Below are 57,671 nucleotides of genomic sequence, written 5' to 3'. Positions count from 1 at the left end.
ATGGGGAGCGATTGAGCGCTGTGACGCCCGCGGTTATCCACGCGCACGGCATTCGTTTTATCCATCAGGAACTGCATCTGATTCCCCATTTTACCGTGGCGGAGTCGGTGTTTCTCGGTCAGGAACGAGTGAACCGCTGGCGAGGTGTCGATCGTCGGGCGATGCGGCGTGAAACGGAACAGTTCTTTCAGCACACGTTCAATTTATCGATAGACGCCAATCGACTCATCCGGGAGTTAAGTCTGGCGGAACGTAAACTGGTGCAGGTCGCACGAGCACTGATTGACGGCAAGGCGCGGCTGGTGGTGTTTGATGAGCCGACCGCGCCGCTGGAAGCGCGGGAAGCCACGCAGCTACTGCATACGCTCCAGACGCTGAAACAGCGCGGGATTGCGATTATCTATGTCTCTCACTATCTCAATGAAATTGCAGATATCTGCGACCGCGTCACTGTGTTACGCAATGGTAAGGGCGTGACGACGCTGGACGATCCCGATACGAAGGACATTGATGGAATGATTCGCCTGATGGTAGGGCGAGAGATTGCCAGCCTGTTTGACGGGAAACGCAAGACAGAAAAAAGCGAGACGCCGCTGCTACAGGTCGAACAGCTCACGGATCGGCAGCATTTCCAGCCGATCCGTTTTCAGGTGGCGGCGGGAGAAATTGTTGGCCTTGCGGGGTTGTTAGGATCGGGGCGTGAGGCGCTGATTGATGCGCTCTATGGCATCACGCCCGCCCGTGAAGGACATATTGTGATCGAGGGTCAGACGCTGCGTCCGCGTTCTCCGGTACAGGCCATCGCGCAGCGTATGGCGCTGGTACCGCGCGATCGTCGCCACGACGGGCTGATTTTACCGCTATCCGTGGCTGACAATATCAATCTGGCTTCCTTGCCGGCTGTCGCCTGGCGCGGCTGGCTGCAGCGTAAGCAAGCGGTAACACAGGCGAATCATCTGGCGCAGACGCTGGATATCCGGCCGCGCGATGTCAGCGTGCCCGTGCGCAATTTAAGCGGCGGTAACCAGCAGAAGGTGATACTGGCACGCTGGCTAAAGACCGATACTCGCTTGTTTATTCTTGATGAACCGACGCTGGGCGTCGATATTGGCGCGAAAGCAGAAATCTATCAGCTTACCCGGCAACTGGCGGCGGAAGGGCGAGCGGTTATCGTTTCTTCCAGCGATGACGGTGAACTTCTGGGGCTATGCGATCGCATTCTGGTGATGTGGCGCGGTGAACTTATCGCCGATGTGCCGACGGAACGCCTCTCGCTGGATAGTCTGCTGGCGTTGACCAGCAGCGGTCGAACGCAGGAGGTGGTATGACTCGCACTCTACAGTCCATCCGAGCGACGCCGCGTTTCGCCGGGCTTTTCAATCATATTCCCTTACTGCTGTTTGCGGCGCTGCTGCTGTTCCTCTGCCTGAGCGCACCTTATTTTCTCAGTTGGCAAAATATCACCATTATTTTACGCCAAAGCGCGCCACTGGCGATTCTGTGCTTCGGGCTGGTCTGCGTCATTACGGGCGGCGGTGACGATGTTGTCTCCGGCGGTATCGATCTCTCGCTGCCCGCGATTGCGGTACTCGCTGTGGCGATAGTCAGCGACGGTTTGACGAACGCAGGTATCAGCTATTCGTGGCTGATTGCGCTGGTGGCGGGAGCTGCATTATTAGCAGGGGCGGTGAATGCCGCACTGGTGGTGGCGATTCGGCTACCGCCGCTATTGGCGACGTTAGCCTGCTCCGTGGCGGTTATCGGGCTTACCAATTTACTGACCCAGCAGCGGCGCATCAGCGTTAGCGATCCGCTGATTGTGGCGTTTCGTGATAGCAATCTGCTTGGCCTGCCGTTGGCGGTGTGGTTTATGCTGCTGGTTTTCCTCTTGTTTCAGTTTATCGTTCACCATAGCAGTTGGGGGCAGCATTTGCAGGCTGCGGGCGGAAGCCGCGAAGCAGCGCAGCTGTCAGGCATTTCCCACACGCCGTTGGTTATCGGTTCGTATCTGTTAGGTGCGCTGGCGGCGGCGCTGGCATCGTTGACGTTAGTGGCGCAAGGGTCTGGCAGCTCGCCCGGCACGGCAGAACCACTATTGCTGGAAATGGTATTAGCGACGTTTCTCGGCGCGGCGTTCTCTCGCCGTCGGGTGGTCACTATCTGGGGCGCATTGCTGGGTACGCTGCTGGTTAATGCCTTATCGAACGGTCTGGCGCTGCTGCGAGTCGATATCTTCTGGGTCGGCGCGATTAAAGGTGTGCTGATTCTGGTGGTGCTCGCCGCCGCCTCGCTACGCAGGAAAAGGAGTCACGCGTGAAACCTTCTTCTTTGGCGGCGCAGCCTGCGTTGCCGGGCGGCAGACTGGGGATGTCGTTCTTTATCCGCTATGGTTTTCTGGTCATCCTGTTGGCTTTTCTGGTGTTTTTTTCGCTGCAAAACCCGATATTTTTAACGTTAGGCAACGGGGCAAATCTGCTACAGGGCAGCGCGGTACTGCTGATTGTGGCGCTGGCTATGACGCTGGTGGTGACGGCGGGCGGAATCGATCTGTCCGTGGGCGTTGCGCTGGATTTTGGCGCCGCCTTTGCGCTGGTGGCACTCAAAGTCTATGGTCTGCCGTGGCAGGCAGCGGTGCTGGCCGCATTAGCGGGAGGCGCACTGATTGGTTTGCTTAACGCGGTGCTGATTATTCACTGTCGAATTAAGCCGTTTTTGGCGACGCTAGGGACGTGGTTTATCGGTAGCAGCATCGAACGAATCTACACCGAGGGCGGCGGGCCGATCGCTTACCGCCGAATGGCACCGCAGTACCATGAGCTGGCCGTGGGCGATCTGTGGGGTATTCCGGTGCCGATCGTGATTGTGGCGGTGCTATTGCTGGTTTATTACCTGTTATTTGAACGGACGATTGCGGGTAAACGTATCCATGCAATGGGATTGAATGCGCCAGCGGCGCTGATTGCCGGCGTTAACGTACGGCGTACGATGTTCTGGCTGCTGATTGTCACGTCGGTGACGTGCGCCATCGGCGGCGTGGTGTTATCCGCCAATTTGCGGCAGTTTACGCCGCTGGCCGGACAGGCTTACCTGATGGACGCGATTGCCGCTGTTTTCATCGGCACCGCGTTTCATGCGCAGGGGAGACCGAATGTGGTGGGGACGCTAATCGGCGTGCTGTTTCTCGGTATGATCGCCAACGGTTTGAACCTGATGGGGCTGAACTTCATCGTAAAAGATGCGCTGAGCGGCGTGATTTTGGTACTGGCACTGGCGCTCTCTTTCCTGCAAGGGCGGCTGCGTCAGCGACAATAATGTTCGAACATGAATAAAAAACAGAGCGTGAAGAAGCAGAATTTGAAGAAGGAGTCAGCGTGAGCCAATTTGATGCGGTTTTTGTTGGATTAACTATTCTGGATGTCGCCGGTCGGCCGGTGACCGGTTTGCCCGAAGGCGGCGGTGTCCACTTTATCGATGAAATTCGCCTTAATCCTGCAGGGACGGCCAGCGGAGCGGCGATGAACGCGGCCAAACTGGGTATCCGCACGGCCACGGCGGCCTGTCTCGGTGAGGATGAAAAAGCCGATTTTATTCTGGCGGCCTATCGCAAGCTGGGCATCGACTGTTCTCTGGTACAGCGAACGACGGCGGCATCGACCTCGGCAACGATTCTGACTATTCGGCCTGATGGCGAGCGTCCGGCGCTGCATTATCGCGGGGCGTCAGATCACCTGTTCATCGATGAGCAGGATTTTGACGCCGTGTGCAATGCACGTTTCTTACACCACGGCGGCACGGGGTTGCTGGCGAAAATGGATCAGGGGCAGAGTGCGCGCTTGCTCCGATACGCCAAAGCGAAGGGGCTGACGACCAGTTTCGATCTTATCGCACCAAACGCGGAGACGCTGGCGCTGCTGACGCCGCTACTGCCGGATGTAGACTACTTTATGCCCTCGCTGGACGAGGCCGCGTTTATCTCCGGCCTGACTACACCCGCAGAGATTGCGGCTTTCTTTCTCGATCGCGGCGTCGGCACCTGTATTTTCAAAGCGGGAGCAGCCGGCTCTTACGTGTTCGGCCAGGATGTTGCGCTGCGTATTCCCGCTTACCGCGTGTCGGTATCGGATACCACGGGCTGCGGTGACAGCTATTGCGGCGGCTTTATTGCCGGTCTGGCAAAAGGCTGGGATCTGGAGCAGGCCTGCCAGCTCGGCTCGGCCGTTTCAGGGCTGGTGGCTACCGGATTGGGATCCGATGCGGGCGTGATTGACTGGGAACATACGCTGCAGTTTATGGCAAAAACGCCTATCAGGAGGTACTGACCGACTAGATCGGTGCCGCATCTATTTCCATTGGTAAAGCAGCGGTTCACCGTGAATGAAGCGTTGCAGGTCGGCGGCGATCATCGCGGCGTGTTTTACCAACGTCTCCCGCGTCGCGCCAGCAATGTGCGGCGTGAGTATCACGTTATCAAACTCGGTAATGAACGGGTGATGACGCCAGAGCGGTTCGCTGTCGTAAACGTCAAGTGCGGCACCCGCCAGCCACTTTTCGCGTAGCGCCGCGATCAGATCAGATTCGACAACAACGGCTGCGCGCGAGGTGTTGATCAGATAGGCTGTGGGACGCATGGTTCTGAGCCTGTCGAGGTTGACCAGCCCTTTGGTCTGCGGCGTGCTGTTCAGATGCAGGCTGACGAAATCGGACTGCGAAAACAGCTCGTCCAGCGTGGTTTTGCGAATGCCCGGCTCGTCGATCTCTTCGGCTGCGACATACGGATCCGCAATCAGCAACTGCATCCCAAAGGCGCGTGCCAGCTTCCCGACCCGATGACCGATACTGCCATAGCCGATGATGCCGAGCGTCTTATTACGCAGTTCGCCGCCTTTGAAAACTTCATACGGGCTGTCTTTGTCTACGTCCCACACCACATCTTGCCGTAGCCCGTCTTGCGTCTGTGTCGCGCTGTGGGTTTCGCGCGTGAACTCCCCACGTTTCAGCGCGCTATGAGCCTGAGGGATGTGGCGTGTGGCATTTAGCATCAGCGCCAGCGTTAATTCTGCGGCGGCATCGGCATTGCGTCCGGGCGTGTAAAGCACCGGAATGCCCCGACGACGTGCAGCCTCGATATCGATGTTGACCGGGTTGGCGCGGGTACAGGCAATGAGCCGCAACTGAGGACAAGCCTCAATGACGCGTGCGGTAATATTGTCATAACTGGTGATGATGACGTCGGCGTCCTCCGCCAACTGAATCAGCGCCGCTTCGCTCAGTTTGGGCTGGCCGATAGCCCATCCGTCCACAACCAGTTCTCCTAACGCCTGAAAGGCATCAAGGCTGCCGCCATATTCGGCGGTAAATACGATCTTCATGAGGCAAGACTTTCCTGTGAGCTGGTAACCGTGTGCGAACGCGTCGCGTTGTGATTGTCGAGTGCATTAAGCGCCTGAGCCCGTGCCTGCCAGAGCGGCTGTAGTTGGTCGCGCAGTTGGCGAAAAACCGGAAACAGTGTCTGATACTGCCGATGGGCATCGGTATCAGGGAGAAATGTTGACGCCTGTGCATTGGTGGAAGGAACCATGTTGGCGCTTTCTCCGATGGACAGAGCAGCAAGGCGCGCGGCACCGCATGCGCTCAGCTCTTTGACCGAACTGGCGATCACCCGTCGTCCGGTGCAGTCCGCGATGATTTGCAGCCAAATCGCTGAGGCGGCACCGCCACCGGCAATGTAGAGATCGCCGTGGGCAGGGTAGCCGCTGAGCGAATCGGTAATCGCATACGCGAGCCCTTCAAAGACCGCGCGCAGTAAATGTGCATTAGTCGTGGACTGCTCGATACCAAAAAATCCTGCTCGTGCTGAGGTGCTGTAAAACGGCGCGCGCTCGCCATTGAGATAAGGCTGATAGAATACGCCGCCGCTGCCGGGTGGCACGCGGGCAATGCGTGTGTTGATCGTCTGAAAATCGGCGTCGTCAGCCAGCGTGCTCAACGCCCAGTCAATATTCGGCGTACCGGACTGCATCGCGAACAGGTTGAGATAGTGGCCCGGCCAGGCGTGGGCGACAAATCGGGTTTGCAGGCTCACCTGCGTTAAACCGCGGCACACAATGCCGGTGCAACAGGTGGTGCCGAGAATGGTGAAAATGTCGCCGTCGTGAATAGCGCCGATACCCAGCGCGGCGGCAGACACATCCAATGCGCCTGCACAGACGGGGATACCTGCTGGCAGACCTGTTTGTGCGGCGACGGTGTCGCTGAGCGTGCCAGCGATGTCATCGGGATAAAGCAGCGGCGGAAAAAGCGGTCTGATGGTGTGTAAGTCCAGCTTATCCAGTACGGTTTTTGACAGCGTCTCGCTATGCAGATCCAGCAGCGATGTACCGGCATCCGTCAGTTCCAGATTCGCCTGTCCTGTCAGTCGAAAACGAATCCAGTCTTTGGCAAAAAAGAAGTAATCGGCATCGTTTAGCGCATCCGGCTGATGCTGTGCCAGCCAGCGTAACTGCTGCGCGCTGTTACAAGGGAGCAGGGGAGAACCGGTTTCGGGAAAGAGCGTCGCTTCCAGATTCGGGCGCTGTTTAAGCTGATGAACCTGTTCCGCCGTGCGGGTATCACTCCAGAGGATAGCCTGTCGTACCGGTTGCCCGTGGCGATCGCTCAACCAGACGCCTTCACCCTGTCCAGCCAGCCCGATGGCGCGTACGTGACCCTGTTGTAGCGGTGGCGAGACGGCCAACGTTTTCAGGGTAGAGATCACGGCGTCCCACACCTGAGACATATCTTGCTCGGCGTAACCGGGCTGCGGAGAGTAGGTCACGGTGTTGGCTGACGCAATCAGCAGCTCATTTAAATCGGCATCGAATAGCACCGATTTGACCTTTGAGGTCCCGATATCTATGCCAATGTAGTAGTCCATCCTGTTCTGACCCTGCCTCGTAAAACCCGTATCAGCATCAGAGTAATGGAAAAATGGCGGCCGCTATATTCATAGAAATGCAAAGCAAAGCAGCAATATTGGAATAGCGGAGCATGCGGAATGGAGGGGAATGTGCAATCAGTATGCAACGGCGGAAAGCCGCCATTGACGGGATTATTTTACTCGGCGGATTGAGACAGAATGGCGTCGAGCAGGCCGGGGAAGCGCTGTTGCATGTCGCTGCGGCGCAGTCGGTTGATGTGCGTAGTGCCGATGTTAGTGGTATGCAGCAGACCCGAGTCACGCAAGACGCGAAAATGGTGTGACACGCTGGATTTCGGGCGACCGCCGTCAAGCTCGCTGCATGTTGCTTCGCCCTGCATAGCCAGATGGCGGACGATTTCCATGCGCAGGGGATCGCTCAGCGCGTACAGGACGCGCTCAAGCGTAAACTCATCGGGGGTAGGGTGCTTAAAAGGTCTCATGGGCGAATTATAGCGTCAGGGTTGTCTAAAATCTATTATTCGAATAATATCGAAATATCGAAGTAACCTGACAAGGTAGGAAAATATTATGTCCGCACTGTTTCAACCCTTCAAACTGAAAGACATTACGTTACGCAACCGCATCGCCGTTCCACCGATGTGTACCTATTCCGCGAATGATGGCCTGATCAACGAGTGGCATCAGGTACATTATGCTTCTTTGGCGCGCGGTGGTGCCGGGTTGGTTATCGTGGAAGCGACGGCGGTCGCGCCCGAAGGTCGCATCACGCCGCACTGCGCGGGTATCTGGAACGATGAGCAGGCGCAGGCGTTTGCCAAGGTCGCTAAATCCATTAAGGACGCAGGGTCCGTGCCGGGAATTCAGATTGCACACGCTGGACGCAAAGCCAGCGCCAATATTCCCTGGGAAGGCGACGACCATATCCCCGCTGGCGACTCACGCGGCTGGCAGACTATTGCCCCTTCCGCAGAAGCTTTCGGTGCTAATCTGTCAAAGCAACCGCAGGAAATGACGCTTGAAGATATCGCTCGCGTTCGTGATGATTTTGTTGCTGCGGCTCGTCGTGCGCTGGAAGCCGGGTTTGAATGGCTGGAGCTGCATTTTGCTCACGGCTATCTGGCACAGAGTTTCTTCTCTGTTCACTCCAACAAGCGTAACGACCAGTACGGTGGCAGTTTTGATAACCGCAGTCGTTTTCTGCTGGAAACACTGGCTGCCGTTCGTGACGTGTGGCCGCAACACCTGCCGCTGACGGCCCGTTTCGGCGTGATTGAATTTGACGGTCGTGATGAAGAGACCTTGCAGGAATCCATTGAGCTGACGCGTCGCTTTAAAGCCGCAGGGCTGGATATGCTGAGCGTCAGCATCGGTTTTTCTACTCCGGCAGCGAATGTTCCGTGGGCACCCGCTTTTATGGGGCCGATTGCTAAACAGGTACGCGAGCAGGCCGATCTTCCTGTCTCTTCCGCCTGGGGTTTCGGCACGCCGGAACTGGCTGAACAGGCTGTGGCATCGGGTCAGTTGGATCTGGTTATGGTGGGTAAAGCGCATCTGGCGAACCCGCACTGGAGCTATCAGGCCGCCCGCGAACTGGGCGTTGAACGCGCTTCATGGACGCTGCCCGCGCCTTACGCTCACTGGCTGGAGCGCTATTAATCCCTGTCATTGCGGATCAATATCTCTGTGGCAGCTATACGCATTCCAATATAAGAAATAGTCGGGTTTCGTGGTGATAAACAGAGCCATTTTTCTGTAGCACTGATACCACACCCGACTGAGGGCGCCTAATCGCTGGCGCCCATATCCGCTTTCATTTCTCTGAATCATTCCTAATCCGACAGACTACTTTTGCCAGAAGCAGACATTGATGATAACGGCCCAAATTAATGTCGCTGAGCAGGCCGATGTCCATTACCCGCATTATCCGCCTGAGGCGTGACATTACGAAAGATAATCACGTATGGCAGCAATCTGGAAAAGCGAAGGGTCTGTTGTCACCGTGCAGGCTGCGGCTGTATGCAATCCTCATGTTGGGGAAACGGCTCTGAAAGAAGCCTGTGCTGCTGTGCTGGCAGGTACCCCCGACTGGGCTGAGGCGCATCTCGCTGCATGGGCAGAAGCGTTTCAGGGATTTGGTGCCAAGCCAAAACGTACTCCTTGCTCAGCCGATGCGTTGCGTAAGCGCGTGCTTCGCGACGGCATCATGCCGGCTCTCGATCCGGTCGTGGATCTTTATAATGCCGTCAGCCTGCAATATGCCGTCCCGGTTGGAGGAGAAAATATCGCTGCCTATCAGGGATCACCACGTTTGGTTGTGGCAAAAGGCACTGAACCCTTTGACACCGTAAAAGAAGGTGAAACTGCAGTTGAATATCCTTCACAAGGTGAGGTTATCTGGTGTGATAATGCCGGCGTGACCTGCCGCCGCTGGAACTGGCGACAGGGGATCAGAACCCGCTTAGACGTGGAAGCTCAGCAAATGTGGTTCATTCTGGAAAGCCTGCCGCAGATGCCGCTGGAGAAGCTTCACGAAGCCGGGAAGATGCTGACCGACGGCCTTGAAAAAATGATGCCGGGTCTGTGGTTTGATGTGGCTCTCATCGAAGAGCAATGCCAGTAATATTATTCAGGAGAAACACAATGTTCACCGGCTTGTCTGCTTTCCCGTTAACCCCGATCACCGCCAGTGGCGTCGACGAACAGGGATTCAGTAAGATTCTGGCCCGCCTGACGGCGGCCCGTGTTGATTCTATGGGCATTCTGGGTTCAACCGGAAGCTATGCGTATCTGACCCGGGAGCAGCGCAATCGCATTGCTACTCTGGCAAAACAGCTTGCTGGAGATATCCCTGTGATGGTGTGTGTGGGGGCGGTCAGTACTGATGCCATCCTGCATCTGGCAGATGATGCACAGGCAGCAGGCGCGGATGCCCTGTTGCTCCCGGCGGTCAGCTACCAGTCACTCCGTGATGAAGAGGTCTTCGCACTTTTTGAGACGGTGACCCGGCACGCGTCTGTCCCAGTTTGTGTCTATGATAATCCGGGCACCACACATTTTACCTTTACGGATGAACTACACGGTCTCCTGTCATCCCTGGAGGGGGTTCGTTCGGTTAAGATCCCGGGCGTCCCTGACAGCCCAGCATCGGCCACTGAGCGGGTGAGTGCGCTACGCAGACATCTTCGCCCGGGAGTGACAATCGGTATCAGTGGCGATGCTTATGCCGGACTGGGATTAAATGCAGGCTGTGAGGTCTGGTACTCCGTGTGCGGCGGTCTGTTCCCGGAAACAGCAAAACAGATCACGGAGGCAGCAGCAGCACAGGATCATGCCCGCGTCACGGCACTGACTGCCCGGCTGGAACCGTTGTGGGCGCTGTTCCGTAAACATGGCGGAAGCATCCGGGTTATCGCCGCTGCCGCAGGCGTGCTTGGGCTTACCGATACTGATTGTTTGCCTCGACCTCTGCAGCCGTTATCTGCGGGTGATATCGCGGATATTGCTCGTGTGATAACCGCGCTGGAACTGAAGTAACCCACCCACAGGACCGGCAGCCTGCTGGTCCTTCTGCTATTAGCGCTATCTCAGCCTGATATTCTGAGGGATTAACCCGCCCCTGAGTCGATAACCATCGTCACTTAGCGCGCTCATTACTGCCTGATAGGGCAGTAGCAGGCAGTTTCGTGCTAGGAGCGGACATTGTTTTAAAGAGCGAAGCCAGACACGGTGTTTCAATCGGTGTTGACTGATCTCTGAAATAAAATTAGTGCCCAGGATTTCCCTCATGACTTTTGATGAGATAACCATGCATTGTCGAACAGTTGTGTCTGACAGCCAACTGGCAGAAATTTTCACCCTGACACGGTTGAAGGCAATTTTTCCGCTGGTTCTGCGGGGATTGGACTGGACCGGATAAAAGGCCACCGCACTCGCAAAGGAGCTGAGCCCGGTGATTCCGTCCGTGGCAGAAACCATTCAGGCTGGCATGCAGCGCCTCGATATCCGCATCGAGGGCTAGGCCTCCGGTGAGTGTCCGGACGCCGGGTACAATACCCCGCATCCGCATCTGCTGATCACCGGGCATGACTTCGTGGTACCGTACAGCTGGGAAGCATTCTCCGAACTGCTGGGCCTGTTCACGCTGTAAGCACATGATGCTTTCCCCGCCCATACACGTCATGCCAGAGGGATTCTTCGGTATTGATGGAGGGCAAAATTTTTTGTCGGCAGAGGCGTTTGAGACGCTGATCCGTGAATTCACTGCGGGGTGCGCTGAAGGCACACTGGCGGAGGCCCTGACCGGATTGCACTGCATATATGGAGATTTGTGAAATGTCTGATATCGATGTAATGAGACTGGATCAGTCTGTCACCCGTCCGGAACAGGATCGCTATGGTTTTCGCTATGTCGCTGCACAGTTGGCACAGTCTATACAGGCTATCGGTCGCGAAGGAAGCGCCGTTATCGGCATTGAGGGAGTATGGGGTTCGGGAAAAACGAGTCTGCTTAACCTATTGCACACGGAACTGGATAAACAGAAAGAGGACAACACCTTTGTTCTGAGTATATCCCCCTGGCTTGACGGCAGCGGAACCAGTCTAGTGGAATCGCTACTGATACCTGTAGCAGGTATTATTGCTGCTGAGGAAGAACGCCTTCTTTCGCCTGAAGAGCGGGAAAACCTCGAAAAGAAAAAAGTACTTACCCGGACAGCTCGGACCCTGATGGAATATACAAGAGCGACTGCCCGCCATCTGGCTCCCCTAGCTCAGACTGCAGCAATGATCCCAGGAGTACCTGATGCCAGCGGCGCGCTGGATGCGCTGTCAGAGTCTCAATGGTTAAAAGAAAAAGAAAAAACTGCTACGGAGATGCGTACTGAAATTGCAGAAAAGATTGTCGGAATGGATTTGAGCTTTATTATTCTTCTTGATGATCTGGACAGACTGGAGCCAGCACAGGCAGTGGAGGTTGTCCGCTTGGTCAAATCCGTCGCTGATTTTCCCCGCTTCCGCTACATACTCTGTTATGACAAATCCGTGCTTGCTCTGGCCATCAAAAAAGGTCTAGGCGTGGAGGATGGGGAACTTTACCTGCAGAAAATTGTGCAAATTTCGTTCAGTCTACCGAGGCCGGAATCTTTCGACCTGCGGCGTGAATTTTTTTCGGGAGTTGTCGGGTTGTACGAAACTGTTAACGGCGAGTTTCCGAGCGAAGAATTTATAAATGACTTGAACCGCGTGACAAATATCTACGGTGCTGCACTGCAAACACCCCGTGAAGTACATCTGTCCCTGAATAATCTGCGGTTCAGATACAGCGGAATACGTGATTACGTCTATTTACCAGATTTGAGCTTTCTGCAATTGATCCGCATCACCAATCCCGGATTGTATGACTGGACAGAAGAATATCTTACAGGGCGGGCAATCGTGGAATCTGGTGACGGCAGTGTAAGTGAAGAAGAACAAAAATTGCTGACCCAAAATTTAGTTGGGTGTCTGTCCCATTTTCGATCTTCAGAAGCAAAATCTGTAACCTCCCTGAAACACTGGGTGCCGGGAATTTCAGGGTACCAGGCTAATATACAGAAGTTATTTGCTCAGACAAGTGATGAAGATAAAGCGATGATGACAGCAAATCGCCGTCTCGGTAGCACGGCATACTGGCGTTATTACTTTGCATTTTCTTCGCCTCAGAACGTACTGCCACCAGCGTATTTTGATGAGCTGTTCCGTATAAGCAGTAATCCTGAAGAACATCAGGCGATGGCCAGAGAACTCTTAGCTAGGATCAACAGCAATGGTGTGTCCTCACGTACTTGGTTTGAACATATTCTGAGTCAGCTGACATGGCCGATGATAAACGAACGTACAGCCGCAGAGTGTCATGGTTTGCTGACATTCTTCTTTAATGCCGGCGATGAGATATATGCACGTTACAGGCAGAGAAATCACTGGTTTTCCCGGTATGATCTTGATGTAAACAGCGTGGTTGATCGTCTTCTGAAAAGGATGTTGGATAATGACCGGACGAAAGCGATAGAAACCCTGCTTTCAGTGACGATGACAGGAACCGCTTGGGTCTGGATTGCGAATTATATCCGCGATTTGTTATGGCAGAACGGGTTGGCCGGCGACAGGGCAGAGCCAGAGCAAGAGCGCGTCCTGAACGATGAAGAACTGAACTGTATTCGTCATCATTTCTGCGAACGCCTAAACAAGGGTGAACTGAAATCACTGCTTGAGCAGGATGGTGAACTGGGGGGCTTTGTCTGGGCCTGGCAGGATATTGCAGGCCCAGAATCCGTTATTTCATGGATTACTCAACATAGTGACAGTGATAAAGCGTTTCTGATGTTGTTACTGAACCTGCGCTCTCATATTATTTCCAGTGCAACCGGGCACTATCTGATACTAAAAATAAGGGAGATAGCTCACCTGTTTGGAGGTGAGGATATGCTCCTAGAAAGGCTAGAGCGTATTGAGTCCGAGGATAATTTTCCAGATCAAGTAAAAGACGTTAGGGCCGCCATCGCCCTCAGTAAGTCATTCTGATGCCTCTGACATGCTGATATTTAAGCCCTATTCAGTTACCTGAGTGCAGATTCTTGTTTTTCAGTTGTAAAATATGTTCCTGATCTGGAGCGTATCCCGATCTACGGGCAATAATGACTAACTCAGTGTAGAGGCCGCTTAGCGGCCTTACATCTATTTTCAGGCACTAAGAGCTTTTTCTTTATCAAATGGGATCTCAGCATATTCCTGTTTGCCCAACAATTTGCGTTTCCAGCCGCCATGTTCATCAAGCTCGGTATACAGTACGCCAGCAAGATCTGAACGTCTTTCGTGCTCGCCCTTCTTGAGTACCAGTACTTCCACGCGAAATATCCCTGCTCATACAGGACATTCAGACGTGCACGCAGTCGAGTACTTTCAGATGCCGAGGAATCACCGTTAGCACTAACTTCCACTCTTCGCTCACAGCGGACCTTCAGCTCAGTGAGCTTGGCAGCCCTGTGCCAGATGCAGACATTGAGCATAACGACAAAAATCTTCATGACATCTGCTTGTAAACAACATATGATTTATATATGTAATGTAACGAAGTGTATGTTTATGGGTATTGTTAAAATTTCGGATTTGTTGCATGAAGATGTCCGTGATGCCAGTAAAGCCATGTCACGTTCAGTGAACGCACAAGCTGAATATTGGATCCGCATCGGTATGATGAGCGAGCTTTACCCGGAACTGAACTACCAGCAAATCAAAATGATGATGCTGAAATCAGGCTCTGATCGTTTAATGGAGGTGATCAATGCCATCAATTCCAATTAAAACCGCAGATGAACTTGCCCGCCAGCGTCATGCAGGTGCATTGCTAGCTTCCGTATTTGAGATGTTGGACTCGTTTGTTGTTCCGGGTGTCAGCACCTTAGAAATCAATAATCGGGTAGAAGCATTTATTGTCGATCAGTTGCAGTCTCGCCCTGCCAGCAAAGGACAATATGATTACCCTTACGTGCTGAATACCTCGGTGAATGACGTTGTTTGTCACGGGATCCCGAAGGCTAACGAATATCTGAAATCCGGCGCTATCGTTAATGTAGACATCACTCTGGAGAAAGACGGCCTGATTGCTGACTCCAGTAAAATGTATCTGATCGGTGACGTCTCTCCGCTGGCTCGTCGGTTGGTAAAAAAAACCTGGGAAGCCATGTGGCTGGGCATTAAAGCGGTAAAACCAGGAGCAAGACTGGGAGACATCGGACATGCCATTCAGACGCATGTTGAAAGTAACGGCTATAACGTTGTCAGGGAGTATTGCGGGCACGGTATCGGCAAAGAAATGCATGAGGAACCGGCGGTACTGCACTACGGAAAACCCGGTACGGGAGAAGTGTTGCAGGAAGGGATGGTTTTTACCATCGAACCGATGGTAAATCAGGGCGATAGAAAAATAAAAACCAAAAAAGACGGTTGGACAGTGGTGACCCGGGATAAAAAACTCTCGGCTCAGTGGGAACACACCATAGCTGTGACTGCTAACGGTTTTGAAGTATTAACGCTGCGTAAAGACGAAATCATTCCGGACCACATCGTTTAAGCCTCATCTCTCAGTAGAAAAAACAGAGTAAATCAGTAGATGATTGTGCGCCTGCCCCGGCAGGGCACGCAGTCAGCGTTTTCTTTAGGGGCTGCTTATGAGCATCTGAACCGTCATGTCTAATCTATCGTCGGGAGAGGGATTGATGCCGTCATGCCACGCTACCTTCCCCTCCAGGTCAACATTGTTATTGATAAATTAAAATCATCGTTGGCACCTACGATTTAGTTATACGCTCTGGTTTTAGTTTACCACCGTTGAATCAGCAAAACTCTCTATTGAAACTAACCTTTAGTTCCGATTTTCGCTCTTAACTGACGGAGCGGACCTTGTTAATGCCCGAAAATCATAACTGGTCACTTCCTTTGGTAATGAAACTCTGTGTTAAGCCAGTTAGCAAAAGCCATGATCCGTTTTTGGAAATCAGCGATGTCTCCTCGGGGCTCATAACTTGTTGCCAGTAAGTAATCCATAACCTCAGCTTTAGCTGGATATCGGGCACTGAGCTTAAGGCGGTGCTCTTCTAGTGTTTCAGGCCAGTCTTTATCATGTTCATTGCGAAGAATACTGGTTGCTCTGATTGCTTTTCGTGCAGCTGCTCGTTGTAGCAGTAATTTTTTATTTTCGTCAGAAGATGACTGCATTTGTGCGATTAATTTTTCCAAGACCAGCAGGAAGTCACCATTCACTGCTACTGCGATTTCTTTTGACGGTTTAAAGGGATGAAATCGGCCGCTCAGATCCTCTCCGTAGACGCAGACACAATGATGTTTGAGCCAGTATCCCCAACTGAATTTATTATCTGGGTGCAATACCTGCTGTAGCAGGCCACAATCAAAATCAATTTTACTGACAACAGAATGGTCCTGTTCCAGTCCACACTGAACCGCTGTAAGTTGCGTTGTAGCGATCTGGCAGGACTCATCGTTGAATATGACGGTCATATCGAGATCGGACTTCCCCATCTTTGCCCGGCCTTCAGCAACGCTGCCATATACATAAAGGCTATGTATCAGCTCAGGAAAGTATTGGTTTAGCGTTGTCACTACGTGTGCAACTACACGTGCGAACTCGGGTTGCAATTCATTAAGTTTTGGCAAGGTAATGTAGCCGTTGTGATCAACTGCCATTCTTTCTCCCTTTTAATGACGTTATGGACCTTGGGCAACAAACAACCGGGATTTGAGATCATCATAGTCGAGCAATGGTATCTCTTTTGTCCGCTCCTCGCTCACAGGTGGCATACACCAATTTCTTAGCACTCAGCTTTCCGCCAGATGCAATACCGATTTAGGGTGCTAAAGTATCAGGATCAACGAACAGATTACGGCTTTACCCCTTATCACGGGACTGAAGCCATTCCTCATGGATCTTCTGTACTCTGGACCACAATGTTTTGAGTGATTCATCGGAAACATGGTCAAAAGTCAGGCCAAATTCTTCCCTCAGCACGTCCAGCCATTCCGGCAGAGACGCGGAAGTATGCGTGGTCACGACGTTGCCGTCAGTTTTGGTAAGAACACAACCCCGCATTACCGTTTTACCGTTAGGCTGTCGAAGTTGCGCAGTGACAACTTTGGCATAACCAGACTCTGGCGAAAACACATTAAAGTGATGGCGGTCTGATAAATTCCCCATATCAGTAGGCTCATCAGCCATACTTACACCTGCAATCCAGCAAGATGGATCGGCAGTGAGATGCCAGTCACCCACACCATCCTCGCCAACGGCCTCCATTCCAAACTTCATTAATCCTTGGTGGACGGTTGCATTTATAAGCGGCATTTGTTCATGCAGCGCGTCGCCGAGGCCGATATCAACCCACCATCGGCCATTGGGATTGCTTTCGCACGGCATCCCCTCAGCGATAATGGCGACATGATTTTCCAGCTTAATCCGTTCAGGGCCTTCAACACCATGGACATTGGCAGGGTTGAGACTCACACGATAACCAAGCTGAGTGAGCAATGTGTATAAGCCGCCATTCAACTGAAAACAATAACCGCCTCGCCGCGTGGTCGCTGCTCTTCTGAAACTTTCAAGTGGATCAATCCCCCATCCCTCTTTGAGGTGGATCCAGAAGGTTTCGTAAGGTATCCGTTCAACGTGAGCTCGATGAATTCGGGTCAGTGCCTGTAGGGAGGGTGTCTCGGCATCAAGGCCAAGGCGATTCAGGTAAGCTGCTACTAATTGATTCATTTTAGATAAATTTCCTGTTCAGACCAAAAGTGCTTGCGAGTCAGCTGGCTCGGATAAACCGTCAGTTCCAGGGGAAGCTGCGCCAGCGCCTGCCATGCTTGCAGGATTTATTGTGCAAAGCCTTCCGGACTGGTGCTTGAGCGAAATGTTGTGACTCTTCATTAAATTTCGCGTCACTATCAGTTGGTACAACAATCACAACGTAAATCCTTTCACATTTGGTAATGAATTTGAAAAGATCCTGCGTGGGTTTTCAAAAGGATACTAACGCCACGAACAAGGGTAACTTATTGTATTTATGTTATTTAAATAACAATAAGTCCGTTATTTATTGAAAGTGGTTATATTCTAACTTCCTGTTATGGCCTGGTGTAGAGCCTAAAATGGAAGTGGTGTTTTCATATTTGAGAGGGGCTGACATCACCTTTATGTAATAGATATTTTCTCCTTCCAGTGATAGCTGTGCCAGACGCAGACGTTCTCATGTCACTGCCTATCTATTTAGAGGGGCAAGGTGCTCTCCCGCACGGGCTTCGCTTCTTCACTTTCTGAAAAATGTTTTCAGGCTGACGCTTGACTAGGTAGAACGATCGTTCTACCATTAATTCATGAACAAAAAGCCGAACGATACCCGAGAAAAAATCCTGGCGACCGCTGAGCAACTTATCTATCAGAACGGCATTCATGCCACAGGCATGGACCTTCTGGTCAAGACCTCTGGCGTAGCAAGGAAAAGTATTTATCGCTATTTCGCGACCAAGGATGACGTGGCAGCCGCCGCGTTGAATGCACGTGATGAACGCTGGATGCACTGGTTCAGAACTGAATGTGATAAAGGCACTACCCCTGAGGAGCGCATCCTGAATATGTTCACTGTACTCAAAGGCTGGTTTGAGTCAGATGGCTTCCGTGGTTGTGCCTTTATTAACACGGCTGGAGAAGTGGGTGACCCTGCCGATCCCGTTCGCCAGATCGCAAAGTTTCATAAACAAAAATTGCTGGATTACACGCTGGAACTCACCGGGCAATTAAACATCGAGCAACCGTCAGCCTTGGCCAAACAGTTGCTGATGCTGATGGAGGGCGCTATCACCATGTCACACGTGATGGGCGATGACAGCGCGGCCGATAGCGCAAGAGAAGTGGCGCAACTGTTGTTGAAGCAGGCCTCTCACTAGGGTCTGAGTTTCAAAAAACCTCGTTCTACTGATATATACCCCAAATAATTCGAGTTGCAGGAAGGCGGCAAGAGAGTGAATCCCGATGAGCTTACTCAGGTAAGTGATTCGGGTGAGTGAGCGCAGCCAACGCACATGCAGCTTGAAGTATTACGGGGATATCCAAATTTTCTGGAGGCTCTACCATGTCCGATAAACAGACTCGCCCGCCACTTCCTCCTTTCACTCGCGAAACGGCGATTGAGAAGGTTCGACTCGCTGAAGATGGCTGGAACAGCCGAGATGCCGAAAAAGTATCGCTGGCCTACACGCTGGACACCAAATGGCGTAATCGCGCCGAGTTTGCAACCAATCGTGAAGAAGCCAAAGGTTTCCTCACGCGGAAGTGGAAAAAAGAACTTGAGTATCGTCTGATTAAAGAATTATGGGCGTTTACTGACAACCGCATCGCCGTGCGGTACGCCTATGAATGGCATGATGACTCGGGCAACTGGTTCCGTTCTTATGGCAATGAAAACTGGGAATTTGAAGCAGATGGCCTGATGCACCGCCGCTTCGCCTGTATAAACGACATGCCGATTAAAGAGAGTGAACGCAAGTTCCACTGGCCGCTGGGTCGTCGTTCGGATGATCACCCAGGTCTGTCGGAGCTGGGCCTGTAAAGTTCTACATTTTCTTCCGATAAGCCCCGACGACTGTCTCAGCCGGAGGCTTTTTCTCAACCTAAACATGACAGCGATATATTTCTCGCACTAATGATGCCATTCGTGCCTGCGGAACTCCCTATGCCGCGTGATGAACGTTTATTTCGTGCGGCAAGAGAACTGATGCTCGGCCATCGGTGGGAGGCGGCCTTAATTGACATGGCGGATATTGCGAATATGTCGGAACGTACTTTTTCCCGCCATTTTTACGAGACACAGGTTTCAGCTTCAGAATGTGGAAACAGAGAGCCAGGATATATACACCATTAGATCTTCTATCTAATGGTGTATCTGTTAAACAGATCGCCTACCAACTCGGCTTTTCCTGTCCTGCCGCGTTTTCTGCCGCATTTCGTTCAGTGATGGGCACAACCCCAAGCGAGTTCTAATCTGGCTTTGAGTGTTTCTACTTAATAAATTCACTCACTGTGGGCACAGATGTCTGCCTTTGCTCTTAACTGACGGAGCGGTCCTTTTACCCGACAGCTAAGTGCCAGATGCGGACGTTGATGTCAGTGTTCTCAGGCAGAGGTACACCTGAAATGGCTGCCTCCTGATAAAAGGGCGTTAATTTTGGATGTTATTTTTCATATCCGTATAAATTAATCCTACCCGATAAGTACTCGCCTAAATATACTTCACTTATTTTATTGAAGCCTTTCTTTGTAACTTCATTTTCTAACCATTCATTGTCTTTATTAAGGATTTCTAACAGATCATGGTTGGCCAAACCGTCCACTATAATTGGGTAGCGTATATTTTCATCGCCACTTTGTATAATGGTTAATTGCCCATTTTGTTCGAGAACGACGCGTTTTAGTTGTTCTATTTCATAAATACCATTTGCTCTTAATTTGAACATTAGGTCATTTGCAGAAACACCGTTACGTAAACACTCCTTAACATTAATGCTGCCATTGTGTACTAAAGTAATCGGTTTCCCATCAATTATTCTTTTAACTAATCGATTGTTTTCTTTCAAGAACTTAAGAGCAAAGACCAAAAGAGTCCATATAATTAGGACCAGAATAAATTGAAGTACTGTTATAGATTCGTTGTAAATTACGCCTCCTATAATTCCCCCCAGTACATAGTTTTGAACCTGGTCCATTGCAGATGAGGGGGCCAGATTTCCTTTCCCCATAAGATTTATTTGAACAATTAAACACAGTATCCCCAGGCCCAACTTTATAATGATAGGTAAATAAATTATCATTTCCACACCTCAGTTTTTTATGATTTCTATTTCTGGGTTTACTAACGAAACCTCTACTAAATTGTATGTTTTTTGATCCGGGCTTAAATTGACGCGATAAAAAACATCACTAATTTTAACGATAATGCCATCAGAGAGTTGTACGGAACTGGAAAATATAGCATTTACATTGCACATCTTTTTTTTGTGATAGGAGCCTAACAAAATTAACCATTTGTGAGGATTGGGAATGTATATTTTGACTATCAGTATAATCAGCATACTGAACACCAGAAATGAAGAGCAAAAACAAGAAAAATATGATTGTTAAGTCACGATATTTAGTTTTCAGGCGATGACGCATATACAGACTAAAAACAACGATCAAGATAAATAAAGTACTAAATATAACGATGTATTTTAAATAATCATTGATATTAGACTGCATTTGTAAATAATCTATGCTATAAAATCTCATATAAGTTTAATCCCTAACCCCTCAAAACCACATTTTTATTATAGTAAAAAACTGCCATTATCCGTTATGGTGTTACTTAGCAGCTAATTATTAGTTATCAGCTGAAATTTGTCATTATCCTTAAGCCAACTATAGTAACTTGCTTGTTATGACTCAAGGCATCTCAATGTTAGTAGCATTCAGAACTTCTGCTCTTCGCTCAAAGCAGACAACCCCGACGAGATCTTAAATCCGGGGAGAGTCGCTGAATAATACCTCTGAACGGCCTATAAACCCCGGCGACTCAATCTCCCCGAGCAGACGTTGGGACTTATCGTTATCCCATTGAGTGAGTCATGGAAAGTAACTTCCTCCATATAACCTCACTCAATGCGATGCCACTTTCGAAAGGATATGAATCACCCGCACACCCGCGCAGAATCATCGATTCCTGAGCGTTTCTCCTGTGTGGGATATCAGCGTTCATACTCCCATTTCGGAATCACGCAGCCTTTAGGGCCGGGGGCGGTCTGTTTTCCGTTCTCATCGAAACGGGTTTCACAGCCTGTGGTCAGCCTGCCGTCTTTCCAGACTCCGCTGCTTTTGACTTTGCCATCGGGGTAATAACAGGCGCTTTCGCCCTGGCGCAGCGCGCCCTGATAATCTTTGTACTCTTTACCATCGACCACCAACGGTTTGAAACCCTGCGCGCGACTAATGCATTGCATCTGGCCGTTAGGGTAGTAGCTGATTTGGGTGTAGCTGTCATCGGTGCCGATACGCGTTTCATCCTGACGCTGACCGTTCGCATACCAGGTATTATTGGTTTGCTGGCGGTTGAACAGATAATCGGCTTCGGTGAGGGGAGTGCCGTCAGGGTTGAAGGTTTGCTGTTTACCGCAGTAGCCGCGGCCGCTCATCGACAGAGGGCAGTAATTGCGCTCGGTAATTTTGACGCCAGTGGCGGTAAATTCCTGCATCAGTCCGACTTCATAACCGTGGTCATAGGTCGATACGGACTTCGGTTTTCCGTCAGGGAAATTATAGATATACAGGCCGTCGAGTTCGCCATTGCGGTAGCCGCGATCGGCGCGCAGAGTGGTGCCATCGTCATAATATTCGATTTCACGGCCCTCCAGTCTGCCCATGACATAGTCAGCCTGATAAACCATTTTTCCGGCAGCGTTGAACTTCTGGTACAAACCGTGGGGAAGATTATCTTTATAATGAATGATTTGTGTCAGATGGCCTTTCTCATCACTCCAGCGCAGTTCTCCCTGCTTTACGCCAGCGATCAGTTCGACCTGCTGGATCTCGCCGTCAGCCGTCTTGAGTTTCCACATACCGTTAGCCACGCCTTTCACAAACGGGCCCTCGCCGTTTTCGGTGATCCACATGCCTTCAGGCTGGTCATCAACATAATCGCCCTTCGAGCGCAGCACACCCGCCAGACGGCGCTCGCTTGGGCCATGACGCTGGCCATTGAGGTAGGTATCGAAGCCACCCAGCTCTGGCGTATTGCCATCCATGCCGTCGGTGATCTCCCAGCGGCCTTCACGTTCATCGTTTTTCATCAATCCCGTTGCCGTTTCTTGCCCATCGCTGATGGTCCACTGGCCTTGCTGTTGTCCCGCTATATAGCTACCTGAACTGGCGAAGTTCTCGCCGACGGTAGTCCATTTTCCGTCAGGAACGCCATGCAGGAAAAAACCTTTTACTAAGCCATATTGCGCCGAGTAATAGACATAAGGCCCATTCTCGCTGCCGCTGAATTTAGCCGGGTCTGCTTGCCAACTGATGGCTGTCGCGCGAAATCCGGGTGTTGTGCTGTCTTCCACGCGACGGAAGGTTACGGTGAGAAATAAACCGTCTTTTTCCGCGAAGGTTTTTTTATAGGCGTAGACGTTGTCTGCTGGCTGTTTCGCGGCATGAGAAGGTGTGCCATCGTCAAGATACCAGCCGACAACGTTGCCCTGAGTAAAGTCGATGTTATCGAAATCGTGATTATCGAACTTAGGGTACTGCGCGCTGTAGTCATAAGGAGGGAGCTTGCCGAGGGTGCGTTTCACCAGCGTTGAATTGAGACCCTTATTCTCGCGAACCAGCTTGTCCAGAACCGGCTGTAAACTTAGCACCGGAATATAGCTGCCGTCTTCAATGTAACGCCAACCGCGCAGGGCGAACTTGCCCTTGCTTTTACTCAACACCAGCGTGATTTGACCAGCCTGGTCTACGTCGGCATAAAACACGGATTCGATGGTGGAATCGGGGAAGGTACCGAGCAGGTGGGGAAGGTGATCGACACTGTGATCCTCTTCGCTACAGAAGCAATAATAGCCTTTGACCGCCTGGTTTTCCTGAATGAAAACCAGAAGGGTGCTGCTTTCGCGTGCGCCCGAAATAATCGGATGCGCCAGCGTTTTACCCGCGTAAAAAGGGTGTGCGGTGTCGTCCGGGGCGGCGATAGCCGTGCTGACCCCTATGACCATATTCAGTAGTAGGATGCCAAACAGTAACTTTACGGCTTTCATTCCCTGACCTGCTCTTTTGAAAAAGTGGCGCTTAGGTTACATGAAATGTTTCTGACGGTTAATATTTCGTTGAATCAATTCGTTGTTGAACGTAGCGCCTCAATCACTGCGCGTACAAATACGCCTCATACCAGCGGCTGAGCTGTTCGGTTACCGGGCGGTGTTCGGGGTTAAACGGGCGACCATCCAGCGCTTTTACCGGGGTGATGCCCGCCAGCGTGCCGGTGACGAAGGCTTCATCGGCGGTGAGTGCTTCTGCTAGCGTAAAATCTTGAGTCTTAACCTTCAGCCTGTTGGCCTCTGCAAGGTTGATAATGGTCTGACGGGTAATGCCGTTGAAGCAGTAGCGTCCCGACGACGTCCACAGTTCACCGCGGCGGACGATAAAAAAGTTGGTGGAGTTACAGCTGGCGACAAAGCCGTGCGGATCCAGCATCAGCGCCTCATCGGCACCGGCCTGCAACGCCTGTAGCAGCGCCTGAATAAGATTGAGTCGACTGTGCGAATTCAGCCGCAGATCGAAGACGTCTGGCGTACTGGTGCGATAGGTCGAGGTAAACAGCGTTAGTCCGCGTTTTTTCGCCGCCGTATCGACGATCTTATACTCCGCCACGCACACGACCGTTGCGCCGCCGATAATAAAGCGGGGATCCTGATTCGGCGTATGCTTTTTCCCTCGGGTAATCATCAGGCGAATATGCGCGCCATCGGTCATACCGTTGATGGCGAGCGTTTGATAGAGAATGTCGGTCAGTGCTTCCCGGCTATGGCCGATATCCAACTGGATCGCGGCGGCACCGTCGAACAGACGATCCAGATGGGCATCCAGCGCAATCAGGCGGCCGTTAACCAAACGCAGGCCTTCCCATACGCCGTCGCCGCACACGTAGCCGGAATCAAAAATCGACACCACCGCGTTGTCGCGATGAACAAACTCTCCATTCACATACACCTGTACGTCGCTGTTACGCGGATCCTGCAAATAGGCCTGGCTGCTCTGGCTGGATAATGTGGGTTGCATCGTGCTGTTCCTGAATGTGAATGTGAGTTAAAAGGATCGCTCGGCAAAGCGGGCAAGAAAGGCCTGGGTACGCGGCTGCTGCGGGTTTTTGAGTATCTGTTCGGCGCTGCCCATTTCATGGATCACGCCGTTTTCGATAAACACGACGCGATCGGCGAAGTGATAGGCAAACCCCAGTTCATGGGTGACCAGCAGAAGGGTGCGACCTTCCTCCGCGAGTGCACGGATGGTGTGCAGCACTTCGCCCACCAGTTCTGGATCCAGTGATGATGTGGGTTCATCAAACAGCATGACTTCTGGCGACATCGCCAGCGCCCGAGCAATCGCCACCCGCTGCTGCTGACCGCCGGACAGGCTGCCGGGGCGCGCGTCTTGTTTGTTGCCCAGCCCGACCTTTTCCAACTGTGCTTTGGCGATGATATCCGCGTCATGCCGTGGCATTTTCTTCACCGACAGCAGCGCTTCACGCACATTCTCCAGCACGGTCATATGGGGAAATAGGTTGAATTGCTGAAACACCATGCCTACGCGTTCCCGCACGGCGCACAACTGCTTTTCTGGGTAGTCGCGCTGGCCTTGCGCATTGGTTTTTCCCAGTACCACGCCATCCAGTTCGATGGTGCCAGCGCTGGGGATCTCCATAAAATTCAGGCAGCGCAGCAGGGTGCTTTTTCCCGAACCGCTGCCGCCGATGATGGCAATTTTTTCGCCGCGCCGTACATCCAGATCGATCCCTTTCAATACCTCAACGGCACCGAAGCGTTTCTGGAGTCCGCGAATGCGCAGGACGATATCGTCATTCAGAGCTTCATTTCCACTCAACGTATTATTTTCACTCAAACTAATAGCTTCACGCATAGCAATCCTGTGGTGCTGTCAGACTAGGGGGTTGAACGGAAACGACGTTCAAGTCGTGCGGCAAGGTAACTCCCTGGCCAGATCAAAATGAAATAGAGCAGTGCGACCACCGTCAGGATTTCCAGCGGACGATAATAGGTGCTGCTCAGCAGCCGTCCCTGATACATCAGCTCGTTGACGGCCAGTATCGAGGCCAGCGAGGTCACCTTGGCCAGTTCGATCATCCGGTTGGTGAGGGCGGGCAGCATGTTGCGTAATACCTGCGGCAGAACCACGCGCCGCAGGATCACCGCCTGCCGCATGCCCAGCGCTTTTGCGCCTTCCCACTGCCCGTGGTCGATGGATTGCAGCCCTGCGCGGAAAATTTCCGTACAGTACGCGGCGCTATACAGCGTCAAAGCCAGTGCCGCGGCAGCAAAGGTACTGAACTGCACACCGACCAGAACCGGGAAAGCGTAATAAAACCAGATCAGTTGGATCAGGACGGGCGTATTACGGAAGATTTCGACAAAGCATCTGGCGGGCAGCGACAGCCAGCGTTTGCCAAATACGCGAAACAGACCGAGAACTAGCCCCAGCACGGTGCCCAGCACACCGGCCAGCAACCAGAGTTCGAGCGTGACGCCAAGGCCTTTCAGCAGCACGGGAAGGTTGTGCCAGACCAGCGAGAAATCCCATTGATAGTGCATGATGTTCCTTACGCGAGCCGACGATCTGCCAGCGACAGCCGTTTCTCAATATGTTGACTGAACAGGCTAATCAGCAGCAGCAGGGTGAAATACATCACCGCCACCAGACTGTAGACTTCCAGCGGTCGGTAGGTCTGGCTGTTGATCTGCATCGCCTGATAAAGCAGCTCGCTGTAGGCCAGTGATGACGCCAGCGACGTGGATTTGATGAGTTCAAACGAGCGTTCAATAAACGGCGGGATCATCCGGCGTAACGCCTGCGGGAGAATGACCCGACGCAGCGCGGTCGATTTTGGCATGCCCAGCGCTTTAGCCCCTTCCCATTGCCCCGCGTGAATTGAGGAAATCGCGCCACGATAAACTTCGGCATAAAAGGCACCGGACTGGGCGGACAGCGCGATTACGGCGGCGGTGAAAGGCGAAAACGTTAACGGCGTAATGACGGGCAGGGCGTAGTAAATCCAGAAAAAATGCACCAGCGCGGGCGTATTACGATAAAAGCCAATCAACATCGCGGCGGGCAGGCGCAAGAGCCGCCGAGGCGACATTTTCATGGCGGCGAGCACCATGCCAGCGACCATCCCGATCAGGATGCTGGTGGCACCGATCTTTATCGTTCCCCATAGCCCCTCCAGCAGCAGCTGGTGATAGGGCCAGATGGCGGAAAAATCCCACTGATACGACATAAGCAGACTGCCCCTGGAAAGTGCGTAATTAGGAAATACGTTTCTTATTTTGTTAGAACCGATGCATCTTAGCAGGTCGAAAAAATGATAAATAAATAATAAAACGTGGTGCTAATATTCCTTTTATTTATAAAAGAATGGCGGAATGCCGATGTCTCACGCTGCTGAACTTCCTCTGACGTTGCGCCTCGCGACCTTTGCCCACCGATTGACGATTCAGGACATTCCCGCTGCGTTAAGACGAAAAATCGTGCTGCATTTTATCGACAGTCTGGGTTGCGGCATTGCTGGTGCGAGTAGCCAGGTGGTGCGGGATTGCGCGCGCGTCACCCGCCTGCACTATGCGGCGGGCAACGTCCCGGTATTGGACGGTGGCGCGCCGCTGGCCGCCATCGGCGCGGCGTTTTTGAATGCGGCGGCGATTAATGCGCTGGATTACGATGATGGCTATGAGGTTGCCGGACGCGGTATGGGGCACCCCGGTGCCACGCTGGTTGCCGCCGTGCTAGCGGCACTCGGATCGCGCCCGATTGACGGCGAAGCGCTGATCTGTGCGCTGGCCGCGGCGTATGAAATTAATGGTCGGATCATTCAGTCTCAGCAACCGAGTCAGGCACGTTTTCAGCAGGTTTACGGTGTGTGTCAGCATGAATCTATCGGGGCGGCGGTGGCCTACGGATTGCTGACGGGATGTGATGCTGAAGGACTAGAGAACGCCATCGGTCTAGCGGCGTCGCTGACGCCGTTGCCCAGCTTGCATAAATACAACTGGCAGCAGCGGCCGCTGGTGTCTTTCAAGGATTACAACGCGCCTGCAGCAGAGTCGGGCGTCCGTGCGGTCGAACTGCATCGCGGCGGGATTATCGGGCCAAGAGATGTGCTGTCCGGCGAACAGGGATTCTGGCGCATGATGGGATCTGACCGCTTTGATGAAGCGGCATTAATTGCTGGTTTGGGAGAGCGGTGGGCAATCCAGCACGCCAGTTTCAAAGTGTATCCGGCCTGCCGTTGGATACATACCGCACTGGAATCCTTCGAACGCGTACAGCACGAGCTGACGCTGTCACCGCAGGCTATTGACCTGATTCGGGTCAAAGGAAGCCAGAGGCTGGCCGCTGATTTTATGGATGCACGGCCGCAAAATGCGACGGATGCACAGTTCAGCCTGCCGTTTGCGCTGGCGTGTCTGGCCTATCGTATTCCGCGCCATCGCTGGAGTGCGGACGACACCTTAACCAACCCAGAACTTCTGGCGTTGGCCGATAAGGTTCACGTTGAGGTTTCTCCCGAACTCGACCAACTGATGGCGCAGGCGCGTCGGCCGGTGTTGCAGGTTGATGTCGTCACGCGGGGAACGGTGGTGAGCGGCGAGCGTATTGCGTTTCCGCTGGGATGCGCAGAACACCCGCTGGCGGAAAGCCGCATCATGGCGAAATTTGCGGAGAATCTCTCATCCCGATTTGCCCCAACAACGGTTGCGGAGGCAACGGCGGCGTTATCCGAACTGGAACAATGTCAGGATGTCGCCGCGCTGCTGACCCCGCTAATGCAGATGTCCTGACTCCGTTCAGGACTGTCGCGTTAACCGTTTCCGAGTTATTTCCAATCTTCTTTAATGACCGACGGCACTTTGCTGACGTCCACGCCGCGCAGTTTGAGCGCCTGTTCATAGTAGTGCTGCGTCTTGCCGGATTGATACAGCTTGGCAAACTCGTCATTCAGGAAGTTATGGAAGGTCTGATCGGCTTCTTTACGGATTGCCCCGCTGGTGCTGACCTCAATAATCGGCTTCGGCAGAATCAAATTGCCCTTGCCGACTTTAGCCTGTTGCAGCGCCAGCGCCGGGTGGAAATAGGACAGCGCATCGACCCGACCCGCATAGAATGCCGCCACGCCTTCATCCATATTCGGGAAACGCACTAGCTGCGCTTTTGGCAGGCGTTTGGTCAGAATCAGGTCTGGGCTGGAGCCCAGCGTGACGCCGATTTTAACATCTTCCCGATTGAGGTCGTCCCAGTTGGTCACCGTAATGCCATCGCGAATTAACACGCCTTGTGCATACCAAAAGAAAGGCTGCTCAGGAAAATCGACCGCTTTTTTCCGCTCTTCCGTCGGGTCGAGCACCAGCATGGTATCGATCTGACCGGTTTGTAAGGCGGCGATGGCGTTACCCCACGTGGTTTCCACCGTCACCAGTTTTACCCCGAGGTCTTTTGCCAATTCTTTACCGATGTTATAGCCGATGCCGTCCCATTCTCCGGTCGAGGGATTTTTAAAATACCAGGGCTCGCCCTGTGCCACGCCGATGCGTAACTCACCGGTCTGTTTGATATGTTGCCACGTCGAGGTTTGTGTTTCGGCGGCCTGGCTGAAAAAGGAGGCGCTAATCAGCGTTATCGCCATGAATGCCTGGTGAAGTGAACGTTTCATTATAATTACCTTGGTGATTGAGTTTTAATCGAGGCGATATATTTCGCTCATGCAGAGTAGCGAAATACTTATAGCGAAATTAGTTCTTTTCGCCTTATCTCATTCCAGATGAATATAACGATTCATTGAGAGAAAAATCACGTTGGCGGGCTGTCTGCCTTGCAGTAGGGCGCGGCGTCTGGGGTTGTTCCGTTTATCGCGTCAGGTAGCCGATGAGTATTGCCGCTATTTACCGTGTTTTCCCCCTGCGGCAGGGCATAGCAATAATTTCGCTATGCTTTTTAATAATCGGCAATTAACTCACGGTATGCGGCGTATTAGATGCTACGTGGCAGCGTCATCACGATGGTAAGGCCGTCGTGATGACCGTGTTCTGGCGTATCGCTTTCTGCGTGATTTTTTGCATGGCTTTCTGCATAACTTTCCGCAGAAATCGTGCCGCCATGAGCAGTGATAATGGCTGAGGCGATGGACAGCCCCAGCCCGCTGCCGCCGGAGTGTCTTCCGCGTGAATGCTCGGCGCGCCAGAAGCGGTCGAAAAGCAGGGGCAGCGATTCTGGCTCAATGCCCGGCCCGCGATCGGAGACGGTAATCTGCCAGCACGGTACGTTTTCACGCAGCGTCGTTTCACGCACCTCAATCGCCAGATAGCGGCCATCGCTGGCGTAGCTTAAGGCGTTCTCGATCAAAATAGAGAACACCTGTCCTAACCGTTCGCGGTCGGCAAGACAAAAGTCGTGTTGTTCAATATGCGTCTGCGTCTGAAACCCGGCCTGTTCTAACTGTGGCCGATACCAGGTCAGTCGCTCGGTGATGAGTTCGTCGAAGTAGAAAGGGGTCTGAACCAGTTGCAGTTGCCCGGCTCTGGCGAGCGACAGAAAATGCAGATCCTGAATCACGTGATTGAGCTGTTCGAGCTGTTTGATGACCATCGTCAACTGCGCTTTATCTCGCGGGAAGACGTCATCAAGCATGCCCTGAACGCGGCCCATCGCCGCATTTAACGGGGTACGCAGTTCGTGAGCCAGCGCCGCGCTGGATTCGCGCAGTTCTCGCTCGTAGCGCTCCAGCTGTGCGGTCATGTTGTTAAAGTCGTCTGCCAGCGTCACCAGCTCCATTGGTGCCTGCTCGACCAACTGCGTGCGGGTATCGAATTTCCCTTGAGCGACATCGCGAGCGGCGCTGGCGATGTTGGAAAATTGCTGTGACAGCGGCCGCGCGCGCCACAGCACCACAACCACCATGGTAGGCAAGGCGATCAGCACCATAATGGCGAGCACCAGCCAGTCGCTGCTGGCAATATTCGGCACAAAGAATTCCGGGCCGTAATACTGATTGATAATCTGTTGATAGCGCGGGTTGGCGTAGTCTTTCTGTTCGCTTAATTGCTGAAATTCGGTCCGTATCTCGACCGGCATGTGCTGCTCGACGTAGAGGTTGTTGACGGCGAAACGCAGCCACATGAGGCCCGCGATAATGACCACGGCGGCAAGCAGCAGAGAAATAATGCGAAAGCATAGCCAGCGCCACAACGACATTTTTTCTGACAGAAAGATCGATTTTTTCATCGCAACAATTACCGGAATCGATAGCCGACGGAACGGACGGTGACTAACACATTGATGATGTCGTACTGATTGAGCTTCTTCCTGAGGTTGTGAACGTGGGTGTCCACCACTCGCTCCAGCGCGTCGCTTTCCGGCAGGCTAGCTTCCAGCAGCTCACCACGGGTAAAGGCGCGGTTGGGCGCTTTGAGCAGCGTCACCAGAATGTTGAATTCGGTCGGTGTCAGATCGAGCACCACGGATTCTGATGGCGATACCGCGATACTTGCCGTGACGGAGGTCGGGTCAACCGACAAGTTTTCGAATGTCAGGACTGCATCTTCCCGGATCGCGTAGCCGGTACGTCGCAGTACGGCCTGCACCCGCGCCACCACTTCCTGTGGGTTATAGGGCTTGACGACATAATCATCCGCGCCGTAGCGCAGTGCGCCGATCCTTTCCGGTTCGTCGCCGATGGCCGTCACCATAATCACCGGAATATTACTGCGCTGCCGCAGGGCGGACAGTACCTCTGAGCCATTCATCTTCGGCAGCATGACGTCCAGCAAAATCAAATCGGGTTTACTGGTCAGCGCCATGTGCAGACCTCGTTGCCCATCAGACGCGATAGACACCTGATAGCCATCGCGCCGCAGATAGGCCTCAAGCACGCTGGCAGCATCCATATCGTCTTCAATAATCAACACCCGTTTTTCTGCCATCGGACCCTCTTGATGAAATCTTAAAAAACCACAAAGCGTTTCTTGACTAAACGTCAGCATAATCCGCCGCGACGCTGAAAAGCCAACAGCAATCACGCTACACCCGCCGGGGAAACGCCACGGTGCAAGATTACCGCGTAAAAGAGGGGATGTATGAACATAACAAAAATTATTTTATCCACCTGCCTGTCCGCTGTCGCGCTGTCCAGTGCGGCCGTTGCTGAAGCTGCAGAAGACGCTGCGCCTTCATTCTGGGGTGACCACACGGATGTTGTCGTGGGTGTCGCTGCCCAGAATGCGCCGCGCTACAGAGGAAGCAAAGATCGTCAAACCACTGCGCTGCCTGTGCTGACCATTCAACGCGGCGCACTTTATGTTGATTCCACGCACGGTATTGGCTGGCAATACCAGTCACCCTCCGGTTTTTATCTCGACCACGCGATTGGTTACGACCTGGGAAGGGATGACAAAAACAGCCAGTGGCGCGCGGGTTCAAACCGGCTGAAAGGGATGGGCAAGGTTAAAGGATCGGTAACGACCACGCTAACGGCGGGGTATCAGTTTGCGCCCTGGCTGGCGCTGGAAGCGAGCGGCGAATTTGCGCTGAGCGAAAGAGATAGGGGAAATCAGTACCGCATCGGAGCAAAGAGCACGGTGTGGCAGTCCGCGACAAAAGACGATGTGCTGGCGCTGTCGGCGGACGTGTTGATGGGGGATGCCCGCTTTAATCAAACCTACTACGGCGTGACGCAGCAGCAGAGTATCCGCTCTGGGTTGGCGGCCTATCGTGCTGGGAAAGGCGTTTACGGCTATGCGCTGGGCGTGAACTGGACGCATCAGTTTAGCCCCGCGTGGTCAACCAACGTCGGGGTGACCTCAACCTGGCTCACTGACAAAGTCGCGGACAGTCAGGTTGTGGAACGACGTAATGATACCGGCGCCACGCTGGCCGTTCTGTATGCGTTCTGAGGTTATCTGATGAGTGAGAGGACGTGATGATGGTCAGCCGTTTTGCTTTTTGTCTGCTGTCGGCCGTGTTGCTTAGCGGCTGTGACAGCGCTGATGATGCGCCCGCGTCACCGCCCGTCAGGCCGGTAAAAACGCTGGTGGTTATGCCGGCGATGAGTCGGGAACCGGTGACGTTGACGGGGGAAGTCCGCCCGCATGAAGAAACCGCGCTAGGTTTCCGGCTGGATGGTCGCATCCTGAATCGTCTGGTGGATGTCGGGGCGTCGGTGAAGCGCGGCGATGTAATTGCGACGCTCGATGCACGCGACAGTGAAAACCAGTTGCGCAGCGCGCAGGCGGATTTAGCCAGCGCAGTCTCGGCGGAACGGCTGGCAAAAAGCAACTTTTCCCGCATGAAGGCGCTGGCACCGGGCGGGGCGATTGCGCGGGTGCAGCTTGATGAAGCGCAGGCGAACTGGGACGCGGCGGTTTCCCGCCGTGAAAGTGCGCAGGCAACGGTGAAAGGCGCACAGGAACGCTTCGGTTTTACGCAGCTCACGGCCGCGCAGGATGGGATTATTACGACGGTCAGCGCCAATCCCGGTCAGGTGGTGAGCGCCGGACAAGAGGTGGTGAAGCTGGCCTCCCTCGGCGGGCGCGATGCGGTGTTTGATGTGCCGGAACGGCTGGTCAATCAGTCACTTTCCTCGCGCGTTATCCGCGTTTCGCTGCTGTCTGAGCCGAGCGTTCAGGCTGAGGGGCGCGTGCGGGATATCAGCCCGCAGGCCGATCCCGTTACGCGAACCTTCAGGGTGAGAGTCACGTTAACCTCGCCACCCATCGCGATGGTATTGGGTGCCAGCGTGAATGGCGCGATACAGCAGTCCGACGCGGCTGTTATTGAACTGCCAGCGTCTGCGCTCACGCGGCAGGGAGATCAACCTGCGGTCTACGTCGTCAATACCACAACCCAAACCGTGCGTTTGCAGCCGGTTAATGTGGCGCGCTACAGCGACACGGTGATCTTCATTGCTGGGGGATTGGAGCAGGGCGATCGCGTGGTGACCGCTGGCGTCAGTAAGCTACGGCCAGATGAAAAAATTCGGCTGGATGAAGAGGGGCGTCGCTGATGGCACAAGAACCGCAATCGACCGCACGCTTTAATCTGTCCGCCTGGGCACTGGCGCATCAGCAACTGGTCGCGTTTATGATGCTGGTGATTATGGCGGCAGGCGTGATGAGCTATCAACGTTTGCCCCGTAACGAAGATCCAGCATTTACCATCAAGTCTGCCGTAGTGTCTGCCGCCTGGCCGGGCGCGACGGTGAGCGATACCGTCAATTTCGTCACCGATAAGCTGGAGAAAAAATTACAGGAAACGCCATACCTCGATTATGTTGAGAGCTACACTCGAGCCGGGGAGGCGGTGGTTTTCGTTAACTTGCGTGATGACACGCCGCCGTCTGCCGTGCCGAATATCTGGTATACGGTGCGTAAGAAAATGACGGACATCGCTAGCTCACTTCCCGATGGCGTCAGCCCGCCCGCCGTTAATGACGAGTTTGATGATACGTTCGGGACGATTTATGGCTTTACCGCCGACGGCTTTTCGCCGCGGGAACTGCGCGATCGCGTCGAGGATATTCGTTCGGCGCTATTGAGCGTGCCGGATGTTGGTAAGGTCGACATGCTGGGCGTGGAAGAAGAACAGATTGTGGTGACGTTTTCTCCCCGACGTCTCGCTGGGCTGGGGTTAGATCCGCAGCAGGTTATCGATTCACTGAAAGCGCAGAATGCGGTCACGCCCGCCGGTATTATTCGCACCGAGGACGATAAGATTGCCGTGCGCGTCAGTGGGGCGTTTACCTCCGAGCAAAGCCTGCGTCAGATTACGTTGCGCATTGGCGGCAAGTTTGTCCCGCTGGTCGATATCGCCATGATTAACCGTGAAACGGCAGATCCGCCGTCGCCGACGTTTCGGGTGAATGGCGAGAAAGCCATTGGATTGGCGATCTCGATGGCGCCCACTGGCAATATGCTCAATTTCGGTCAGGCGATTCGTGAAAAAATGAACACGCTCTCTGCGCAACTGCCGCATGGGATCGAAATGACGCGCGTGGCCGATCAGGCCGAGGTGGTGAAAGGCGCAGTCGGCGGCTTCGTGAAAGTGCTGCTGGAAGCGGTGGCGATTGTGCTGGCGGTGTCGTTTGTCTCCCTCGGCAGCCGAGCCGGACTGGTGGTGGCCGCTTCTATCCCGATTGTGCTGGCGATGACCTTTATTGGCATGGAAATCACCGGTATCGGGCTCTACAGCGCATTTCGCTGGGGGCACTGATTATCGCACTAGGGCTGCTGGTCGATGATGCCATGATTACGGTGGAAGCGATGGTATCGCGGCTGGAACAAGGCTGGGATCGCAAACGGGCGGCGGCCTGGGCCTATGAAAGCACGGCGTTTCCAATGCTAACGGGGACGCTGGTGATGATCGCTGGGTTTATTCCGGTGGGGTTTGCCGCATCCAGCGCGGGCGAATACTGCTTTTCGCTCTTTGTCGTGGTTCTGATTTCGCTCCTGAGTTCCTGGATCGTCGCGATTCTCTTTTCGCCGTTGCTCGGTGTCTGGCTGTTGCCAAAAACGTTTAGCCACCATCACGACGAACTGGGGCGGTTGGGACGACTCTATCGTCAGTGGCTACAGCGCGCACTGGCAAACCAGGGAATGACGCTGGTGATCACCCTCATCCTGCTGGTTACTTCACTGTTTGGCGCCACCCGACTGGAAGGCGAGTTCTTTCCGGCTTCCGACAGGCCGGAGCTGCTGGTCAGCCTGACGCTACCGGCGAATGCCTCACAGGCGGCGACGGAAACGCAGGCGAAACGGCTGGAAGCTATCCTGAAAAACGATCCTGATGTTGACCATTTTTCCACCTATGTGGGCTCGGGTGCGGTGCGATTTTATCTCCCGATGGATGTGTTGCTGAGCCATGAAAATATCGCGCAGCTGGTGGTGGTGGCAAAAAATCTGGAGGCGCGGGACGCGTTGGCAGCACGGTTAAATCAGGTGCTTGAGCGGGATTTCAGTAACATTGTCGCGCGGGTGTCTACACTGGAGCTGGGGCCACCGGTCGGCTGGCCGCTGAAATATCGGGTGGCGGGGCCAGATAGTCATCGTGTCCGCGATATCGCACAAGGGCTGGCGAGCCTGGTGGGGAAACAGGCTGATGTGCGTGAGGTGAATCTGACGGCAGGTGAACCTGAGCGTACGGTGAACGTGGTGCTGAATCAGACCGAAGCGCGCGCCGTTGGCATCAGTTCGCAGGATGTGGCCAGTATGCTGGCGGCGATATTTTCCGGTTCGACGCTGACGTCGGTACGCGATGGCAATCGGCTGGTGGACGTGGTGATTCGCGGCACGCCGCAGGAGCGCAGAGACGTCGCGACGATCGCCAATCTGCAAATCCCGATTGCGGAGGGGCGTTCCGTCCCACTGGGGCAGATCGCGACCGTGGCGTATGGTGTTGAGGATCCGATTATTTGGCGGCGCCAGCGCGAGCCGTTTATTACGGTGCAAATGGATGTCGCGCCGGGCGTGCGGGCACCTGCGCTGTCTGAAAAGCTGGCACCCGAGATTGAACGCTATCGCGCCGCGTTACCGGCGGGCTATCACATCACGGAAGGCGGCGTGGCGGCGGAGTCCGACAAGGGCAATGGTTCCGTGTACGCGGTGCTGCCGGTGACGCTGTTGGTGATGCTGGTGCTATTGATGATTCAGCTACAGCGTATTTCCCGCATGGCGCTGGCATTCCTGACCGCACCGTTCGGCCTGATCGGTATTGTCGCGGCCATGCTGCCGACAGGCACGCCGATGGGGTTTGTGGCGCTGCTGGGGGTGATTGCGCTGGCGGGCATGATCATTCGTAACGCGGTTATTCTGATTGGCGAGGTCGATCTGAATGTGAAAAACGGACAGCCCGCGACAGAGGCGATTGTGAATGCGGCCAGTCATCGTTCACGCCCGATTATACTGACGGCGCTGGCGGCGATTCTCGGCATGATCCCGATTGCACATCAGGTATTTTGGGGGCCGATGGCGTACGCGATTATCGGCGGGTTGATGGTGGCAACGCTGCTGACACTGCTTGCACTGCCCGCGGCGCTGAGCCTGCTCATGCAGTGGGAAGGGCGGAAAACGGCAAATCCTACGGTGTAGGTGAAACGTCGGCAGGTCGTGGCGCGACGAGTGGTCGCCACAACCTGCCGACACGCCGTTACTGATCGACGACGGAACCGTCGACGTGCAGTCGGGTTTTCAGGCCACGACGGCGATAAGGGAAGCGGTTCTCCAGATCGTCCGCCAGCTCGATGCCGATGCCGGACTGCGTTGGTATCTCCATAAATCCGTCCACGCATTTGAAGGTGTTCTTCACCACGTCTTTCTTACGTACGCCATTCTCTACGCCTGTCGCGCCAAATTTTTCCGACAGTGCCGGCTGGTCATCCCCCGGATATTCCAGCAGCGCAAAATTCGGAATGCTGACGGCGATCTGCAAGCAGGCCGCAGTAGACACCGGGCTGAGTGGGTTGTGTGGCACCACCATCAAATCGTTGGCTTCTGCCAGCGCGGCCACTTTTTTCGCACCGGTAATGCCGCCGCACATGCAGACGTCAGGGCGCACATAGGCGACGGCGTTGCGGCGAATCAGCATCGCGAACTCCTGCGGGTTATTCAGGCGTTCACCGGTGGCGATAGGAATATTGATTTTGTCGGCTACTTCCGCCATCGAATCGAAGTTATCTGCACCGATAGGGTCTTCAATAAAATAGGGATAAAACGGCTCAATGCCGCGAGCGAACACCACGGCATCGGCGGGTTTCAGACGGCGGTGAACTTCGATACACAGGTCGACATCGTTACCGACCGCTTCCCGATAGAGGCCGATGCGTTCAATGGCTTCACCGATCTCTTTGGCGTGGGTGGTGAAGTAGGGCGCGTCGCGCGACTCATCCAAAAAAGGCGTGAGGTGACCAATCGCGGTAAAACCGTCAGCCTTGGCTTTTTTCAGGTTGGCGATGGTTTCTTCTGTGGTGCGACCGCCTGCATGCGCATAAACACGCGCTTTGTCGCGGCAGCGTCCGCCCAGCAGGTTATAAACCGGTGTATCGTAATACTTGCCCGCGATATCCCACAGGGCGATATCGATGGCGCTGATGGCACCCATGATCGCGGCACCGCGGAAATGCCAGCAGCGATACATATACTGCCAGTGGTGTTCAATTCGCAGCGGATCTTGCCCAATCAGATACGTGCGCAGTGCCTCGACGGCACCTTTGGAGGCATCGAGAAAGCCCCAGGCACCGGATTCGCCAATGCCCGTCAGCCCCTCGTCAGTGGTGACCTCAACAAACATATATCGATTCGCGAGAATCACGCGCACGTCGGTAATTTTCATCAATGCTTTCCTTAAGTTAGCCTGCTTAGCATTGAGTCTAATCACAAAGGCGTGCGGGTTGTCAACGCTGGCGTCCGCGACGGTAGCCGTCTTCGAACGCCGGATGACTTAGAGGTGCCCCGACAGGCGCTGGTGGATTTTGGTGCTATGGGTATCCAGCCCGACGATCGTGACCTTCGCATCGTAGCGATGATAGCGGGTTTCGATCGCGTCGAGTGCCGCCACGCTGGAGGCATCCCAGATTTGGGCGTGCGTCAGATCGATGGTGACGTTTTGCGGGTCTTGCGCATAAAGAAAGTGCTCGAAGAGATCGTTACTGCTGCCGAAGAAGAGCGGCCCGCGTACCGTGTAGTGCACCGACTGCCCGTCTTCGCTCACCTGACGCTCTGCGTGAATGACGTGCGCCACGCGGCGGGCAAACAGCAGGATGGCAAAGATCACGCCACCCGCCACACCGATAGCCAGATTCCCTGTCGAGACAGTCGCGACAACCGTCACGATGACCACCAGCGTTTCCGACAGCGGCATACGCTTTAGCGTCGTCGGATGCAGGCTGTGCCAGTTCATTGTTTTCAGCGCGACGATCATCATAATGCCGGCCAGCACCACCATCGGAATCTTCGCCATGATTTCGCTCAGCCCGGTCACCAGCAGCAAAAGCACCAGCGCAGCGGCGAGGGTGGAAATGCGCGTACGGGCTTTGCCTAACTCCACGTTGACCACGGTCTGCCCGATCATCGCACACCCGGCAATACCGCCATAAAACCCGGAGAAAATATTGGAAATGCCCAGCCCCCAGCATTCGCGACGCTTGCTGGACGGCGTATCCGTGATGTCGTCGACCAGTTTGGCGGTTAACAGCGACTCCATCAGCCCGACAAACGCGATACTCAGCGCGGTCGGCCAGATGATGTGCAGCGTTTCAAGATTGAACGGCACCAGCCACTGGGTGAAACCTGGCAATCCCGGCTGCATAGGGCCAGCATCGCCGACGTTAGGCACCGTGATACCGGTAAACATGGCAATCGCGGTCACCGTCACAATGGCCACCAGCGGCGCGGGAATGCTTTTCACCACGTAAGGCAGCAGCAGAACAATCGCGAGCGTCAACGCAAACAGCAGCCAGACAAGCGAGGATTGCCCGTAAATATGCGGCACCTGTGCGGCAAAAATCAGGATGCCCAGCGCATTCACGAAACCGATCATCACCGAACGGGGGATGTAGCGCATCATCCTCGCCAGTCCGGCCAATCCAAACAGGATCTGGATGATCCCGGCCATGATCACCGCCGGCAGAATATAGGCTACGCCGTGCGCGTGTACCATCGGGCCGATGACCAGCGCCACGGCACCTGCCGCCGCCGTCACCATCGCTGGTCGGCCGCCGAGAAAGGACATGGTGAAGCACAGCACGATGGAGGCGAACAGGCTGACTTTGGGGTCAACTCCCGCAATGATGGAAAAGGAAATCACCTCTGGGATAAGCGCCAGTGCGGTGATGGTGCCCGCCAAAACCTCGCGCATCAGCAGCGAGGGCGAGCGTAATACAGCAAGCGTTGACGTGGCAGAAGGCGCTGGCGTCGGCGTGGCGTCGGGTGATGAGATCATAGGTGCAGGCTCTTACTTTTTCTTATTTATCGGTCGATGACGAAAGGCGGAAGAGGATAAATTATCGGCAGTATAAAAGATACTGTCCGTCATCGGCCGGCAAGGAAAAGTTAGTAGGAAAACGAAGGAGCGGATAGCGCGTCGTTCTATCCGCCCGCTCGTTGTGTTTTCTCCGTCAGTAATTAGGCGTCAATCGCCAGAATGGCCATAAACGCGTCGCGTGGAATGTCTCGTTTTGAGAACCCAACGTTGTGCTTTTTATTTTCTCGTTGTTTACGGATCAGTCGCTGTTTCTGCGACAGGCTGCCCTGAAAACCTTGTGCCAATGCGCTTTTACGCAGCGGGGGAATGTCTTCGCGTGCGATAACGCGATTACCGATTTTTGCCTGAGCAGGAACGGGATACAGCTTACGCGGAATCACGTACTTCAACGCTTTCACGATCTCGGTTGCCCGCGCCCATGCCTTATGACGGGCGATAATGAAGGAAAAGGCATCGATCAGCTGGCTATCGAGGTAGATATCGCAGCGCACTAAATCGGAACGTCGGTAGCTACCAGGTTCATAATCCAGCGTGGCATAACCTTGTGTGAGCGATTTCAGTGCATCAAAAAAACCGAAGATCATCTCATTGAGCGGCAAATCCCAGTGTAATGTCACGCTACCGTTATCGAGATATTGCATGTCGATAAACTCTCCACGGCGCGAGGTGCAGTACTCCATCAACGTGCCGACATAGGCGTTCGGCGTGTTAATGGTGCAGATAACATAGGGTTCTTCGACGAAGTGCAACACGTCCTCTCCGGGGAAATGGGCCGGATTATCGATAGTCAGGCATTGGCCGTTATGTAACGTGACGCGGTATTCCACGCTGGGCGCGGTGGCAATCACGGAGATACCGTATTCACGCTTGAGCCGTTCACGAACAATATCCATATGTAACATCCCAAGAAAACCACAGCGGAAGCCTGCACCCAGTGAGGCGGAAACATCGGGAACCCAGTGCAACGCCGCATCGTTAAGTGACAGCTTATTCATGGCGTTACGCAAGCCTTTCAGATCGTCGTCCGCATCGGGATAGAGCCCAGAAAACACCATCGGCTTCATGTCCTGATAGCGAGCAACCGGTTCTGTCGCGGGGTGTTCGGCTAGCGTCAGCGTATCGCCCACTCGGATGGCGGCGGCGTCTTTCAACCCAGCAGCGAGATAACCGACTTCACCGTTTCCCAACGCGGCGCAAGATTGACGATGGGGGAAAAAAGCGCCGGTTTCGGTGACCTCAAAACGTGTTCCTGATGACATAAAATGTAGCGTTGAACCAGCCTGAATACCGCCATCCACCACGCGCACATGCATGATGGCCCCCTGATAGGGATCGTAATGTGAATCAAACACCAGCGCGCGTAGCGGGGCATCGGCGAGCCCTGTTGGTGCCGGAAAATGGTGGGCAATCGCGTTCAGTACCTCGGCCACACCCTCACCCGTTTTGGCAGAGACACTCAGCACGGTGCTGATATCCAACGAGGGAATCGCCGCCAACTGCTGCATCACCTGCGGCACGTTAGCCTGTGGGCTGTCGATTTTGTTCAGAACGGGCAGAATAGTCAGCCCTTGCTGTCGGGCGAGATTGAGGTTGGCGATCGTCTGTGCCTGAACGCCCTGTGTGGCGTCGATCAGAAGAATCGCACCGTCGCAGGCGGCGAGACTGCGGGAGACTTCTGCAGAAAAATCGACGTGCCCCGGTGTATCCACCAGATTGAACTGATACCGCTGACCCTTCTCATCCCAATAACTCATTCGAACGGTTTGCAATTTGATGGTGATGCCACGTTCCCGTTCTATCTCCATCGAGTCCAACAGCAGTTCACGCATGTCACGTTGGGCGACGGTTGCAGTCAGTTCGATAAAGCGGTCGGCGAGGGTGGATTTGCCATGATCGACATGGGCAATAATGCAGAAATTACGAATTTGAGGTGTACACATAGAAAGGGCCTTTCACATCATGATGTCTGGCTCGGTATCGCGTGCGACGTTGAGAACAGACATAGAAATTCGCGCTGAAAAAATTCAGCGAAGATGAAAATCAAAAGATGTAAAAGTGAATAGCCGCGGTAATGATAACGCGTTTTATTTTAGCGCAGCAACAGATGATTATTGCTATGAGTGGCTCCCCGAGAACGAAATACGCAGATCGCGGTATGCGATATCTATTCCAGAGGGCTGCTCACTGAGTTGGGTTTCCCTATGCCGCCGAGGTTCTGACATCCACGTTCTCAGAGGGAACCCCAGAGTCTCTCAGCGCTTTCTTATTTCCGTGATGTACGTGACGGCAACGTGGTCAGCAAAATTGGGAACATCCTCAAAGGCTTCTTTACCCGTTGGCGAGTTGAAGGCGGTAATCGCGTCTTCGATGGAGTCAAACCACAGTTCAGAGAAGCCATCCACCGGGGAGTCTGGGTATTGTTCCCGATCGATAGGATTCAGAACGTATCCCTTTAAGCCCGGCAGGCGCAGGGCGATTTCGGTATGCACCTCATTCCAGTGTTTCACAAACTCGTCAAAGCTCTGACCCTGCTTACGAGTAATAAAACCCACGTGTTTAAAGCCTGCTACTGCTGCCATAACGTTCTCCGGTGTCGATGCCTTCTGGGTTATTCCCGCGATAACTGAGGCTGTCGTGCTCGTGCCGTTGCCTCACGGTTTTTTGCTTTGAGGCATCGCGGTAAATTCGGGCATCACTATGATTGTTTTTTATTTCATGATAAACCGGCTTTCATTCGCCTCTATGTAGACATAAATTCAACAATCACGGCAGGAAGTAAACGGTATCGTGATGCGGAATGCAGTCTGGAGCCCGCGACGCTCGCAGGACGTTATCTTTCAAATCAGGTATGCAGGCCGAGCCTGATACGTTTAATGGACCATTGAATATGCGTACAACCGATCATCTGGGCGGCATCAACGCCTTTGTTACCACGGCACAGCAGGGCAGCTTTACCGCTGCGGCCGAGCGGCTGGGCCTGACGAAATCGGCGGTGGGGAAGAGTGTCGGCCGTCTTGAGGCGCGGCTCGGACTAAAGCTGTTTCAGCGATCTACGCGTCGTCTCAGCCTCACACCGGACGGTGAGCGCTTTCTGATCAGCTGTCAGAGCGCCATGGATATTCTTGAGCAGGCAGAAGCTGAGCTGACGTCCCATATTTGTCAGCCAGCGGGGCGGCTCAGGGTGGATTTGCCTGCGGCATTCGGCAGGCAGCGCATTCTTCCGGTTCTGCTGAACATCACCCGTAGCTACCCTGAATTGGCGTTAACCGTGACCTTTAGCGAACGGTTTGTTGACCCGATTGAAGACGGGATTGATCTTGTCATCCGCATCGGTGAACTGGCCGACAGCAGTGGTCTGGTAGCGAGACGACTGACAACCCAGAAGCTGGTTATTTGCGCTGCACCGGACTACCTGCTTCAGCGCGGCGAACCGATATCGGTGGATGAATTAAGTCAACATCACTGTGTGGTGGGGTTTCGCCGGAATCAGCCTATCACCTGGCTTCTGAAGGATGATAGCGGGCAGACGACGCGTTATACGCCACCGCCCACGCATGAATTTGCTGACGGTGATGCAATGTTGGCCGCCACGCTTGCCGGATGTGGCCTGTCTCAACTGCCACGGTGGCTGGTCGGTCAATACCTTGAACGTGGCGAGCTGAAAGAGGTGCTTGCCCGCCACGCCGGTGGTGAAATGCCGATCAGCGCGCTATGGCCTAAAAGCCGCCAACTGCTGCCCAAGATACGCCACGTGGTGGATACGCTGATTAAAGCGGCAGAAGACGGCCAGTTGGACTGATTATTTTTTGTCGTCGGCCGCGTCTGAATAGAACGGATAATCGGTATACCCTTCCTCCGTGCCGCCGTACATGGTGGCTCGATTGACGTCATTCAACGGCCAGTCGTGTGCCATGCGCTCGGCGAGGTCAGGGTTGGCAATGTACGGCCGACCAAACGCAATCAGGTCAGCTTTTCCTTCTTGCAGATAGGCTTCGGCGCTTTGCTTATCGAAGCCGCCTGCGATAACCAGCGTGCCGTCATAGGCTGCCCGGAATTTCTCGACGAACCCGTCAGGAATAGCCTGTTGGCCGAGCGTTTTCTGATCGCTGAGATGGACATACGCGAGCGCACGTTCACTGAGTTTGGCCGCCAGCTGTAGCCATGTTTCTTCTTCTCCCTCAAAGGCGTGCATATCGAAGAGGCGTCCGAAGGGGGCCAGCCGGATCCCCGTTTTCTCTGAGCCGATAGCGCGTGACACCGCATCAGTCACTTCCAACACGAAACGCAGGCGGTTCTCAATAGGCGTACCGCCGTATTCATCATCACGGGTATTCAGTCCGCCATTGATAAATTGCTCCAGCAGATAGCCATTGGCTGCATGGATTTCGATGCCGTCAAACCCTGCGCGGATAGCATTCTCTGCGGCGGTGACGTAATCCTGTACCACGGATGCGATCTCCGCCGCTGTCAGCGCACGGGGAGTCGTGACCGGCACAGGGCCGGGTTGACCGTTTTCATCCCAGGCGTAGCAGGTTGAATGCTGTGCTCTGACGGCAACGGAACTGACCGGCACATCGCCATCATTCTGCAAGCTGGTATGAGAAATACGGCCGACGTGCCAGAGCTGAATGAAGATTTTGCCATTGCGCTCGTGAACGGCTCGCGTCGTTTTTTCCCAGCCTTTCACCTGCTCGTCGTTATAAATACCCGGCGTAAAAAGATAGCCCTGACCCTGAACGGAGATCTGCGCACCTTCGGTAATAATCAGCCCGGCGGAGGCGCGCTGCTGGTAATACGTCGCCGTCAGTTCGTCAGCAGTGTCGCCCTGGCGTGCGCGAGAACGGGTCATCGGTGCCATCGCAATACGGTTAGTGAGTGCCGTATCGCCGACGATGAATGAGGTAAATAATTTGTCCATGTTTCGGTCCTTTTATTAAGTACCGACCATGATGGGGAAAGGAGAGGGAGGAGGGAACACCTGTCTGTTCCGAACAGATGTTCCATAAATTCTACCTGTTTTCACGGTGTTTACTGACAGCGCAGCCTGTCAAGCAAGGCATGGTCGGGGTAGCCATCCGGCGGTAACCCTTCCTGTTGCTGGTAGGTGCGGATCGCCTGCGTGGTGCCACGGCCAATGTTGCCGTCAATTGCGCCCTGATAGAGCTGCTTTTCCTGTAGCAGAATTTGCAGCGCCTCGCGTTCTTTGCGTGTTAACGGCGTTTCCTGATGCGGCCAGGGTTTGCGTACCGGCGTATCGCGCTGGTAGTTATCCGACAGCAAGCCGACAGTCAGCGCATAGGACACGTCATTGTTATACCGCAGAATGGCGCGGAAATTACCCGTCACCAGAAACGCCGGGCCATTCTTCCCGACCGGCAGCAATATCGAGGCTTTCTCCGAAGACAGCGATGTTAGATCTCTGGGCTCCGCGGTTTTTACCCCGAGCGCCTGCCAGTCAGCGACGGTTTTCTGGTTATCCATACCGGAAAGGGAATAATCAAAACCGCTGGGCAGATTCACTTCAACCCCCCAGGGAACGCCCGCCTTCCATTTAGCCTGCTGCATATAGTTTGCCACCGACGCCAGCGTGTCTGGGAAAGAAGTCCAGATATCAGGGTGGCGATCGCCATCAAAATCAACGGCGTATTGCAAGTAAGAGGTCGGTATAAACTGAGGCATCCCCATGGCGCCGGCCCAGGATCCTTTTATCTGCTCTGGCCGTGCATTGCCGTTTTGAATCATACGCAGCGCCGCAATCAGGTTCTGCCGGTTAAACGCCCTCCGATAATTGTAGTAATCCAGCGTGGCCAGTGAGCGGATGACCGCTTTGTTACCGGTATTGGCACCATAATGACTTTCAATGGAGAGGAAGGCGAACAGCAGTGGCGGATCCACCTGATAGCGCTGATTGATGCGCGTAACGACGTCCGCGTATTGCTTAAGCAGCGTTTTCCCCTGCGTAATATTTTCCGGCGTGACCCGCTGTTCAAGATAGGTCCACACGGGGGTGACCAACTCAGGCTGTTTTTGCGTGGCCGCCACCACGTCGCTGTCCGGTGTCAGGCCGGCAAACGCCTTATCAAAGGTCTCCGCCGTGATTCCCTGAGAAAGCGCCGCCTGGCGCAGCTCCGCTTTCCATTGCTCCGTGCTTTTGTCGGGCGTGGGAAGACCCGTGGACGTGTCAGTGACGCCGTGCGATTGTAGTAACCCGCTAATATCCTTGCATTCATGAGGCGTGTGAGCGCATGCACTCAACACACCGGAACCGATCATCAACACCATGACTCTCGACATCACCAGCATGGATGATGCCTGCGTTCTGTTATTGACCATGTGACTGTTCCATAAGAGAGATACCCATCACACCGCAACGCGAGTGATGTAGGGTACAGATGCGTGTCGAAAGCAGGCCCGTAACGTCACTACCGAATCACCGTTGTCGGGCACCACCATGAAATCGTGCAACCTCTCTTAAAGTAATAGTGCAGCAACACGTCAGAATATACAGACAACCATTGATACAAGTGTCACTAACCACACTCATCCGTAAGCATTACTTCTGTTTTCGTAACGGTATATTGCCGCTGGCTTTGCTCTCCGCCGCGACACTCGGTTTGGTCTTGCGGCGTCCACCCTCAGGTTCGTGCGTATCTTATTGCGCTTTCGCTGTGGTTTCTGGAGGCTGCCAGCCGCCGCCGAGTGCCTTGAATGTGGCAACGGCCGCTCGTGCTGATTCGGTTTGCGCCTGAGCTCTGGCATCGGAGGTTTGTAGCAGGGTTTCATCGGCGTGAAGGACGTCAATCAGGCTGCTCGTTCCTTTCTGATAGGCGATGAAAGATGACTGCCGCGCGCTGGCTAACGCGGTCTCACCGGCGGTTAATGTTGCTGCCTGCGTCTCGCGATTGACCAAAGCCGAGAAGGCGTTCTCAACATCTTCAGTCGCACGGAGTACCGACAGGCGGTAAGCCGCCAGCGCTTCGGCTTCCTGTCCTTTCGCCTGATCGATCTGGGCGTTAATCCGGCCGAAGTCGAAGAGTCGCCAGCGCAGTCCTAATACGCCCGCCGATTGGCTGGCACCGTTGGAGAACAGATTGCCGCTCGACACCGATGTTGCGCTGCCGAGTAAGGCGCTGAGTGAGAATTTAGGATAGTACTCGCTGATGGCGACCCCGATGCGGGCGTTGGATGCTGCGAGATGGCGTTCGGCCACGATAATATCGGGTCTGCGGCGCAGCAAATCTGCGGGTGTCCCTGTTGCGATGAGCGTCGGAGGCTGTGGAATGGCCTGTGAGGTGGAAAGCTGGGCTCGATGGGTGCCGGGAGGTGTGCCGAGCATAACGTCTAATGCGTTCATCGCGGCATCAAGCCCTGTCTGGAGAACCGGCACGGTGGCCTGAACCTGCGCCAATTCCCCTTCGGTCTGGCGTACCTGATACTCGGGAGCCAGTCCTTTGCTGTGAAGTAACTGTACTTTATCCAGTAGTTCTTGCTGCGTATTGACCTGTCTAGTGGCGATCGCCAGACGCGTTTGTAAGCCGCGCAGAGTGATATAGATATCGGCAGTCTGAGCGGCGACGGCCAGACGTGTGGCCGCGACGCCTGCTTCGGAAGCCTGATAGTCAGCCAGTGCCGCCTGACGGCCGCGTCTCAGGCCACCGAATACATCAAGCTCCCAACTGGCATTAAGGTCGGCTTCATAGGCATTGCCGTAGCGATTATAGCCAGGAACCGCGTTAAGCAACCGGCCCTGTGGCGTTTCAATCGACTGATAGGCGCGGGTGCCTTGTCCGCTGATATTGCCCGATGGCAGCAAAGCCGCCGTTGCTGCGCCAAGCCCAGCTTGTGCCTGACTCATGCGTGCGGACGCCTGGGCTAAATCAAGATTCTGTGCGAGCGCACTTGAAACTAACTCGCTCAGTAAGGGATCATTGAAACTTTCCCACCAGACCGCCACGTCGGCAGCCTGAGTCGCGTTCCCTGCCTTTGTGACAGATCGTTCTGCGGCGGATTGCGTTTGATAACGCGCCGATAGCGGCGCATCTGGGCGGTGATAATCCGGCCCAACGGCGCAACCTGCCATTAAGCTCGTGGTCACAACCAAGGAAAGGGTACGGAGGGATAACATAGGAATTCCTTGAGTCAAAAAGTGGTGACCATATTACCAATTGGTCACTTGTTGTCAATCAGGGCTCGGTGAGCTAAGCTTCAAAAATGACTAAACATACGAATACACATCCCCCACGCGGGCCGTTGGACCATAGCGTTCGAGATCAGGTTGTGGAAGCGGCCAAAGCGCACTTCGGACACTTTGGATATGAAAAGACAACCGTGTCCGATTTAGCCAAGGCGATTGGTTTTTCTAAGGCATATATCTACAAATTTTTTGATTCCAAGCAGGCGATTGGCGAAGTGATCTGTGCCAGCCGGTTGGCGATGATTATGGATATTGTCAATTCAGCGATTGCCGATGCACCAACGGCGTCAGAAAAACTAAGACGCCTGTTTAGATCCTTGACGGAAGCGGGCAGTGACTTATTTTTTCACGATCGTAAGCTATACGATATTGCTGCTGTCGCCAGCCGCGATCGGTGGCCTTCGGCAGCGGCACATGAAGAAAGACTACGCCAGCTTATTCAGCAAATTCTTCTGGAGGGACGGCAGTCCGGTGAGTTCGAACGCAAGACGCCACTGGATGAGGCGGCGGATGCCGTCTATCTGGTCATGCGCCCTTATATCGTTCCCGCTCAACTGCAATACAACCTGGATGAGGCGGCGTCAGCTGCGGTGTTACTGTCGTCGTTGATATTGCGTAGCCTGTCACCTTAAGGCGTTTAGCATCTTAAAAAAGTGACCATTGACAATATTGGTCACTAGTTGGAGAATGCGGTTTCTGTCCTGCTCATTTAAGAAGGGAACCCATGCTTCGGCTCAAATCCACCACTCTTGCTGTTTGCCTGTTGCCTCTCGCCCTGGTGGCGTGCGGCGACGCTACCAATATTGACGATCCACGCAATCAGCCTCCTTTAGTGAGAACGGCTACCGTGGTGAGTGCCGCCGAGACGTCGCGCTCGTTTACTGGCGTCGTCGTCGCTCGCATTCAAAGCGACCTTGGTTTTCGGGTGCAAGGCAAAATACTTGAACGCTTGGTCGATACCGGTGAAAGCGTCAAACGTGGTCAGCCTTTGATGCGTTTGGACCCCGTCGATCTCAGTTTACAAGCTCAAGCCCAACAGCAGGCGGTTACCGCTGCGCGGGCGCGTGCCAAACAGGCTACCGATGATGAAGCACGCTATCGTGGTCTGGTTGCCGCAGGTGCCATCTCCGCGTCAGCGTACGATCAGATCAAGGCGGCGGCCGAAACGGCGAAAGCGGAGCTGAGCGCCGCGCAGGCTCAGGCCGATGTGGCACGCAATGCGACGGGGTATGCCGTTTTGATGGCTGAAGCCGATGGCGTGGTGGTCGATACGCTGGCTGAACCGGGGCAGGTGGTTAGTGCCGGGCAGCCTGTTATCCGGCTGGCGCGTGCGGGGCAACGGGAGGCCGTCGTACATTTGCCTGAGACGCTACGCCCCGTGGTCGGGAGCGAAGCCATGGCGATGCGATACGGCTCTGGTAATCCCGCTATTCCCGTGAAACTGCGACTGCTGTCCGACGCTGCCGATCCTCAGACTCGCACGTTTGAAGCACGCTATGTCCTTGAAGGCGCGCTGGCGAACGCGCCGCTCGGTTCCACCGTCACACTCAATATTGCAGAAGATAAGCTATCTGAGCAGGTTCTTCAGGTGCCTATCGCCGCGCTTTATGATGCGGGGAAAGGGCCGGGCGTGTGGCGTATTTCTGGGGAGCCCATGAAGGTGTCGTGGCATCCCGTCAGCGTGTTTGGATTGGGTGATGACACGGCAAGAGTCACTGGCGGCCTACAACCCGGTGAACAGATTGTGGCTTTGGGCGCGCATCTGCTGCATGAAGGCGAAGAGATCCGCATGGCAGAATCGCGTGCTACCGATACGGCGGGGAACCGACCATGAGTGAGCCACGCTTCAACCTTTCGGCGCTCGCGGTACGCGAACGCGCCATCACGCTCTTCCTTATTATCCTGATTACCGTGGCCGGTATTATCTCGTTCTTCGAACTGGGGCGGGCAGAAGATCCACCGTTCACCGTCAAACAGATGACTATTATCTCCGCATGGCCGGGGGCGACCGCTCAGGAAATGCAGGATCAGGTGGCCGAACCGTTAGAAAAGCGGATGCAGGAACTGAAGTGGTACGACCGCTCAGAAACCTACACGCGTCCGGGACTCTCCTTCACCATGCTGTCGCTGCTCGATAGTACGCCTCCTTCACAGGTACAGGAGGAATTCTATCAGGCGCGCAAAAAACTCGGCGATGAAGCCAAAAACTTGCCGGCGGGCGTTATTGGGCCGATGGTCAACGATGAGTTCTCGGATGTGACGTTTGCGCTCTTTGCACTGAAGGCGAAAGGCGAGCCCCAGCGTGTGCTGGTTCGTGATGCCGAATCGTTGCGTCAGCGTCTGTTGCATGTGCCGGGCGTGAAGAAGGTCAATATTATCGGGGAGCAGTCTGAACGGATCTTTGTATCGTTTTCGCATGACCGACTGGCGACGCTGGGGATTTCTCCTCAGGACATTTTCTCTGCGCTGAACAACCAAAACGTACTGACACCTGCTGGTTCGATTGAAACAGACGGCCCGCAGGTCTTTCTTCGTTTGGACGGCGCCTTCGACACGCTGGAGAAAATTCGCAACACGCCGATTGTCGCACAGGGCAGAACACTGAAACTGTCGGATGTGGCGACGGTTAGCCGTGGCTATGAAGATCCCGCGACCTTTTTGGTCCGTAATCAAGGCGAGCCAGCGCTGTTGTTGGGCGTGGTGATGCGTGAAGGGTGGAACGGTTTAACGTTGGGGAAAGCGCTGGATGAGGAGACCACCAGGATCAATGAAGGCATGCCGTTGGGGATGACGCTGTCGAAGGTTACCGATCAATCGGTGAACATCAGCTCGTCCGTTGATGAATTCATGATCAAATTCTTCGTTGCGTTGCTGGTGGTAATGGCGGTGTGTTTCGTCAGCATGGGCTGGCGTGTGGGGGTTGTTGTCGCAGCAGCGGTGCCACTGACGCTGGCGATTGTTTTCGTCGTGATGGAAGCCTCCGGTAAGAACTTCGATCGCATTACGTTAGGATCGCTGATTCTGGCGCTGGGACTGTTGGTGGATGACGCCATTATTGCCATCGAGATGATGGTGGTGAAAATGGAGGAGGGCTATGGCCGCATCAAAGCCTCAGCCTATGCCTGGAGCCATACGGCTGCTCCGATGCTAGCCGGTACGCTGGTAACCGCCGTGGGGTTCATGCCTAACGGTTTCGCGCAGTCCACCGCCGGTGAGTACACCAGCAACATGTTCTGGATAGTCGGCATTGCCCTTATAGCCTCCTGGGTGGTTGCGGTGGTCTTTACACCTTATTTAGGTGTGAAGATGCTGCCGGAAATCAAAACCGTGGAGGGGGGACATGCCGCCATCTACGACACCCGCCATTACAACCAATTTCGCCGCTTATTGACGCGTGTTATCGCGCGGAAATGGGTGGTTGCCAGCACCGTTATCGTCTTGTTTGTTGTGGCTATTCTCGGGATGGGGGTGGTCAAGAAACAATTCTTCCCAACGTCCGATCGTCCTGAAGTACTGGTGGAGGTGCAGATGCCTTATGGCACGTCCATTGAACAGACCAGTATCACGACGGCGAAGATCGAAGACTGGCTGAAACAACAGGACGAAGCAAAAATCGTCACGTCCTATATCGGGCAGGGCTCACCGCGTTTTTATTTGGCGATGGCACCTGAGTTACCTGACCCGTCGTTTGCGAAGATTGTCGTGCTGACGGACAGTCAGGAAGCGCGTGAGGCGCTTAAATTCCGTATCCGTGAAGCCGCGGCCGGCGGGCTAGCGCCCGAAGCGCGTGTCCGCGTGACGCAACTGGTGTTTGGTCCGTATTCACCTTTTCCTGTTGCCTACCGCGTCATGGGGCCGGATCCTGCCACATTGCGTGAGATTGCCGATAAAGTGAAATCGGTGATGCAGGCTAGCCCGATGATGAGGACGGTCAATACCGACTGGGGCCCGCGGGTGCCGACGCTGCATTTCACGTTGGATCAGGATCGGCTGCAATCGGTAGGACTGACATCAAGCACGGTGGCTCAGCAACTTCAGTTCCTGCTCTCTGGCGTCCCGATTACGTCTGTGCGTGAAGACATTCGTTCTGTGCAGGTCGTGGGGCGCGCCGCAGGGGATATTCGACGCGATCCCGCCAAAATAGAAGGCTTTACGTTAGTTGGATCTGCTGGCCAACGTATTCCATTGTCGCAGATCGGTGAAGTCGAGGTACGAATGGAAGATCCTGTGCTTCGACGCCGGGACCGCACACCGACGATTACCGTCCGTGGTGACATCGCCGAAACGTTGCAGCCACCGGATGTATCCGCGGCCATTGTTAAGTCACTGCAGCCCATCATTGATACGCTGCCCGCCGGATACCGTATTGAGCAGGCAGGCTCGATCGAAGAATCGGAAAAAGCTACCAAAGCAATGGCACCGCTGTTTCCTATCATGATTGCCATTACGCTGTTGATCATCATCCTACAGGTGCGCTCAATGTCTGCGATGGTGATGGTCTTCCTCACCGCACCGCTGGGGCTGATTGGTGTGGTGCCAACGCTGCTGCTCTTCAACCAGCCGTTTGGTATTAATGCGCTTGTCGGGCTGATCGCGCTATCGGGCATCCTGATGCGTAACACGCTGATACTGATCGGACAAATCCACCATAACGAGAAGGAAGGGCTCGATCCGTTCCATGCGGTGGTGGAAGCAACGGTGCAGCGAGCTCGGCCCGTGTTGCTGACGGCGATGGCGGCGATTCTGGCGTTTATTCCGCTTACCCATTCCGTCTTCTGGGGCACGCTGGCGTACACGCTGATTGGCGGCACGTTGGGGGGAACCATCATGACGCTGGTCTTCCTGCCGGCGATGTACGCCATCTGGTTCAAAATACGCCCCGATCATCAGACGCATGTCGATAAACCCGTATCAGCATAAACCGCAATCCGTATGACAAGCCCTCGCCACACAGCACATCGTGTGGCGAGAGCTATCCAGCCTGCTGGCGTGGAGCGTATTTCCACGCCAGTCACCGCCGTTGAGGTAACCATGAGTACTGAAAGTACATCCACTGGAATGATGGCAAAACCCCATTCCTCCGGAGGCCCGCGATTAACCGGAAAAATAGTCGCGTTATTGGCTGGCCTGTCGGCTATTAGCATACTGTCTACTAATATCATTCTTCCGGCATTTCCCGATATTGGCGAGCAGCTTGGGGCGTCGGCACGTGAACTGGGGTTGACGCTTTCCAGCTTTTTTATCACCTTCTCGTTGGCTCAACTGGTCGTCGGGCCGTTGTCGGACCGCTACGGACGCAAGAAACTGGTATTGGGCGGTCTCTCGCTATTCATCGTGGGTACGGTAGTCGGTGGTCTTGCTGGTTCATTTGAAACGCTGATCGTTGGAAGAGTGATTCAGGCGCTGGGCATCTGCGCGGCGGCAGTGTTAGCACGCGCAATTGCACGCGATCTGTTTGACGGTGAAACGTTGGCGCGGGCGCTATCGTTGACGATGATCGCGACCGCGGCGGCCCCTGGATTTTCACCGCTGGTGGGGAGCGTATTGACTATCACATTGGGGTGGCGAGCGATCTTTATACTGGTGGGGCTGGCCGCTTTTGTCATCGCCGTCTTCTATGCTAACGGGCTGGGGGAAACGCATCCCGCTGAGCGTCGCGCACCGAGCTCTCTTTCGAGCGTCATCGTGGCGTACGGCAAGCTGGTTGTTGATGGGAAATTTATCCTTCCGGCACTGTCGATGAGTCTATTGATGAGCGGCTTGTTTGCCTCTTTCGGGGCTGCACCTGCGATTCTGATGAGTGGAATCGGTCTATCCTCACTACAAGCTGGGCTATATTTTGCCTCCACCGTGTTCGTGGTCTTTGGTGCCGGAATGGCCGCGCCGCGACTGGCTCGCCGTTATGGCCCGAGAAGGATTGCGTCGGTGGGGCTCGCTACCGCGTTAGCCGGTGGGGGCTTGCTCCTGCTTGGGCCGGAAGCGCCAAGCCTGAGCGGGTATACCTTGTCGATGATTGTATTTCTCTGGGGAATGGGCTTAGCCAATCCACTGGGAACGGCCATTACGATGGGACCTTTCGGGAAAGAAGCGGGCTTGGCATCTGCGCTGCTTGGTTTTTTGACGATGGGAATGGCGGCGATAACAACCTGGCTGGGCTCGGTACTGACGTTTCCCGCGGTCACTACGCTGGGCGGTATACAGGCGACGGCTTGTCTGATAGCACTGATATTGTTTCTCAGTGGCTCATCGACGAGAGCGAATACGCACTCAAAGGCGTAATGCTGTAAAAATACCTGCTTGATTAACCCGATGCGGAACCCCCGAAGGGGTTCCCGATGCCATGACAGATCTACTTTGCGACAACCTCATCATTGATGGCATAGACCGTGCAACTGGCTGCCCCTTTGCGCTGGAATGTTTCACAGCTTTTGACGGCTGCCGCAGCGGCCTCACGACCAGTTCGCGCCCAATATGCCATTCCCCATGCTCCGTCCTTGCCTGTCGCAAACGCTTTCTCATAAAGCCGCGCCGCTTCGTATTTTCTGAACGCCTTTTTGCCTGCGCTGTTATTAAGGTTTGCGGGGGGAAGCAAGGTGCGTTACTGGTAGGGTGACGACTTCCTCGTATGGCAAATGTTGCTGCGCAAGGAAGCCAGCCACGGTTTTCCACCAGAAACTTTCTGGAGCGGTATCCATAAAGACGTGTCCATTTTTGCCAAAAGCAGGCATTTCAATAAATTCCGCTTTACCTCCACCGCTGCGATAGGCCTCAGAAAAGGCTCTGCCCATTTCCGGGCTGAACGATTGATCATTGCTGGAATAGAGCCACAGAGAAGGGATGTGAGCCGTGAGGCCATACGTGGTGAATGTGTTAATCAGGCCGGATCTATCACAAAGGGATTTACCGTCGATGGAACCCCGACCTCCGTCAAAATTGATGATAGCCTGAACGCCGGGTGGATTAACCGCGCTGGTTGCCAGCACGGCAAAGCCACCTGCTGACATACCGGCCAGCACCGCTTTATCCGGCGAGGCCCAGGGCTGGCGTCTTATTGCCGCAAGCGCCGCCAGCATATCTCGGGTGTCTTTTTCACCAGCCAGCTTATGCAGCGGCTGCTTACAGGAACCGCCTAAATACTCAGCCCCGCCGCTTGAATAACCGTATCCCTCCCGCAGAACGGTAACCGCAGCATAACCGTGGCGTGCAAAGGCAAGCGCGGTCGACGATGCGCGGTTTGGGTTCATTTCCCAGCGATCAAATTCGGCAGTACCCACGGTCCCATTCGTGATTATCACCACGGGGAGCGTTGTCTGGCTGACTGGCCGCGTGACAAATGCATCGAGTATGGCGGGCTGGCCATTATCCAGCGTGACCTGCAACGAAAGCGGCTCTCTGATCAGGCCGTCGAATTGCTGGTGTTGTAGTGAAGCATGTTGTAGTGAAACATTCGGTGGTGCGGCGATGGAGGAAAAGGTGAGACCAAACAATGCAGTAATGACGGTTACTCTGGTAAAGCTGGCTATAGAGTGATGTCGCATTTTTGTTACCTTGGCTGGTGTTTGATGAGGTCTTTTCATTCAAAACTGCCGGATGAATATCAGGTATTCATTCCTGTCTCAACGGCAACAGAAGGTCTATTGAGCAGTGGTTTAAATTAAAGGCATAGGCCGTGTGAGTCGGGGAGTTTTAAGGAGTTATCAGGAGGCTTGAGGGGCGTGAGATTTCGCGTTGTTATGAGACAGTTGTTACGAGAAAGTCGTTAAGAGATCTTTGGGGGTCACTCCGTCATCGAACCAACGTGACCCCAAATCTGACCACCAGATTCTCCCGATGCAGAGGGAAAACGAAATGTGCGTCGGGAAGACGTTTGCATGTGAAGGTATTGAATAAAGTGATAAAAACAAAAATCCCGCTTAAGTTTCCTTAAGCGGGATTTTCTAAATTTGGCTCCTCTGACTGGACTCGAACCAGTGACATACGGATTAACAGTCCGCCGTTCTACCGACTGAACTACAAGAGGAATCGGTTAAGTGCGATGGATAATAGCGGGAGCGTTTCGGGTTGTCAAAGGCTGTTATCGCTTGGTGCGTTTGATTGCCGAACTAATAACCAACATATTGAAATTATTGCTCAAGTTGAGCACTGGAAAGCAATGAAATACATTGGTTAGCGGGCAGGTTTGCACTCTAAAATAGCAGGGGTTGCTTTAAGATGGTGCAGGTTGGTGTTGGCTTGCTGACGGGTTTCCCAGACAAAATCAGGTGTTTTGGTTAGCAGAATCATTGCTTTTCCTTATTTTACCTGTGGCTTATCAATGAGGTATCACTTTTTCTTAGGCATAGAAACATAATATGGCGCGCTTTTTGCTACCTCTTTAGAGTAACTACTCAGGAGGCAGACATGAATCTTAGACGGCTCAAGTATTTTGTGAAAATCGTTGATATCGGTAGCCTGACACAGGCTGCTGAGTTGTTGCATATTGCACAACCGGCGCTGAGCCAGCAGGTCGCGACGCTGGAGAGTGAACTCGAAAAACAGCTGCTGGTACGGAGTCGGCGTGGTGTGACGCCTACCGAGGCGGGGAAAATTCTTTATTCTCATGCACAGACGATATTGTCACAGTGCGAACAGGCAAAGGATGCGGTGAGTGGCGCACGGCAATCAATGAGTGCGTAAGCGTTAGCCATAGGGCCAGCCATTTCCCGATGGCTGGCTACTAATCAGATTTTTGTGTCAGATGTTCGATCAAAATGGTGCTCTTTCTTATTTTTTTGTGAAGAACATCACAACTCATAGCATTATCGATCTTCCTCATAGCAGGGATTTTTGTTCTTAAAAATAAAATGGTTTTTTAGTTTTTTTATTTATTTGGTTTATTTATCTGCAACTTCATTTTATTGCTGCTGTGTGAATATGATTTCCTTAAAATGATAATAGACACTAGCGGTCAGGCCATCCACAGTGTTACATTAATCTTCGTTATGTTTTCTCTAATCCTGTGCACCAAGAACAGGTGTTGCCTTATGGGTGTATGACGGTTATTTTTTTGATTAAGGAGTTCAAATGAATAATATCCTCTCTCATCTTTTAATAAAGCTGGCAGAAAAAGAAGTTGGAGAAAAAGCGCTTAACGCGAAGATTGAATCGTTAGAGATGCTGATTTCTGCTATTGTTTCAACACTTGATGACAGTAAAATCAATGAATTAAATAGAAAAATAGAAGGTGTCGTTGCTGGTGCTTCACAGCGGCAGGATGAACATAATTACTTAGCTCTCGAACTATTGGCAAAAAACATCAATCGAATCACAACCGTTTCATTACGGGAATAACTTTCTTATATATCAATGGTGACGACATTAATTGTTCGCATATTAATTTTCGCATATCCAATTGAGAATTGTTTATATCCAATAATAGAGAATACTTGTGCTATGCGTGATTTTGCTGAAAAAAATTGAAGGCGCCGACGGTTGTCCGCGCCTTTCTTGCGTTTATCCCTTTTACTTCACATCAACAGCCTGCTTTTTCCGACGAATAAACTGATAAGCAATCGCCAGAACGATAAACCACAGCGGCGTGACAATAAGCGCCTGCCGTGTATCTGGCTGTAATGTTAACAGTACAATCACAAAAGCGAAAAAGGCCAGGCATATCCAGCACATGAAAATACCCAATGGCATTTTATAGGATGACTCTGCATGTAGCTGAGGGCGCTTTTTACGGTATGTCAGGTAAGAGCACAGGATGATGCTCCAGATGAACATGAATAAAATCGCGGAGACGGTGGTCACCAGTGTAAAGACCGTCATCACGTTCGGAATCAGGTAGATCAGCACCACGCCTGAAAGCAAACAAATACAGGAAAACATCAACCCAGTCGAAGGAACCGCGCGTTTAGAGAGCACGCCGAAACTTTTCGGTGCATCGCCTTGTTTCGCCAGGCCAAAGAGCATGCGGCTGGTGGAGAATACGCCGCTATTAGCCGAGGATGCCGCAGACGTCAGTACGACAAAGTTGATCATACTGGCGGCAGCAGGTAGGCCAACCAGTACGAACATTTCCACGAAAGGACTGCGATCCGCCGTAATTGCGCCCCAAGGGGTGACGGACATAATCATAATTAACGCAAAAACATAAAACATGATGATGCGAATCGGGATGGCGTTAATTGCGCGGGGCAGGACGACTT

44 protein-coding genes, 1 tRNA gene and 6 pseudogenes (2 of these 51 only partly in view) are annotated in these 57,671 nt (G+C 53.7%); 25 read left to right on the top strand and 26 right to left on the bottom strand.

What is annotated here, in order from left to right; all coding sequences use genetic code 11:
• The 4 genes in view from HP572_RS12450 to HP572_RS12435 are tightly spaced (at most 59 nt apart) and all read left to right on the top strand, a layout consistent with a single transcriptional unit that may run on beyond the window.
• A protein-coding gene (locus HP572_RS12450) for a sugar ABC transporter ATP-binding protein (RefSeq protein WP_240583355.1) crosses the window boundary here: on the top strand, positions 1-1,328 show its 3' portion. 220 nt of this gene lie to the left of the window's left edge; the window shows 1,328 of its 1,548 coding nt (coding positions 221-1,548); the start codon falls outside the window, past its left edge; it ends in the stop codon at positions 1,326-1,328.
• Entirely contained in the window at positions 1,325-2,317 is a 993-nt protein-coding gene (locus HP572_RS12445; RefSeq protein WP_240583354.1) for an ABC transporter permease, read from the top strand. The genes HP572_RS12450 and HP572_RS12445 overlap by 4 nt, the downstream gene beginning before the upstream one ends.
• Positions 2,314-3,312, top strand: a complete 999-nt coding sequence (locus HP572_RS12440; RefSeq protein ID WP_240583353.1) for an ABC transporter permease — start codon at positions 2,314-2,316, stop codon at positions 3,310-3,312. The genes HP572_RS12445 and HP572_RS12440 overlap by 4 nt, the downstream gene beginning before the upstream one ends.
• 59 nt (positions 3,313-3,371) lie before the next feature.
• Positions 3,372-4,319 carry a carbohydrate kinase family protein gene (locus tag HP572_RS12435; protein ID WP_240583352.1) on the top strand — a complete coding sequence of 316 codons (948 nt, stop codon included), beginning with the start codon at positions 3,372-3,374 and terminating at the stop codon, positions 4,317-4,319.
• A gap of 21 nt (positions 4,320-4,340) precedes the next feature.
• On the opposite strand, the gene HP572_RS12430 is transcribed toward HP572_RS12435, so the two are convergent.
• The 3 genes from HP572_RS12430 to HP572_RS12420 all read right to left on the bottom strand — a co-directional run bounded on the left by HP572_RS12430 (position 4,341) and on the right by HP572_RS12420 (position 7,398).
• A complete protein-coding gene (locus tag HP572_RS12430; protein ID WP_240583351.1) occupies positions 4,341-5,369 on the bottom strand; it encodes a 2-hydroxyacid dehydrogenase in 1,029 nt (342 codons plus the stop codon).
• On the bottom strand, positions 5,366-6,913 hold the full coding sequence (locus HP572_RS12425) for an FGGY-family carbohydrate kinase (protein WP_240583350.1): 1,548 nt from the start codon (positions 6,911-6,913) through the stop codon (positions 5,366-5,368). Before HP572_RS12425 ends, HP572_RS12430 begins: the two co-directional genes overlap by 4 nt.
• Before the next feature lie 179 nt (positions 6,914-7,092).
• Positions 7,093-7,398, bottom strand: a complete 306-nt coding sequence (locus HP572_RS12420) for a helix-turn-helix transcriptional regulator (RefSeq protein ID WP_240583349.1) — start codon at positions 7,396-7,398, stop codon at positions 7,093-7,095.
• A gap of 88 nt (positions 7,399-7,486) precedes the next feature.
• Here HP572_RS12420 and HP572_RS12415 point away from each other — a divergent pair, with 88 nt between their 5' ends.
• The 5 genes and pseudogenes from HP572_RS12415 (at position 7,487) to HP572_RS12395 (ending at position 13,477) form a co-directional block, all read left to right on the top strand.
• Positions 7,487-8,575, top strand: a complete 1,089-nt coding sequence (locus HP572_RS12415) for an NADH:flavin oxidoreductase/NADH oxidase (protein ID WP_205566263.1) — start codon at positions 7,487-7,489, stop codon at positions 8,573-8,575.
• 304 nt (positions 8,576-8,879) lie between these two features.
• Positions 8,880-9,539 (top strand): B3/4 domain-containing protein, encoded by a 660-nt coding sequence (locus HP572_RS12410; RefSeq protein WP_240583348.1) that lies wholly within the window; start codon positions 8,880-8,882, stop codon positions 9,537-9,539.
• A gap of 20 nt (positions 9,540-9,559) precedes the next feature.
• Positions 9,560-10,453 carry a dihydrodipicolinate synthase family protein gene (locus HP572_RS12405; RefSeq protein WP_240583347.1) on the top strand — a complete coding sequence of 298 codons (894 nt, stop codon included), beginning with the start codon at positions 9,560-9,562 and terminating at the stop codon, positions 10,451-10,453.
• A gap of 289 nt (positions 10,454-10,742) precedes the next feature.
• A pseudogene (locus HP572_RS12400) lies at positions 10,743-11,250 on the top strand (transcriptional regulator); the annotation flags it as partial.
• Between the two features lies 1 nt (position 11,251).
• The gene (locus HP572_RS12395; protein WP_240583346.1) at positions 11,252-13,477 is read left to right on the top strand and encodes a P-loop NTPase fold protein; all 2,226 of its coding nucleotides are present in this window, start codon (positions 11,252-11,254) and stop codon (positions 13,475-13,477) included.
• A 159-nt stretch (positions 13,478-13,636) separates the two neighbouring features.
• On the opposite strand, the gene HP572_RS12390 is transcribed toward HP572_RS12395, so the two are convergent.
• Entirely contained in the window at positions 13,637-13,801 is a 165-nt protein-coding gene (locus HP572_RS12390; RefSeq protein WP_240476215.1) for a nucleotide-binding protein, read from the bottom strand.
• A gap of 237 nt (positions 13,802-14,038) precedes the next feature.
• Between HP572_RS12390 and HP572_RS12385 the strand changes: the two genes are divergently transcribed.
• A complete protein-coding gene (locus HP572_RS12385) occupies positions 14,039-14,257 on the top strand; it encodes a ParD-like family protein (protein ID WP_040038038.1) in 219 nt (72 codons plus the stop codon).
• Positions 14,238-15,026 carry a type I methionyl aminopeptidase gene (gene map / locus HP572_RS12380; RefSeq protein ID WP_240583345.1) on the top strand — a complete coding sequence of 263 codons (789 nt, stop codon included), beginning with the start codon at positions 14,238-14,240 and terminating at the stop codon, positions 15,024-15,026. Before HP572_RS12385 ends, map begins: the two co-directional genes overlap by 20 nt.
• Before the next feature lie 356 nt (positions 15,027-15,382).
• Here map and HP572_RS12375 read toward each other — a convergent pair whose 3' ends face one another.
• On the bottom strand, positions 15,383-16,156 hold the full coding sequence (locus HP572_RS12375) for a nucleotidyltransferase domain-containing protein (protein ID WP_240583344.1): 774 nt from the start codon (positions 16,154-16,156) through the stop codon (positions 15,383-15,385).
• A gap of 202 nt (positions 16,157-16,358) precedes the next feature.
• Entirely contained in the window at positions 16,359-17,225 is an 867-nt protein-coding gene (locus HP572_RS12370; protein ID WP_240583343.1) for an arylamine N-acetyltransferase, read from the bottom strand.
• A gap of 608 nt (positions 17,226-17,833) precedes the next feature.
• On the opposite strand from HP572_RS12370, the gene HP572_RS12365 reads away from it, so the two are divergent.
• The 3 genes and pseudogenes from HP572_RS12365 to HP572_RS12355 all read left to right on the top strand — a co-directional run.
• Complete coding sequence (locus tag HP572_RS12365) at positions 17,834-18,403, top strand: TetR/AcrR family transcriptional regulator (protein ID WP_240583342.1); 570 nt, start codon at positions 17,834-17,836, stop codon at positions 18,401-18,403.
• 185 nt (positions 18,404-18,588) lie between these two features.
• The gene (locus HP572_RS12360; RefSeq protein ID WP_240583341.1) at positions 18,589-19,065 is read left to right on the top strand and encodes a nuclear transport factor 2 family protein; all 477 of its coding nucleotides are present in this window, start codon (positions 18,589-18,591) and stop codon (positions 19,063-19,065) included.
• Positions 19,066-19,176: 111 nt separating this feature from the next.
• Positions 19,177-19,496: pseudogene (locus HP572_RS12355) on the top strand (helix-turn-helix domain-containing protein); the annotation flags it as partial.
• Between the two features lie 191 nt (positions 19,497-19,687).
• Here the strand turns inward: HP572_RS12355 and HP572_RS12350 are convergent.
• The 7 genes and pseudogenes from HP572_RS12350 to HP572_RS12320 form a co-directional block, all read right to left on the bottom strand.
• Complete coding sequence (locus tag HP572_RS12350; RefSeq protein ID WP_240583340.1) at positions 19,688-20,323, bottom strand: DUF421 domain-containing protein; 636 nt, start codon at positions 20,321-20,323, stop codon at positions 19,688-19,690.
• A gap of 9 nt (positions 20,324-20,332) precedes the next feature.
• A pseudogene (locus HP572_RS12345) lies at positions 20,333-20,780 on the bottom strand (DUF3290 domain-containing protein).
• A 455-nt stretch (positions 20,781-21,235) separates the two neighbouring features.
• Positions 21,236-23,290, bottom strand: a complete 2,055-nt coding sequence (locus HP572_RS12340; RefSeq protein ID WP_240583339.1) for a hypothetical protein — start codon at positions 23,288-23,290, stop codon at positions 21,236-21,238.
• Between the two features lie 103 nt (positions 23,291-23,393).
• On the bottom strand, positions 23,394-24,311 hold the full coding sequence (locus HP572_RS12335) for an aminotransferase class IV (RefSeq protein ID WP_240583338.1): 918 nt from the start codon (positions 24,309-24,311) through the stop codon (positions 23,394-23,396).
• Positions 24,312-24,338: 27 nt separating this feature from the next.
• The gene (locus HP572_RS12330; protein WP_240583337.1) at positions 24,339-25,169 is read right to left on the bottom strand and encodes an amino acid ABC transporter ATP-binding protein; all 831 of its coding nucleotides are present in this window, start codon (positions 25,167-25,169) and stop codon (positions 24,339-24,341) included.
• A 23-nt stretch (positions 25,170-25,192) separates the two neighbouring features.
• Complete coding sequence (locus tag HP572_RS12325) at positions 25,193-25,858, bottom strand: amino acid ABC transporter permease (RefSeq protein WP_240583336.1); 666 nt, start codon at positions 25,856-25,858, stop codon at positions 25,193-25,195.
• 8 nt (positions 25,859-25,866) lie between these two features.
• The gene (locus HP572_RS12320; protein ID WP_181844644.1) at positions 25,867-26,544 is read right to left on the bottom strand and encodes an amino acid ABC transporter permease; all 678 of its coding nucleotides are present in this window, start codon (positions 26,542-26,544) and stop codon (positions 25,867-25,869) included.
• A gap of 151 nt (positions 26,545-26,695) precedes the next feature.
• On the opposite strand from HP572_RS12320, the gene HP572_RS12315 reads away from it, so the two are divergent.
• Positions 26,696-28,105, top strand: a complete 1,410-nt coding sequence (locus HP572_RS12315) for an MmgE/PrpD family protein (protein ID WP_240583335.1) — start codon at positions 26,696-26,698, stop codon at positions 28,103-28,105.
• Positions 28,106-28,140: 35 nt separating this feature from the next.
• Here the strand turns inward: HP572_RS12315 and HP572_RS12310 are convergent, their stop codons facing one another.
• The 3 genes from HP572_RS12310 to HP572_RS12300 all read right to left on the bottom strand — a co-directional run bounded on the left by HP572_RS12310 (position 28,141) and on the right by HP572_RS12300 (position 31,240).
• Entirely contained in the window at positions 28,141-28,974 is an 834-nt protein-coding gene (locus tag HP572_RS12310) for a transporter substrate-binding domain-containing protein (protein ID WP_095699991.1), read from the bottom strand.
• 317 nt (positions 28,975-29,291) lie between these two features.
• On the bottom strand, positions 29,292-30,542 hold the full coding sequence (locus HP572_RS12305) for a cell wall metabolism sensor histidine kinase WalK (protein ID WP_240583334.1): 1,251 nt from the start codon (positions 30,540-30,542) through the stop codon (positions 29,292-29,294).
• A gap of 8 nt (positions 30,543-30,550) precedes the next feature.
• Entirely contained in the window at positions 30,551-31,240 is a 690-nt protein-coding gene (locus tag HP572_RS12300) for a response regulator transcription factor (RefSeq protein ID WP_095994978.1), read from the bottom strand.
• Between the two features lie 153 nt (positions 31,241-31,393).
• On the opposite strand from HP572_RS12300, the gene HP572_RS12295 reads away from it, so the two are divergent.
• The 3 genes and pseudogenes from HP572_RS12295 (at position 31,394) to HP572_RS12285 (ending at position 36,397) form a co-directional block, all read left to right on the top strand.
• Positions 31,394-32,209 (top strand): MipA/OmpV family protein, encoded by an 816-nt coding sequence (locus HP572_RS12295; RefSeq protein WP_240583333.1) that lies wholly within the window; start codon positions 31,394-31,396, stop codon positions 32,207-32,209.
• A gap of 26 nt (positions 32,210-32,235) precedes the next feature.
• Positions 32,236-33,318: an efflux RND transporter periplasmic adaptor subunit gene (locus HP572_RS12290; protein WP_240583332.1), complete on the top strand. Its 1,083-nt coding sequence runs from the start codon at positions 32,236-32,238 to the stop codon at positions 33,316-33,318.
• Positions 33,318-36,397: pseudogene (locus tag HP572_RS12285) on the top strand (efflux RND transporter permease subunit). Before HP572_RS12290 ends, HP572_RS12285 begins: the two are co-directional and overlap by 1 nt.
• A gap of 58 nt (positions 36,398-36,455) precedes the next feature.
• On the opposite strand, the gene HP572_RS12280 reads toward HP572_RS12285, so the two are convergent.
• The 4 genes from HP572_RS12280 to HP572_RS12265 form a co-directional block, all read right to left on the bottom strand.
• Complete coding sequence (locus HP572_RS12280; protein WP_205566248.1) at positions 36,456-37,637, bottom strand: mandelate racemase/muconate lactonizing enzyme family protein; 1,182 nt, start codon at positions 37,635-37,637, stop codon at positions 36,456-36,458.
• A 108-nt stretch (positions 37,638-37,745) separates the two neighbouring features.
• Positions 37,746-39,245 (bottom strand): SulP family inorganic anion transporter, encoded by a 1,500-nt coding sequence (locus tag HP572_RS12275; protein WP_095699984.1) that lies wholly within the window; start codon positions 39,243-39,245, stop codon positions 37,746-37,748.
• Positions 39,246-39,427: 182 nt separating this feature from the next.
• Positions 39,428-41,227, bottom strand: a complete 1,800-nt coding sequence (lepA, locus tag HP572_RS12270; protein ID WP_240583331.1) for a translation elongation factor 4 — start codon at positions 41,225-41,227, stop codon at positions 39,428-39,430.
• A gap of 312 nt (positions 41,228-41,539) precedes the next feature.
• Positions 41,540-41,866 (bottom strand): EthD family reductase, encoded by a 327-nt coding sequence (locus HP572_RS12265; protein ID WP_240583330.1) that lies wholly within the window; start codon positions 41,864-41,866, stop codon positions 41,540-41,542.
• Positions 41,867-42,174: 308 nt separating this feature from the next.
• Between HP572_RS12265 and HP572_RS12260 the strand changes: the two genes are divergently transcribed.
• Positions 42,175-43,086, top strand: a complete 912-nt coding sequence (locus HP572_RS12260) for a LysR family transcriptional regulator (RefSeq protein ID WP_240583329.1) — start codon at positions 42,175-42,177, stop codon at positions 43,084-43,086.
• Here the strand turns inward: HP572_RS12260 and HP572_RS12255 are convergent, their stop codons facing one another.
• From HP572_RS12255 to HP572_RS12245, 3 genes are all read right to left on the bottom strand, one after another.
• Positions 43,087-44,205 carry an alkene reductase gene (locus HP572_RS12255; RefSeq protein WP_240583328.1) on the bottom strand — a complete coding sequence of 373 codons (1,119 nt, stop codon included), beginning with the start codon at positions 44,203-44,205 and terminating at the stop codon, positions 43,087-43,089.
• Between the two features lie 110 nt (positions 44,206-44,315).
• Positions 44,316-45,620 carry a lytic murein transglycosylase gene (locus HP572_RS12250; RefSeq protein ID WP_240583327.1) on the bottom strand — a complete coding sequence of 435 codons (1,305 nt, stop codon included), beginning with the start codon at positions 45,618-45,620 and terminating at the stop codon, positions 44,316-44,318.
• Positions 45,621-45,939: 319 nt separating this feature from the next.
• Positions 45,940-47,412: an efflux transporter outer membrane subunit gene (locus HP572_RS12245; RefSeq protein ID WP_240583326.1), complete on the bottom strand. Its 1,473-nt coding sequence runs from the start codon at positions 47,410-47,412 to the stop codon at positions 45,940-45,942.
• An 86-nt stretch (positions 47,413-47,498) separates the two neighbouring features.
• Between HP572_RS12245 and HP572_RS12240 the strand changes: the two genes are divergently transcribed.
• The 4 genes from HP572_RS12240 (at position 47,499) to HP572_RS12225 (ending at position 53,760) form a co-directional block, all read left to right on the top strand.
• A complete protein-coding gene (locus tag HP572_RS12240) occupies positions 47,499-48,113 on the top strand; it encodes a TetR/AcrR family transcriptional regulator (RefSeq protein ID WP_240583325.1) in 615 nt (204 codons plus the stop codon).
• A 92-nt stretch (positions 48,114-48,205) separates the two neighbouring features.
• A complete protein-coding gene (locus HP572_RS12235) occupies positions 48,206-49,315 on the top strand; it encodes an efflux RND transporter periplasmic adaptor subunit (protein WP_240583324.1) in 1,110 nt (369 codons plus the stop codon).
• Complete coding sequence (locus tag HP572_RS12230) at positions 49,312-52,401, top strand: efflux RND transporter permease subunit (RefSeq protein WP_240583323.1); 3,090 nt, start codon at positions 49,312-49,314, stop codon at positions 52,399-52,401. Before HP572_RS12235 ends, HP572_RS12230 begins: the two co-directional genes overlap by 4 nt.
• Positions 52,402-52,512: 111 nt before the next feature.
• Complete coding sequence (locus HP572_RS12225; RefSeq protein WP_240585750.1) at positions 52,513-53,760, top strand: multidrug effflux MFS transporter; 1,248 nt, start codon at positions 52,513-52,515, stop codon at positions 53,758-53,760.
• Positions 53,761-53,830: 70 nt separating this feature from the next.
• On the opposite strand, the pseudogene HP572_RS12220 reads toward HP572_RS12225, so the two are convergent.
• A pseudogene (locus tag HP572_RS12220) lies at positions 53,831-55,019 on the bottom strand (CocE/NonD family hydrolase).
• Positions 55,020-55,425: 406 nt separating this feature from the next.
• Positions 55,426-55,502, bottom strand: a tRNA-Asn gene (locus HP572_RS12215).
• A 379-nt stretch (positions 55,503-55,881) separates the two neighbouring features.
• Here HP572_RS12215 and HP572_RS12210 point away from each other — a divergent pair.
• Together HP572_RS12210 and iraP are read left to right on the top strand one after the other, a co-directional pair.
• Positions 55,882-56,151 (top strand): annotated as a pseudogene (locus tag HP572_RS12210) (LysR family transcriptional regulator); the annotation flags it as partial.
• A 393-nt stretch (positions 56,152-56,544) separates the two neighbouring features.
• Complete coding sequence (gene iraP / locus HP572_RS12205; protein ID WP_205549752.1) at positions 56,545-56,811, top strand: anti-adapter protein IraP; 267 nt, start codon at positions 56,545-56,547, stop codon at positions 56,809-56,811.
• Between the two features lie 171 nt (positions 56,812-56,982).
• Here iraP and cycA read toward each other — a convergent pair whose 3' ends face one another.
• Positions 56,983-57,671, bottom strand: the end of a protein-coding gene (cycA, locus tag HP572_RS12200) for a D-serine/D-alanine/glycine transporter (protein WP_039285737.1). 724 nt of this gene lie beyond the right edge of the window; 689 of the gene's 1,413 nt are visible here — the last part of the coding sequence; the start codon falls outside the window, past its right edge; the stop codon is at positions 56,983-56,985.

This window comes from Pectobacterium sp. PL64, from assembly GCF_022477975.1.
Lineage (GTDB): Bacteria > Pseudomonadota > Gammaproteobacteria > Enterobacterales > Enterobacteriaceae > Pectobacterium > Pectobacterium jejuense.
Note: the sequence above shows the minus strand (reverse complement) of the source record. Positions and strands in the feature narration are given on the sequence as shown.

What these genes read in the sequence shown, in the direction of transcription:
- HP572_RS12445 (WP_240583354.1), top strand. Translation starts at nt 1,325, where the DNA reads ATGACTCGCACTCTACAGTCCATCCGAGCGACGCCGCGTTTCGCCGGG.
- HP572_RS12430 (WP_240583351.1), bottom strand. Translation starts at nt 5,369, where the DNA reads ATGAAGATCGTATTTACCGCCGAATATGGCGGCAGCCTTGATGCCTTT.
- HP572_RS12425 (WP_240583350.1), bottom strand. Translation starts at nt 6,913, where the DNA reads ATGGACTACTACATTGGCATAGATATCGGGACCTCAAAGGTCAAATCG.
- HP572_RS12420 (WP_240583349.1), bottom strand. Translation starts at nt 7,398, where the DNA reads ATGAGACCTTTTAAGCACCCTACCCCCGATGAGTTTACGCTTGAGCGC.
- HP572_RS12415 (WP_205566263.1), top strand. Translation starts at nt 7,487, where the DNA reads ATGTCCGCACTGTTTCAACCCTTCAAACTGAAAGACATTACGTTACGC.
- HP572_RS12410 (WP_240583348.1), top strand. Translation starts at nt 8,880, where the DNA reads ATGGCAGCAATCTGGAAAAGCGAAGGGTCTGTTGTCACCGTGCAGGCT.
- HP572_RS12405 (WP_240583347.1), top strand. Translation starts at nt 9,560, where the DNA reads ATGTTCACCGGCTTGTCTGCTTTCCCGTTAACCCCGATCACCGCCAGT.
- HP572_RS12395 (WP_240583346.1), top strand. Translation starts at nt 11,252, where the DNA reads ATGTCTGATATCGATGTAATGAGACTGGATCAGTCTGTCACCCGTCCG.
- HP572_RS12385 (WP_040038038.1), top strand. Translation starts at nt 14,039, where the DNA reads ATGGGTATTGTTAAAATTTCGGATTTGTTGCATGAAGATGTCCGTGAT.
- map (WP_240583345.1), top strand. Translation starts at nt 14,238, where the DNA reads ATGCCATCAATTCCAATTAAAACCGCAGATGAACTTGCCCGCCAGCGT.
- HP572_RS12375 (WP_240583344.1), bottom strand. Translation starts at nt 16,156, where the DNA reads ATGGCAGTTGATCACAACGGCTACATTACCTTGCCAAAACTTAATGAA.
- HP572_RS12370 (WP_240583343.1), bottom strand. Translation starts at nt 17,225, where the DNA reads ATGAATCAATTAGTAGCAGCTTACCTGAATCGCCTTGGCCTTGATGCC.
- HP572_RS12365 (WP_240583342.1), top strand. Translation starts at nt 17,834, where the DNA reads ATGAACAAAAAGCCGAACGATACCCGAGAAAAAATCCTGGCGACCGCT.
- HP572_RS12360 (WP_240583341.1), top strand. Translation starts at nt 18,589, where the DNA reads ATGTCCGATAAACAGACTCGCCCGCCACTTCCTCCTTTCACTCGCGAA.
- HP572_RS12350 (WP_240583340.1), bottom strand. Translation starts at nt 20,323, where the DNA reads ATGATAATTTATTTACCTATCATTATAAAGTTGGGCCTGGGGATACTG.
- HP572_RS12340 (WP_240583339.1), bottom strand. Translation starts at nt 23,290, where the DNA reads ATGAAAGCCGTAAAGTTACTGTTTGGCATCCTACTACTGAATATGGTC.
- HP572_RS12335 (WP_240583338.1), bottom strand. Translation starts at nt 24,311, where the DNA reads ATGCAACCCACATTATCCAGCCAGAGCAGCCAGGCCTATTTGCAGGAT.
- HP572_RS12330 (WP_240583337.1), bottom strand. Translation starts at nt 25,169, where the DNA reads ATGCGTGAAGCTATTAGTTTGAGTGAAAATAATACGTTGAGTGGAAAT.
- HP572_RS12325 (WP_240583336.1), bottom strand. Translation starts at nt 25,858, where the DNA reads ATGCACTATCAATGGGATTTCTCGCTGGTCTGGCACAACCTTCCCGTG.
- HP572_RS12320 (WP_181844644.1), bottom strand. Translation starts at nt 26,544, where the DNA reads ATGTCGTATCAGTGGGATTTTTCCGCCATCTGGCCCTATCACCAGCTG.
- HP572_RS12315 (WP_240583335.1), top strand. Translation starts at nt 26,696, where the DNA reads ATGTCTCACGCTGCTGAACTTCCTCTGACGTTGCGCCTCGCGACCTTT.
- HP572_RS12310 (WP_095699991.1), bottom strand. Translation starts at nt 28,974, where the DNA reads ATGAAACGTTCACTTCACCAGGCATTCATGGCGATAACGCTGATTAGC.
- HP572_RS12305 (WP_240583334.1), bottom strand. Translation starts at nt 30,542, where the DNA reads ATGAAAAAATCGATCTTTCTGTCAGAAAAAATGTCGTTGTGGCGCTGG.
- HP572_RS12300 (WP_095994978.1), bottom strand. Translation starts at nt 31,240, where the DNA reads ATGGCAGAAAAACGGGTGTTGATTATTGAAGACGATATGGATGCTGCC.
- HP572_RS12295 (WP_240583333.1), top strand. Translation starts at nt 31,394, where the DNA reads ATGAACATAACAAAAATTATTTTATCCACCTGCCTGTCCGCTGTCGCG.
- HP572_RS12290 (WP_240583332.1), top strand. Translation starts at nt 32,236, where the DNA reads ATGATGGTCAGCCGTTTTGCTTTTTGTCTGCTGTCGGCCGTGTTGCTT.
- HP572_RS12280 (WP_205566248.1), bottom strand. Translation starts at nt 37,637, where the DNA reads ATGAAAATTACCGACGTGCGCGTGATTCTCGCGAATCGATATATGTTT.
- HP572_RS12275 (WP_095699984.1), bottom strand. Translation starts at nt 39,245, where the DNA reads ATGATCTCATCACCCGACGCCACGCCGACGCCAGCGCCTTCTGCCACG.
- lepA (WP_240583331.1), bottom strand. Translation starts at nt 41,227, where the DNA reads ATGTGTACACCTCAAATTCGTAATTTCTGCATTATTGCCCATGTCGAT.
- HP572_RS12265 (WP_240583330.1), bottom strand. Translation starts at nt 41,866, where the DNA reads ATGGCAGCAGTAGCAGGCTTTAAACACGTGGGTTTTATTACTCGTAAG.
- HP572_RS12260 (WP_240583329.1), top strand. Translation starts at nt 42,175, where the DNA reads ATGCGTACAACCGATCATCTGGGCGGCATCAACGCCTTTGTTACCACG.
- HP572_RS12255 (WP_240583328.1), bottom strand. Translation starts at nt 44,205, where the DNA reads ATGGACAAATTATTTACCTCATTCATCGTCGGCGATACGGCACTCACT.
- HP572_RS12250 (WP_240583327.1), bottom strand. Translation starts at nt 45,620, where the DNA reads ATGGTCAATAACAGAACGCAGGCATCATCCATGCTGGTGATGTCGAGA.
- HP572_RS12245 (WP_240583326.1), bottom strand. Translation starts at nt 47,412, where the DNA reads ATGTTATCCCTCCGTACCCTTTCCTTGGTTGTGACCACGAGCTTAATG.
- HP572_RS12240 (WP_240583325.1), top strand. Translation starts at nt 47,499, where the DNA reads ATGACTAAACATACGAATACACATCCCCCACGCGGGCCGTTGGACCAT.
- HP572_RS12235 (WP_240583324.1), top strand. Translation starts at nt 48,206, where the DNA reads ATGCTTCGGCTCAAATCCACCACTCTTGCTGTTTGCCTGTTGCCTCTC.
- HP572_RS12230 (WP_240583323.1), top strand. Translation starts at nt 49,312, where the DNA reads ATGAGTGAGCCACGCTTCAACCTTTCGGCGCTCGCGGTACGCGAACGC.
- HP572_RS12225 (WP_240585750.1), top strand. Translation starts at nt 52,513, where the DNA reads ATGAGTACTGAAAGTACATCCACTGGAATGATGGCAAAACCCCATTCC.
- iraP (WP_205549752.1), top strand. Translation starts at nt 56,545, where the DNA reads ATGAATAATATCCTCTCTCATCTTTTAATAAAGCTGGCAGAAAAAGAA.